The sequence below is a fragment of the Pedococcus sp. P2_F6 genome (assembly GCF_056403675.1).
Genome location: NZ_JBFUEZ010000004.1, coordinates 1 through 56,586 on the forward strand (window position 1 = coordinate 1; position 56,586 = coordinate 56,586).

Genomic DNA, 56,586 nt, shown 5'->3' on the forward strand with positions numbered 1-56,586 from the left:
TGCAGAACGCGTGTCGCCCTTCCTCGGCGGTCCATCGGTTGACCCAGGTCCCCCACGCGCTGTCGCGGCCGAAGGCCTGGTCGATCACCCGGTGGTAGCTGGGCAGGTTGTCCTCGGTGAGGAGGTTGACCTCCAGCGCCGTCCGGGCGATCGGCGAGAGCTGCGACTGGTCCGGCGACCACGGGTCGCCGCCAAGCTCGGCGAAGTCGCGGCCCAGCGACCACGGGACGTACTCGTGCGGCATCCAGTCCTGAGCGGCTTCGAGGTGACGGTTGAGGTTCTCCTCGACGGTCGGCTCGAGGGCGGCGAGCAACTGGGCGCTGTCGAGTGCGGCGGCCACGGGGTCCTCCTCGTTGACGAGCGCGCAGGTCGCGCCCACCCCTGCTTACACCCTCCGAGCTCGCCGATACACAGTTGTGAGCAGGCCCGTGATGGCCGAACGCCCAAATTCGTCAGTCGGTGGACGGCGGGACGAGCGCCTGGCAGCTTTAGATCGATGCGGGCGAAGTCGTCGGACGTCGCGTTGAGCGCTTCCACGGGCATGCCAGCCGCACACGCCAACGTCGCCTCGCCAGGGACGGACGCACGCGGCGGAGTGACTGTGAGGATCGCCAACGCAGCCTGATGGTGCTGGGCTGTGGTTGGTGACCGCGAGTGTGACCCCCGGAAAGACTGGCCTTCGTGCCTTGTTTGCGACCTGTCCGCTCGTGGTCACCGGCCCCGGCCCGGTTGGAGGAGCTGGCCTGATCAGGAGCTTGACCACCCGGCGTTAGCGGCGCCGGATGTGTCTCATCACAGTCCTGCCGAGGCTCCGTCCCGGACCGGAACCACATCCCGTCCGGCGAAGGAGAGAACGCATGAACAGTCTGACCGATCTGCGCGAGGTGGTCGATGTCGTCATCGGCGTCGACACCCACGGCCACACCCACTCCGCAGCCGTGGTCGATACTGCGACCGGTGGTGTCCTCGACGAGATCACCGTCGAGGCGACAGCCCAGGGCTATGCCGAGCTGGTGGAGTTCGCCAACAACCACCCGATGCCGCGGGCTTGGGCGATCGAAGGGGACCGGCGGTCACGGCGCCGGTCTGAGCCGTCACCTGCTGGAGATGTCGGAGATCGTCATCGAGCTGGACCGGCCGAAGCGAGCTGCGCGTGGCAACGGCGCGAAGACCGATCCGCTCGATGCGATCCGCGCTGCCCGGGAAGCGATGGCCCGACCGCGGTTGGGAACACCTCGCGCCGGGGGTGAACGCCAAGCACTGTCAGTGCTTTTGGCTGCTCGCCGCTCCGCGATAAGTGCCTCCACCGAGGCCCAGCAGCAGGTCTTCGGCCTGGTCATCGCAGCACTCGAAAACCAGGCCACAGCTGCTTGACGAAGCATAGGAGCGTCGCGCCGCTCGGAGCGCGGCATGGGCGGACGCTCAGATGGCGGGAAAGGGCAATCCCACCTTCGGCTGGCGCGCGACGGCACCCTTCGGCTGTGGCCATCCACCGGCTCTCAGGCTCGTCGAGCCACCAGCCGCAACCCCTCTGACTGCGATGACTATGTCGGGTAGCGCACCCCTCCGAATGCCTCTCCCGTGGCGTGTTCCTGGGTGAGACTCTGGATCGGAGAAGCCCATGGACACGTTGCGCGACCTACTGGTGGACCTGGCCGACGATGCACCGACGGGAGGTGCGCCACCGGCGGAGCTCTGGGCGCGCGGAAAGCGGACTCAGCGCAGGCAGCTCGTGGCCCTCACGGCCGCTGCCCTGGTCGTGGGCACCATCGGCACGGGAGTCGGTCTACGACTCGGCGATCGCGATCAAATCGACCTTGTGCCGGCGACGAGCGTTGCCTTCCCGCTTCCGATCCAGTACCCGACGGGGGCGGTACTGCCGGAGCTCGGCGAAGCTCCGGGACCGCTGGCCGCAGTCTGGCTGGTCCCGCACGAGGGTGGCGGCTCGCCCGAGGCCGTCGGCCTGGTCGCCCGGACCGGGAGGTTCGGCAAGCTCTCGATCGACCTGCCTCGTGACGATCCCGAGGCGCTTGACAGAGTGAGGGTCGCGCTGTCGCCCGACGGACGCAGGCTGGCCTACACGCACCTGACGTCGCGTCCGGGGGCAGAGGATGTGGTCCTGCAGCCGGTCGTCCGCGACCTGGTCAGCGGCCAGACCCACACGTCCGCGTTCGGGTTCGGTACGCGCGTGGGGGGTCTGTGGGTCGACAACAACCACCTTTACGGCCTGGTCGCGGGAGGCAGTGACGGCGACGGATGGCTGTGGGAGCCGGGTAAGGCGCCCACCCGAGTCAACCCGTATCGGTTGCCCTACAGCGGTTCTGACGTTGCGGTCGCCAGTTGGCCCGCGCAGGGCCCACCGACGAACTTCGGCGACGACTCGAAGTCATGTTCAACGCTCAACGTCTATGACGCCAAGACCCTGAACAGTTCGCCGGCTGACGTACCAGCACTCTGCAACCTCCTCGGCGTGATCGGTCCCGACGTCCTGCTCGGTCAGCGGAAGAACCCGACCAATGGCGAGGTCACAGTGGTTGCCGAGGAGTTCGACGCCGCCGTTCCGTTCTGCCCCTCGAGCCAGCGCTGCGAGCTGCCGGTCGATGAGGCGCACCGTCGTCTGGTGGTCGCATCGGGGGCTCCCGATCGGGTCAGCTTCGCCAGCGCTCTGATCGGCCAGGCGCTCCGCACGGGCGGTCGGTCATGACCGGCTACGCCAGCTTCGAGGAATTCGTGGTCGCTCGCCGAGGAGCCCTGCTGCGGACCGCTTACCTGCTGACCGGCAACCATCACGATGCGGAGGACCTCGTGCAGTCAGCCCTGATCAAGGTGGTGCCCAAGTGGCAATGGATCGAGGACCGACCGGAGGGTTACGTCAGGCAGGTCCTCGCGCGTGAGTCCGTGAACCGCTGGCGCGGTCGCCGCTGGCGCGAGGTCCCGACCGACCTGATCCCCGAAGCGTCGTCCCACGCCAGTGCCGAGAACCTTGACCGCCTCGCACTCCTCGACGACCTCCGAAGGCTGTCGCCGCGCCAACGAGCGGTGCTGGTGCTGCGCTACTTCGACGACCTGACCGAGGCCCAAACGGCTGTGGCTCTCAACATCTCCGTGGGAACCGTCAAGTCACACGCCCGCGAGGCTTTGGCGCGCCTGCGCAACCAGCCATCAGACCAGCAGGAGGCTGCGGTCACGCCGTCAACCTCCACATCCAGTCGTCCAGCAGCCTCGGCTACTCCCTGACTGCCGGTGAATCCAATTGGGCGGAGTGCCGTATGCCAAGAGCATGACCTCGAGTGGTCAGGGTGTGCTCGAAGAGGCGCCGTCTGGAGTCGAGTGTCGGTGGGGGATCGCATGCTCGGTCGGGCGGGGTTCTTCTGTTGTCATTTGGACACCATCGCCCGCCTGCCGATGACACCGCCGCGTGGCCCGGAAAGGGAATCACGGTGCACGACAAGGCGGGGCACCTCGAACCGCAAGGTGCCCCGCCTCGACTCGACCACGCTCAGGGAGCGGGATAGGCCTTCGGCAGTCGCATGCCGCGCTCGGCCATGATGTCTCGCACATGGTTCGGGTAGTCGGTGATGATGCCGTCGACACCCATATCCATGAGCGCCTCGATCGTGGCGTTGTCATCGCACGTCCAGGGGATGACCTTCAGGCCGCGCTGGTGCGCCTCGGAGACCATCTCCTTGTCCGGGTAGAAGCGAAACATGGGGTCGCCCACGGTGCCGTTCTGCGGGAAGCCGTAGTTCGGCGACACCGCCGTCAGACCGGGTACCGCAGCCTCGGCCGTCTTGACCAGGTCACCTCCGTAGGTGTCGGAGTCGACGCCGCCCAGCCACGGGGAAGCACCAGGCTTGCCGACCTGAAGGAAGTCGTAGTTCGTCAGCGCGACCAGCGGCCAGGTCGGGGCGAGGGTGTGCATCAGCTTCAGTGCACCCCAGTCGAAGGACTGGATGGTCACCTGTCGCTCGATGCCCGAGGCGTGGATCTCCTCGTAGACCCGGCGGACGAACTGCTCACGTGGGGCCGTCTGCTCAGGGGCCCCGGCTTCCACCTTGGTCTCGATGTTGAGCGTGACCTGGTTGGCCCGGTATTCCTTCACGAGGTTCAGGACGTCCTTGAGCTCCGCCATGCGCCAGCCCTTGATCTGTTCCTGCTGTGGGAAGCCCGGCAGCTGCTGGTAGCCGCAGTCCATGGTCCTGATCTGGGCGAGTGTGAGGTCCTTGATGTACTTGCCCACGTAGGGATACATCGGGTCGCCCGGGAATACCGGCGCAGTGTCCTTGCACTTCTGCGCGCTGATCTGCCGGTCGTGGTTGACCACGACCTTGTCGTCCTTGGTGACGTGGGTGTCGAGCTCCAGGGTGCTCACGCCCAGCCCCAGCGCCTTGGCGAATCCGGGCAGGGACTCCTCCGTGGTCATGCCAATGCCACCACGGTGGGCCTGGAGGTCGAACTGCGCTTTCTGTGGCAACACGCCCGGACCGGCGGCGTCGGGAGTGGCCTGGGCCACGCCAGTGGCGGACAGACACAGGCCAGCCGCAATGGCTGTGGTCACAACAACTCGTAGTGCTCTCATGCCCCGGGACGCTAAGCGGGCCAATCGACGAGTTCGCGACCCCCGGGTGAACCCCGGCACAACCAGTGGTGTCCCGGTGCCGCATTGCGGTTTCGTGCATCGTCTTCTAATGTCTAACCATGTCTCTTTTAGAATCCGTCGCAGCGCGGGACGCCGATCAGGACGACCACCCCCCGGCGGGCCGGCTACGGGTGGTCCACGAGCGAACAGCCGTGGACCTGCGAGCGGCCGAGCGAGCGGTGGCGGACCTGCTCCTGGCCCTCGGAAAGGACCCGGCGTCCGCGCACCTCAGCGACACGCCGCGTCGCGTGGCCGCCTCGTATGCCGAGCTGCTCACCCCTCGCGAGTTCGAGCTGACCACCTTCCCCAACGACGAGGGCTACGACGAGCTGGTGCTGGCCAGGGGCATCCCGATCCAGTCCCTCTGCGAGCACCACCTGCTGCCCTTCCACGGGACTGCCACCGTCGGCTACCTGCCGGGCGACCGCATCCTCGGGCTCTCGAAGCTGGCGCGCGTCGTCGAGCTCTTCGCCCGCGACCTGCAGGTCCAGGAGCGGCTCACCAAGCAGGTCGCACTCTGGTTGCAGGAGCACCTGTCGCCGCGTGGGGTCGGGGTGGTCATCGAGGCGGAGCACCTCTGCATGTCACTGAGAGGGGTGCGCGCCTCCGGCTCACGCACCGTGACCTCGGCGCTGCACGGCCAGCTGCGCGACGATCCCGGGTCTCGACAGGAGTTCTTCGCGCTGGCGGGGAAGGGCGCCTGAGGAGTTGGACCACGCGGTGAACTAACTCTTGCTAGCCTTCTCCGGGAAGGGTCGCCGAGACCCGTGCCAGGTCAGGAGGCTGTGCGTGCAGGAGGCCGAAGGTCGCACCGACCCCGCCTCGATGCGTCGCGCGAACCTGGGCCTGATCCTGCGGCACCTCCGTGACCGAGGGGGCAGGTCGCGGGCGCGACTGGCCGCCGAGACGGGCCTGTCCAAGGCCACCATGTCGACGCTCATCGCCGACCTGGTCGACCGGGGTCTGGTCGTCGAGGGGGAGCCCGACAGGGCCGGGGCCGTGGGCCGTCCGGGGCTGACGGTCAGCCTCGACGGACGACGGGTCTGCGGGCTCGGGGTCGAGATCAATGTCGACTACCTCAGCCTGATCGCGGTGGACCTCTCGGGCACCGTCATCCGCGAGTCGACGCGCCCGATCGATGCCGCCAACCTCTCTGCAGGCGACACCATCGCCAGAGCGTCCGAGCTCCTCGGCGAGGCCCTGGCCTCACTGGGCGCAGCAGGAGTGCAGTGCGTCGCCATCACCATCGCCGCCCCCGGCTTCATCGACAGTGGCGGCGGTGTCGTGCGGCTCGCGCCCAACCTGGGATGGCGCGACGTCGGCCTCGTCGATGAGGTCGAACGCCTTCTGGGACAAGGACATCCGCGCATCTCGATCCAGCACGACGCCAAGCTCGCTGCCGTGGCCGAACACGCCCTGCGAGCGGGCCAGGGCGTCAGTGACCTGCTGTACATCTCCGGCGACGTGGGGGTCGGTGGAGGCATCATCTCTGGCGACCACATCCTGCGTGGCACCCACGGCTCTGCCGGGGAGATCGGTCACCTGCCGCTCGACCCGGCCGGCCGCCAGTGCGTCTGCGGACGTCGGGGCTGCTGGGAGACGATGGTCGGGCTCGCCGCCTTCCTGCGACTCGCCGCGGACGAGTCGGACGTGGTGCACAACCCGGGACGGCCGCTCGAAGACCGCCTGCGTGAGCTCCGTCGACGTGCCCTGGACGGCGATGCCCGCACCCTGGCCGCGCTGGCCACCATCTCCGAAGGGCTCGGCACGGGTGTGTCGATCCTCGTCGACGTCCTCGACCCCGGCATGGTCGTCCTCGGCGGCTACTTCGCGTGGTTCGAGGAGCAGCTGGTCGTCCCTGTCGCCGAGCTCGTCGTCGAGCGTCGCCTCAACACGACTGCCGAGGTATGCCGCGTGGTCGGCTCCACGCTCGGCCTCACCTCCGCGGCCCGGGGCGGGGCGCACTACTCGCTCGACACGGTCTTTCAGGATCCGAGTGTGGTCGCGCCCTGACATGCCCTGACATCGGGCCTTGACATCCGACCGTGGCTTGACGAGATAATTCAGGCACCGAATGAATCAATGAGCGCGAGGTCCACCATGGCGGGGCAGTCCCAGAAGCTCCCCGCTGCCGCTGCCGCTGCGGTGGTGGCCGCCGTCGACATCGGGGGCACCCGGATCAAGGCCGCCCTCGTGGACCGCGACTACGGCGTGGTCGTCCAGACGACGACGCCGACCCCCAGCGACATCGGGGCCGACCTCGGCGGAGTGGTCGCCGCCACGGTGAAGGAGCTCCTGGCCGCCGCTCCCCGTGACCACGCGGTGCGCCTCGTGGGGTGCGGTGTGGTCGTCCCCGGCCTGGTCGACGAGGTGCGCGGGATCGGCGTCTACTCCGCCAACCTCGGCTGGCGGGACCTCGACATCCGCGGCGGCGTCGAGTCCCTGCTCCAGGTGCCCGTCGTCGTGGGGCACGACGTCCGGGCCGGCCTGCTGGCCGAGTCGCGTCTCGGTGGCGCGCGCGGCCGCAGGCAGGCCCTGTTCATGCCCCTCGGCACCGGCATCGCCGGAGCCCTCCTGCTCGACGGCGCGGTGGTCTCCGGCGACGGTTGGGCCGGCGAGCTGGGTCACGTCGTGGTCGAGCCGTCGGGGCCCGCCTGTCCGTGTGGCCAGCGCGGCTGCCTCGAAGTGCTGGCCTCCGCCGGCGCGATCGAGCGGACCTACGCCGAGCGCTCCCGACGACAGTCCCAGCCGCAGTCCCAGGTGCAGCCCCCAGCAGAGTCCTCCGAGGCGATCTCCGCCGAGGTCATCGCCGCCCGCGCCGCGGCGGGGGAGGCCCTGGCCTCGTCGGTCTGGGCCGATGCGATCAGCGCGCTCGGCCGGGCGGTCGTCATGACGGTCACCCTCACGGGAATCGACCTCGTCCTCGTGGGAGGTGGGCTGTCCCAGGCTGGCGAGGTGCTGCTCGCGCCGCTGCGCGACGACGTCGCCGCCCGTCTCACCTTCCAGCGTCCCCCGGCCATCGAGCGGGCCGCCCTCGGCGACCGGGCCGGGTCGCTCGGGGCCGCCTGCCTCATCTGGGACGCCCTGTGATCCTCACCGTCACCCCCAATGCCGCGCTCGACGTGACCTACGAGGTCGACGCGCTCACGCGGCATACCAGTCACCGGGTGCGGGCCGTCACCGAGCGCGCGGGTGGCAAGGGAGTCAACGTCGCCTCGGTCCTGGTCGCGTGCGGCCACGATGTCGTGGTCACCGGGTGCGCCGGTGGGGCGACGGGCGCACGGATCCGGGCGGACCTCGAAGCCCGAGGACTGCGCCACTCCTTCGCCGACGCCGACGGCGAGGCGCGGCGCACCCTTACGGTGGTCTCGGCCTCGGAGGGCGACGCGACCGTGTTCAACGAACCCGGGCCGGAGCAGTCGCCGAAGTCCTGGCGCGCCCTGCTCGACCACATCGGCGACCTGCTGGCCGAGACCGCTGCGTCCGTCGTGGTGCTGGCCGGCAGCCTGCCTCCCGGCATCCCCGACGACGGCTATTCAGTCTTGGTTCGTCTGTGTCGCGACGCCGGGGCCGCTGTCATCCTCGATGCCGACGGCGAGCCGCTGCGCAGGGCCCTCGAGGCCGGGCCCGACATCGTCAAGCCCAACCGCGTCGAGCTTGCCGAAGCCACGGGGGCCGACGACGTGGTCGCCGGCGTCGCGGCGCTGCGCGCCCTGGGTGCCCGTGACGTGGTCGTCTCCGCCGGCCCCGACGGACTGACCTGGTATGCCGCGGACGGCGCCGCGGTGCACGCACGCCTGGACGCCTCGCTTGCCGGAAACCCGACGGGGGCCGGAGACGCGGTGGTCGCCGCCCTCGCCGCCGGCCTCGCCGAAGGTCGCCCGCACGACCTGGTCCTGCGCGATGCCGTGGCATGGTCGGGGGCAGCGGTGCTCCAGCCAGTCGCCGGCGTGGTGGATCCGACGGACATCTCCCGGTTGGAGACCCAAACCCTCGTGGAGGACGTTCGATGACCCTGGTGAACCTCGCCGACGTGCTGACCGAGGCATCGACCCGCGACCGCGGTGTCGGAGCCTTCAACGTCATCCAGCTCGAGCACGCCGAGGCCCTCGTGGGCGCCGCCGAGGAGACCGGCCTGCCGGTGGTGCTCCAGATCAGTGAGAACGCTGCTCGCTACCACGGGGCTCTGGCGCCGATCGCCTTGGCCACCAAGGCGATTGCCGAGGCGTCATCGGCTCGGTGCGTGCTGCACCTCGACCATGCCGAGAGTGTGGCGCTGGTCGACGAGGCCATCGGCCTGGGTTTCACGTCGGTGATGTTCGACGGGTCGAAGCTGGACGACGCGAGCAACCGCTCGACGACCCGCGAAGTCGTGGTGCGGTGCCACGCCGCCAGGGTCTCGGTCGAGGCCGAGCTGGGCGAGATCGGAGGCAAGGACGGCGTGCACGCGCCGGGGGTCCGCACCGAGCCGGCGGACGCCGCCGCCTTCGCCGCTGACACCGGGGTGGATGCCCTGGCCGTCGCGGTGGGTTCGTCGCACGCGATGACGAGCCGCACGGCGACACTCGACCTCGACCTGATCGCCCGCATCCGTGCCGCCGTGCCGGTTCCCTTGGTGCTGCACGGTTCCTCGGGCGTCGCGGACGAGTCCCTGGTTGCAGCCGTCGCCCACGGCATGACGAAGGTCAACATCGCGACGCACCTCAACTCGGCCTTCACCGCGGCCGTGCGCGAGCACCTCGCCGACAACCCGACCGTCGTCGACACCCGCCGCTACCTCGGTGCCGGCCGGGCAGCGGTCGAGGCCGAGGCCGCCCGGCTGCTGCGCCTGCTCGCCGGGGAGTGACCGGCTGAGCTGTCCGACCCACCTGCCCGACCCACGTGCGAGCCGATCCGCTAGACCCAGCTGGGGAACCACATCCGCAGCGACCACTGGCTCTGCGGGATCACCTGCGCGGTGTAGACCGGCCAGAAGAACGCGAAGATCGCCAGCGTCAGCACGCAGTAGGCGCCCACGGCATACAGGCCGATCTCCCGGCGTCGCCACGAGTCGGTGCGCTTCCCCAGGGCCAGCCCCAGCACGAACACCACCGCGAAGATGATCCACGGCTCGAACGCCACCGTGTAGAAGGAGTAGATGGTGCGCTCCTCGAGCCCGAACCAGGGCAGGTAGCCGCCAGCCAGCCCGGCGAGGATTCCGCCGGCGCGCCAGTCCCGCTTGAACAGCCAGTAGAAGACCAGCACCAGGATGGCGGCCGCGCCGAGCCACCAGATCGAGACGGTGCCGATCGACGTGATCGCCTTGGAGCACTGGGCGACCGGGCAGCCGTCCACCCCGCGCTTCGGGCCCTCGTAGAAGAACGACGTCGGACGTCCCTGGATGACCCACGACCACGGGTTGGTCCGGTACGGGTGGTTGTCGTGCAGGTTGACGTGGAACTTGTAGATCTCCTGGTGGTAGTGCCACAGCGAACGCAGCGCATCGGGCACCCACGGAGTGTCGTGCGACGGGTGGATCTTGCCCCACTGACGGTCGTAGCCGCCGCTGGACGCGAACCAGCCGACCCACGACGCGAGGTAGGTGGCAAGAGCCGTGGTGCACATCACCAGGGCTGCCCACAGTCCGTCGCGCACGACCATTCCCGAGAACCAGTGCCGCACCCCGACGGCACGACGGGCCCCCATGTCCCACAGGACCGTCATCAGCCCGAACGCCATGAGGAAGAACAGCCCCGACCACTTCGTCCCGGCGCAGAGGCCGAGGCAGATGCCCGCCACCCAGCGCCACGGACGGGCCCCGAGCCACGGACCGAGCCCCGAGGCGAGCGCATGGTTCGACAGCCCTGCCGCGCGCTCGGCGAGCAGGGCCCGGGACCGGTCACGGTCGATGAGCAGCGCGCAGAACGCCGCCAGCGCCCAGAACATCACGATGAGGTCGAGCAGCCCGGTCCGTGACTGGACGAAGTGGTGGCCCTCGAAGGCGACGAGGAACGCCGCGATCGTGCCGAGCAGTGACGACCCGAACATCCGTCGCGCGGCACGCCCGATCATCAGGATCGACAGGGTCCCCAGCACGCACACCGAGAACCGCCAGCCGAACGACGACGTCTGCCCGAACAGGTGCTCCCCGGCCGCGATGATCCACTTGCCCACGGGTGGGTGGACGACCAGATCCCCTTCTGTCCCAAAGACATCCGGAGTGCCTTGCGTGAACAGCTCGTCCGGCTTCTTGATGGTGCCCGGCACGCGCATCTCGACGCCGTACTCGAGCATCGAGACACCCTGCTTGACGTAGTACGTCTCGTCGAAGACCAGCTGGTGCGGACGGCCCAACGACCAGAACCGCATGCCACCGCCCACGACCGCGAAGAACAGCGGGCCGAGCCACCCCCAGAGGGTGTCCGATGGCCTGAATCCGAGCAGCCGTGATCGCAGCAGCTCGATCCGGGTCATGCGCGCCATCGTATGCACAGGAACTACGGCGCCCCTGACAGGATGGCGACGTGACCTCCGCCGCGACTCCCGCCGCAACCTCGGGCGTGACTACGGCCGCGACTTCGGGCGCGACCTCGGGCCTCGGCGTCCTCGTCCTCGCAGCCACTCCGATCGGCGACCCCCGCGATGCCGCCCCCCGTCTCGCCGAGGAGATCGCCACCGCCGACATCGTCGCGGCGGAGGACACGCGCCGGCTGCGGCGGCTGTGCTCCGACCTCGGCATCTCCCCGGCCGGTTCGGTGCTCAGCTACCACGAGCACAACGAGGCGTCGCGCACCCCTGACCTGGTCGAGCGCCTCCGCGCCGGCGCGCGGGTGGTCGTGGTGACCGATGCCGGTATGCCGTCCGTGTCGGATCCCGGGTACCGGCTCGTCGACGCCGCGGTCACCGCGGGGATCCGCGTCACGTGCGTGCCCGGCCCGAGCGCGGTGCTCATGGCGCTCGCCGTCTCCGGCCTGCCGGTCGACCGGTTCTGCTTCGAGGGCTTCCTGCCGCGCAAGGCGGGGGAGAAGGCGCGCGGCCTGGCTGCCCTCGCGGACGAACGGCGGACGATGGTCTTCTTCGAGGCGCCGCACCGCATCGATGCCACCCTCGTCGCAATGGCGGACGCCTTCGGCCCGGATCGCCGCGCGGCGGTCTGCCGGGAGCTCACGAAGACCTACGAGGAGGTCCGCCGCGGAGGGCTCGCCGAGCTGGCGGCCTGGGCGGCCGACGGGGTCCGGGGCGAGATCACCGTGGTGGTGGCCGGGGCGACGCCGACGGTGACGACCGTCGAGGAGGCCCTGCCCGGCATACAGGAGCGGGTGGCGGGCGGTGAGCGGCTCAAGGACGTCTGCTCCGACGTGGCGGCCACCACGGGCCTGAAGAAGAAGGCGCTCTACGACGCGGCCGTCTCGCGGGGGAAGCCGGCTCTCAGCTGAGCCAGGCGAGGTGGTCCTTCAGCAGGGCATAACCCACGAAGGCGACGACGTCGAGCAGGGTGTGGGCCACGACGAGCGGGCCGACCCGTCGGGTGCGCGTGTAGACCCAGCCGAACAGCAGCCCCATCGCGAGGTTGCCGACGAACCCGCCGAAGCCCTGGTAGAGGTGGTAGGACCCGCGGATCAGCGCCGAGGTGACCATGACGACGGGCAGCGACCAGCCGGCACGGAGCCACCGGGTGTAGAGGTAGCCGATCATGACGACTTCCTCGAGCACGGCGTTCTGCACGGCGGCCAGCACGAGCACCGGGATGGTCCACCACTGGTCCGAGAGGTTCGCCGCGGCGATCGTGGTGTTGAGCCCGAGCGCCCTTGCCGCCGCGTAGAGCCCGAGCCCCGGCAGCCCCACCGCGGCGGCGAGCAAGGCGCCACGGAGCAGGTCGCGTCCCGGTTGGCGCAGGTCCGCGCCCATCGCGTGCCGGGCGTCCGGGCGGTCGCGCGACAACAGGTGCAAGGCCAGGGCGACGGGGACGAGGGCGAGGACGATGCCCACGAGCTGGTAGGTCAGGTCGAGCCACGGCCGGTCGGGCGTGACGGAGGAGTTCATGGCCGTCGTCTGGCGGTTCAGCGCCACGGGTTGGGTCAGCTTGTTGACGAGCGACAGCAGGGCCCAGACACCGCTCGCGCCCAGGCTGACCCCCAGCACGAGGACCGTCTCGGAGACGAGGGATCGGCGCGTGGGGGCTTCGGCGGCGACGGTCATGCGCCCAGTCTGCTGCTGCGGGCTGGACGAACCCTGACGGGTGGGCTCATACGAGTGCGGCGCGGCGATCTCGTCTCCTGCGCCATCGCCGCACCTTGAGCCAGAGCCAGACGAGCAGCCACGCCAGCAGGACGAGGAACAGGATCACCAGCACCGGGATGAAGACGGCCACCAGGCTCAGCCCGATCGACGCACCGTCCTCGACGGTCGACGCCACCGGCGCCCCGAACCCGAGCGTGCCGGCGTTGATGGCCGGTCTGGCCACCGTCTTCCCACCGTGCACCAGACCTGAGGTGACCACGCCCAGGATGACGCCGACCCACGGGTTGTTGGTCATCCAGGACGAGTGGTCGAGGCCCTCGGCGGCCGACGTGGCGGCAAAGATCAGGCCACCCATGCTCGGCCGGATGAACGTCTGAACCGCGTCGTTGACGGTGTCGATCGCGGGGATCTTGTCGAGCACCACCTCGGTGAGCAGCAGCACCGCGCCGATCCCGATCGCCCACCACGACTCGATCCACGCATACGACTGCGGCAGCGTGATGAAGTCCGTGAACCGGGCGATCAGCGCCACGACGAGGAACGGGATGTAGGCGTTGAGCCCCGCTGCCGCGGACAACCCATGCCGGTCAGTGCGGCGATCATCGGCCACCTCCTGTGCGGGTGCGGCGCACCTGTGAAGACATGTCTACTCGACGCCGGTGCGAAATGCGCGGTTCCGCCTCCGCCGCTGTCACCTTCTCCAGCCACCCGACGCAGGTATGCCGCGCGCGGAGTTCCGCGCGCGGCATACCGATAGAGGTGGAGGTGGGTTCAGCTGCCGTCGGCCCGCTTGCGGGCGACGATCTGGCCGAGGACGGCGTAGCCGACGACGAGGTGGGCCGCGCCGACCCAGCGGGCAACGCCCTCACCGAAGATGCCCATCGCGGGCACGGTCACGACGGCCCAGCTCTCGGCGACCAGGGGGTAGAAGCGGGACAAGCCCTTCCAGCGGCCCGCGATGGCGATGCGGATGCCGATGAGGAACATGCCGAGCATCGAGATCGGCCAGAACATGTCGAGCGCCAGCGACGCAGGGTTGTCGAGGTTGGTCAGCCCGAAGAAGTCCGAGGCCGTGGAGGCCATCGCCAGGGCGAGGGCACCGGTCTGGATGCGCAGGACGCTGCGGGCGACCTTGCCGGAGCCGATGGCCTTGGTGCGCCACAGGACCCGCACCAGGCTGAGGACTCCGACCTGGAAGAGGAACGAACTCGCGTTGTGGGCGTACTGGTAGGCAGTCGTCTCGCTGTTGAGCCCGAACACGACGATCATGCTCGACCAGGCGAGGGCCCCGACGGTGAGCATCGTGCCGTGCCGGAAGTACGGACGCGGGTTGGTCGCCTCGGGCACCTGGGTGGTCGCGGCGGCGACGTCAGAGCGAGCGGGGGCGGAGGTCTTCGTGACCGACATGGTGGGTCTCCTTGCTGGGTGGTGGTGTCTGTGGTTGTGGTGGTGCGGCCGGCACGTGGTCGGTGCCGTTGCCGAGAACTCTGTGGCGCCCCGCGACCCGGGCGGCAGGGGTCGGCGTCCCGTCTCCGGTCCCAGAAGGTGTCCCGACAGATCGGGACACCAATCCCCTGACGGCGGGACACCGGCGTTGGCACACTGGCGAGGTGACCGCTGTGCCAGCCCTGCGCGCCGAGGCGTCGAGCCCGCGCGCGCCCGGGAAACCGGGTTCGCGAGGCGTCGACGCCGGCCCGCGGCACGCCCTCGTGCCCGCGCTGCTCGTGCTGGTGCTGGTGGCCCTCGTGGTCGGCTGCGTGGTGCTCGACGCGCAGTCCACGGACGCCCAGCGCGCGCTCTACGTCTCCGAGCGGGGCGTCGTCAGCGGGGCGATCGGCGCCCTCGTCGGGTTGTGCGGCGCCGCGATCCTCGCGTTCCGCCCGTGGCACGTGGTGGGACTGGTCCTCGCCGGCGCCGGCGCCTTCTGGGCGCTCGACGGTTTCTGCGAGTCGTATGCCGTCGTGGGACTGCACGACCGGCCGCCACTGCCGCTCACGGGACTTGCCTACTGGGTGGTCTCCGAGGCCGGGTCGCTGCTGCTCGTGGCGCTTCCGCTGGTGCTGGTGCTCTACCCGACCGGTCGCCTGCCGTCCGGGCGGTGGCGGTGGGTCGGCCTTGCCGCCCTCGTCATGTCGCTGGCCCTCCCGCTCAGCCTGGTCCTCGCGCCCGACACCGTGATCTACGACGGCCGTCTCCCCGACGAGGTGGTGGCGCTCCTGCCGCAGATCGCGCTGCCGCTGTCGGGGTCGGTTGCGACGGCGACCATCCACGTCAGTCAGGTGCTGACCATGCTCGCGATGCCGCTGGCTGCCGCCACCGTGTTCGCGCGACACGCACGCTCCACCGGCGTCGAGCGCACCCAGCTGCGCTGGCTGCTGTGGGCCGCGATCGTCTGCCTGCTGGCCGGCGGCGTCATGCTGCTCGACCTCAACGGGCCGGTCGGGTTCGCCGCCTTGGTGCTCGCGCTCGTGGCGACCAGCGTCTCCGTGGTCATCGGCGTGGTCCGACCCGAGACCGGCGACGTCGACGCCCTGGTCGGCGGCACGCTCGTCTATGGCGGCATCGCCGCCCTGTTCGTCCTCCTCGATCTGGCTGTCGTGGCGGCGGCCGCCTCGCTGCTCGGCGACCGCTTCGAGGAGCGGCAGGTGACCGTGCTCGTCCTCGTGCTGGCCGTCGCCGCGTACGGGCCACTGCGGTCGTGGCTCACCGCGCAGGTGCGCCGCCGGGTGCTGGGCAGGCGGGGGGAGCGGTACGAGGTCGTCTCGGCCCTGGCCGAGCGCCTCGAGGAGTCGGGTGGTCTCGAGGAGCAGCTGCCGATGCTGGCCGCGACGGTGGCAGAGGCGTTCCGGGTGCCGTTCGTGCGGGTCGAGGTCCTCGGGCCCGGCGGCCAGGGGCTCGCGGCGACCCACGGGACGGAGCCGTCAGCGAGCCGCTCGTTCCCCATCTCCTACCGGGGTGAGCGGATCGGGTCGATCGAGCTGCCCGACGGGGGGATCCGCGGCATGCTCTCGCGCCGCGACCGCGTGCTGCTGGTCGACGTCGTCCGGCAGGCGGCCATCGCCGTGCGCAGCAGCCTGCTGGCGCGGGAGCTCCAGGAGTCGCGCGAGCAGCTGGTGCTGGCGCGGGAGGAGGACCGCAGGCGGATCCGTCGCGACCTGCACGACGGCCTGGGCCCGGTGCTCGGCGGAGTGGCCATGCGACTGGATGCCGCGGGCAACGCGGTGGCGACCGACCCGCAGACTGCGCACCGGCTGGTCGTGCAGTCCCGAGCCGAGATCACTGAGGCGCTCGCCGACGTGCGACGGCTGGTCCACGGGTTGCGGCCGCCGGCGCTCGACGACCTTGGCCTGCTCGCGGCTGTCGAGCAGCAGGCGGACCGTACCCGCGCGGCGGGGCTGGACGTCTCCGTCCGCGCCGACGACGTCGCCGGCCTGCCCGCGGCCGTGGAGGTCGCGGCATACCGGATCGTGTCGGAGGCGCTCACGAACGTGGCCCGCCACGCGCACGCGCGCACCTGCACCGTCTCGCTCGCGACCGGTCCGGCCGATCTCGCCGTCGAGGTGCACGACGACGGCCGCGGCATCGCGGCGGACGTGGTCGCCGGGGTGGGTCTGCGGTCGCTGCGTGAGCGGGTGGAGGAGCTGGGTGGTCGCTACGAGGTGCTGTGCCCGCCTGGCGGCGGCACGACGGTTCGGGCGTGGTTGCCGACGGGTGGGGGCGCATGAGCGACGACCGTGAGACCCCGGCTGGCGGCGCCGTCAGGGTGCTGATCGCCGACGACCACCCGATCTTCAGGGACGGCCTGGCGACCCTCCTCGCACCGCACCCCGACATCGAGGTCGTCGCGCGCGCCGCCGACGGCGCCGAAGCCGTGGCCCTGGCCGCCGAACACCGTCCCGACGTCATCGTCATGGACATCCAGATGCCCCACGTCAACGGCATCGAGGCCACCCGTCAGGTCCTGGCCGCGCAACCGTCGGTCGGCGTCCTCGTCTTCACGATGGGTGAGGACGACGGGACCCTGCTGTCGGCGATGCGGGCCGGAGCGCGCGGCTACCTCGTCAAGGGGGCCGCGCAGGACGAGGTGGTCCGCGCCATCATCGCGGTCGCCGGGGGAGGCGTGGTGTTCGGCGCGTCGCTGGCCGCACGGATCGGCGACCTGCTGTCGCCGTCCTCGCAGCACCGGGCCCCCGAGTTCCCGATGCTCACCGACCGAGAGCGCGAGGTGCTCGACCTCATCGCCGCAGGGCGCAGCAACGGCCAGATCGCGGCCGAGCTCTACCTAGCGCCCAAGACCGTCCGCAACAACGTGTCCGCGATCCTGTCCAAGCTCCAGGCCACCGATCGCGCCGAGGTCATCATCCGGGCCCGCGACGCCGGGATGGGCCAGCGGGACTGACCGTCCGGCGGTCCCTCGGGTGCTCGGCGACGACCGCTCACCGATTGGCGCGGGGGTATCTCCCCGGATCGGCTCTCCTTCTGGAAGGGTTCCCGGAATCTGGATGTAACCGCTTACATCCGGACAATCCACCACACCGAAGGAGTTGTGGACCCCATGAAGGGAACGCACAGAATCGCCCTCGTGCTGGCGGCAGCCGCCGCAGTGCTCGGTATCGCGCCCGGGACGGCCACCGCAGCCGACTCGCCGCAGGTCGCCGTCATCGCCCACCGTGGCTCCGGCGCCATGGCGCCGGAGAACACCCTCGCCTCGGTCGAGCTCGCCCTCAAGCAGGGTGCGGACTACATCGAGAACGACATCATGCGCACCAGCGACGGCGCGCTGGTGATCATGCACGACCTCACCCTGGCCCGGACCACGAACGTCGAGCAGGTCTTCCCCGACCGCTCGCCCTGGAACGTGTCCACCTTCACCCTCGCGGAGATCAAGCAGCTCGACGCCGGCTCGTGGTTCAGCGCCAAGTACGCCGGCCAGAAGGTGCCCACCCTGCGCGAGTGGGTCGAGGCGGTCGGCTCCCGAGCCGGCATGCTGCTCGAGGCCAAGGACCCGTGGGCCTTCCCCGGCATCGAGCGTGACATCGACAAGAACCTGCGCTCGATCCCGGCCTTCACCAAGGCGCTGGCTGCCGATCGGGTCATCATGCAAGCCGGTGACGAAGGGTGGCTCCGCGCCTACCACGACCTGGCGCCTGACGTGCCGGTCGGGCTGCTCTACTACACCCGCCCCACCGACGAGCAGCTCGTCGCGGCGAGCACCTGGCTCGACTCGGTCCATCCCGCGCTCGGCAACATCGACCAGGGCATCGTCACCCGGGCCCACGAGCTCGGCCTGGACATCCACGTGTGGACGGTCAACTTCGGTGGCGACATGAGCCGAGGGATCTCCTGGGGCGTCGACGGCATCATCACCGACTACCCCTCCGTGCTGCGGGACATCCTCCGCAAGAGCTGACCTGGCCCGGCACCCCCTGCCAGCCATGCCCCGGTATGCCGCCCGCGCGGCATACCGGGGCATCGTGCGTCCCAGCGGTGGCGCCCAGCCCACGTCGCTCAGCCGACGTCGCTCAGCCCAGGAGGGGGCCGACCAGGTCGGCGCAGAAGTCGACCTCGGTGAACCGGCCGTTCATCGCCGTGATGACCGGGTCGCCGACCTGTTCACCACCGGGCTGTGCGTCGCCGAGCAGGTCGTACATCGTGACCATGCGCAGGGTGCCGGAGTCGCGGGCGACGACCTGACCCGAGTCGTCGCGCACCGTGAACGAGGCGCCCGAGAGCTTGGAGTCGAAGGCCCAGATGTTGCCCTCGACGTGCGTGCCCCGGGTTTCGCGGAACGTGCTGCGGTCGCTGATCGTGAAGAAGCGACCGTTGGCCGAGTTGGTGAACGTGTCCACGGCGGACAGGTTCTGCCAGCCGAGGTAGGCCTCGTCGGTGCCCTTGATCGTCCGGATGGAGAAGCCCGCGTGACCTGAAGCCGTGTGGTCGATGGTGATGCCGCACTCGTCGAAGGTCTCGGCGAAGGTGAAGGCGAAGCGGTCGTGACTGTAGAGCGCGGCCTGCGCAGGTGCGGCGACGACGAATGGGACGGCGGTGGCGGCCAGGGTGGCGATGACCTTGAAGCGAACGTGCATGTTTCCTCCCGGGTTGGCTGATCCCTTCACGGTCCTCAGCGCGCCCGTCGCCCACATCAGGGAAAGCCACTACACCGGCCGGGGTGGCCCCCGACTTTCGGGCGAGTGCCCACGAACTTCCAGTCGTCGGCCTCGAGGTCCTCGCGGCGCACCAGGTCGCCCTCCCACTGCTCGACGCGTTCGATGTGGTGGCGCCCGTCGAACTCGATGCCGACCTTGTGCTCAGGGAAAGACAGGTCGATGCGGTACTTCACCCGGCCATCGGAGTTCACCACCTCGAAGTTGACGACCGGCTCGGGTAGGCCGGCCAGGACCAAGAGCATCCGCAGTCGGCTCTCCATCGGAGAGTCGACGCGCTCACGGACCAAGGAGGCCGCGCGGCATACCAACGACTGGTGGGAGCTGCCCCACTTCGCGGCCGCTGCAACCAGCGCGTCGAGTGTGGTGGCGCCCGCTCTGACCAGCGAGTCGCCGAGCACCACGAGATCGACCAGGCTGCACGACCGGCCCAGGTCCAGGAACGTCCTCTCGGCGGACGTGACGGGAAGGCCGCGTCGGGTCGCCTTCGACGGCATGGCGACGACACGGTGCGGACGAATGCCCGCCACCTTGGGGCGGTGAACACGCGGGACGGTCACGTGGATGTCGGACGAGTCGGGCGCGATCCCACCCCAGAGCCGAGCTGCCGTGTGGTGCGTGATGAGGGCCTCTGCGGGACAGATGGTCAGAGCGGCCAGCGACCTCAGCTGGAGGGTGGGGGTCACGCCGGCGGCATACCGGCGCGCGCCGTGGTGAGCGGGCGGCATACCGAACGGAGGGAAACCCGTTTGGCACCCACCCCTAGGATTCGCACGTGAGCAAAGTCCTGTCTGCAGTCGCCTGGCCGTATGCCAACGGCCCCCGGCACCTCGGCCACGTGGCCGGGTTCGCCGTGCCCTCCGACGTGTTCAGCCGCTACATGCGGATGGCGGGCCACGACGTGCTCATGGTCAGCGGTTCGGACGAGCACGGCACCCCGATCCTCGTCCTCGCCGACCAGCAGGGCGTGAGCGCGCGCGAGCTCGTCGACCGCAATCACGCCATCATCGCCGCCGAGCTGGCCGACCTCGGCTGCTCCTACGACCTCTACACACGCACCACCACTGCGAACCACTACTCCGTCGCGCAGGAGCTGTTCACCCAGGTCTGGAAGAACGGCTACATGGTCGAGCAGACCACGAGCGGCGCGATCAGCCCCTCCACCGGTCGCACGCTGCCGGACCGCTATATCGAGGGCACCTGCCCGATCTGCTCCTACCCCGAGGCCCGCGGCGACCAGTGCGACAACTGCGGCAACCAGCTCGAGCCCACGGACCTGATCGACCCGAAGTCCAAGATCAACGGTGAGACGCCCGAGTTCATCGAGACCCAGCACTTCTTCCTCGACCTGCCGGCGCTGGCCGACGCGCTGCGCGAGTGGCTCGAGGGCCGTGAGGCGAGCGGCACGTGGCGGCCCAACGTCATCAAGTTCAGCCTCAACATCCTCGACGACATCCGCCCCCGCGCGATGACCCGCGACATCGACTGGGGCATCCCCGTGCCGCTCGACGGTTGGCGCGACAACCCGGCCAAGAAGCTGTACGTCTGGTTCGACGCCGTCGTCGGCTACCTGTCCGCGTCCATCGAGTGGGCCCGCCGCCAGGGCGACCCCGAGCGGTGGCGCGAGTGGTGGAACGACAGCGAGGCGCTGTCGTACTACTTCATGGGCAAGGACAACATCACCTTCCACTCCCAGATCTGGCCGGCCGAGCTCCTCGGGTATGCCGGTCGCGGGGCTCGCGGGGGCGAGCCCGGTGAGTTCGGGGTGCTCAACCTGCCGACCGAGGTCGTGTCGAGCGAGTACCTCACGATGGAGGGCAAGCAGTTCTCGACCTCGCGCGGCTACGTCATCTACATCCGCGACGTCCTCGACCGCTATGGCCCCGACGCGATCCGCTACTACATCTGTGCGGCGGGCCCGGAGAACCAGGACGCCAACTTCACCTGGGCCGAGTTCGTGCAGCGCAACAACTCCGAGCTCGTCGCGGGGTGGGGCAACCTCGTCAACCGCACGGCCTCCATGGTCGCCAAGAGCTTCGGCGAGATCCCGCAGCCCGGCGTGCTGGAGCCGGTCGACGAGGCGGTGCGGGCCAAGGTGCTCGCGGCGTTCGGGGTCGTCGGGGACCTGTTGGCCAGGCAGCGGATCAAGGCGGCGGTGGCCGAGGCGATGCGCACCGTCGGCGAGGTGAACAAGTACGTCACCGACACCGCACCGTTCAAGCTCAAGGGCGAGGACGAGCGCGAGCGCCTGGCGACCGTGCTGCACACGCTGACGCAGTGCGTGGCCGACCTCAACCGCATCCTCGCGCCGTTCCTCCCGTCGTCGTCCAACGCGGTGCACGCGACCTTCGGCGGCGAGGGCACCTTCATGCCCATGCCGGTGCTGCAGGACGTCTCCGGGCTCGACCCCGAGGATGCCGACCGGAGCTACCCGGTGGTGACTGGCGAGTACACCCGGACGCCGCGGTGGGAGTCGGTTCCGGTGCAGGTCGGGGCCACTGTGGTCAAGCCCACACCCATCTTCACCAAGCTCGACGAAGCGGTGGTGGACGAGGAGCTCGAGCGACTCCGTGACGACGCTCCGGAGGCTCCGGAGGCCGACCCGCAGGACCCCGCTGAGGGCTCCGGGGGCAACGGTGACGGCGACGCCTGACCCGGGTCAGCGCAGCGGCCCCACCAGGGTGCCCGACGCCCCGGACCCGCTCCCGATCCCGGTCGTCGACAACCACACGCACCTCGACATCGCGCGGGATGGAGAGGAGGCTCCTGACGTCGCCGCGGTCATCGCCGACGCCGCGGCCGTGGGTGTCGACCGGCTGGTCCAGATCGGGTGTGACCTGCCTGGTGCCCGGTTCACCGTCGAGATGGTCGACCGCCACCCGGCCATGCTGGGTGGTGTTGCCCTCCACCCCAACGAGGTGCCCAGGCTGGCCGAGGCTGGAAGTCTCCAGGCGGCATACGCGGAGATCGAGGAGCTCGCTGCGCACCCAAGGGTGCGGGTCATCGGCGAGACAGGTCTCGACTACTACCGCACAGGCCCTGAAGGTGTTGGGGTGCAACAGGATTCGTTCCGCTGGCACATCGACCTGGCCAAGCGCACGGGCAAGGCCCTGCAGATCCACGACCGCGACGCCCACGACGACGTCCTGCGCATCCTCGAGGAGGAGGGCGCGCCGGCCACAACGGTGATGCACTGCTTCTCCGGCGACATGGCGATGGCCAGGACCTGCGCGGAGCGTGGCTACTACCTCTCGTTCGCGGGCACGGTGACGTTCAAGAACGCCAAGGGCCTGCGCGATGCACTCTCGGTGACCCCGCTCGACAGGGTCCTGGTCGAGACCGACGCCCCCTACCTCACGCCGGCGCCCTGGCGCGGCGCGACCAACGCCCCCTACCTCGTGCCCCACACGATCCGGGCCATGGCGGGGGTCCTCGGCGTCGCCGTGCCCACCCTCTGCCAAGCCGTCAGCGACACGTCCGAGGCGGTCTACGGCCCCTGGTGAGCCCTCCAGTTCGGGGGCGGGGATCGCCGGTATCAGGCCGGGCGAATGCCACGCTTGTGACTTGGCCAAGTGCTGAACGTACCGTTATCAAAATTTGACCTTTGCCGAAAAGGCGGTCATGGTTGATGACTGTTGGCCGGGGTCGGACACTCCGGCGACGCGATCAGGGGTTGTTCAACCGCCACGACGGCGGCTCGGAGCGGCCCCTCATTCTTTGCCCCTTGCACCTCCGGGCACAGGACGCGCCGCCACACCGATGCCCGGGGAGTACGAACTCTGGAGCATCGTGATCACCCGTCCCGTTCGTCGCATCGCCCAAGCCGCGGTCGTGACCAGCCTCATCGCTGGCGCCGTCGGCGTCTCGCACTTTGACAAGTCCGTCACCCTCTCGGTCGACGGCAAGGCCTCGACGGTGCACGCCTTCGGCAGCACCGTCGGCGACGTCCTCAAGAAGCAGGACATCGCGATTCGTGAGCACGACGTGGTCGTCCCGGCGCCCGGCACCCAGCTCGCCGACGGCCAGAAGATCGTCGTCCGGTACGGCCGCAAGCTGACCGTCACCATCGACGGTCGCACGCAGGACTACTGGACCACCGCCACCACCGTGGCTGCCGCGCTGCAGGAGCTCGGCATCCGTGCCGACTCGGCCAAGCTGTCGGCCTCTCGCTCGATGTCGCTCGGCCGTCAGGGCCTGGCCCTGTCCGTGACCACGCCCAAGGACGTCGTCGTCCGCGCTGACGGCAAGAACCGCTCGGTCACGAGCACCGGCGCCACCGTCGCCGACGTGCTCTCCGAGCTCCACATCACCAAGGACGCCGACGACCGGGTGAGCCCGGCCCCCACCACGGCCGTCACCGCCGGTCTGAAGATCGCCGTCCTGCGCGTCAGCGCGACGCAGGTCAAGGCGACCGAAGCCATCGCGGCACCGGTCACCAGGAAGAGCGACTCCACGCTCTACAAGGGTCAGACCAAGACGCTCAAGGCCGGCTCCGCGGGCGCCAAGGTCGTCACCTACAAGATCGTCAAGGTCGACGGCAAGGTCGAGAGCAAGAAGGCCGTCGCCACGACGGTCACGCAGGCACCCGTCGCGGCGCTGGTCGCCGTGGGCACCAAGGCGCGGGCGAGCACCCCTGCTCCCAGCGCAGGCAACACGTCCGGCGCGGGCATCAACCTGTCCAACGCCGCCATGTGGGACCGGATCGCCCAGTGTGAGTCCGGTGGCAACTGGTCGATCAACACCGGCAACGGCTACTACGGCGGCCTGCAGTTCGCGACCTCCTCGTGGCTGGCCAACGGTGGAGACGACTTCGCCCCGCGTGCCGACCTGGCCTCGCGTGCGGAGCAGATCACCGTGGCCAACCGCTACTACGCCAAGGCCGGTCTCGGCCCGTGGGGTTGCGCGCACGCCGCCTGACCTGGACGTCATTACTCCCGGCTTCACCCCGGAACGGTCCGCCTCACCCGAAAACGTTTGTCGGGTGAGGCGGACCTTTGTCCCATGACCCGATAAAGGTGGGGCGGGGGAGAGTCCCCTAGAGTCGGCGCCATGGTCGAGCAGAGCGGGTTCCTCGGAGCCGCCCAGATCCGGGAGATCGCGGCCGAGCTGGGGCTGCGCCCGACCAAGCAGTGGGGCCAGAACTTCGTCATCGACGCCAACACCGTCAAGCGGATCGTGCGGCTGGCCGGGGTGAGCGCCGCCGACTCCGTGGTGGAGGTCGGCCCCGGCCTCGGGTCGCTCACCCTCGCGCTGCTCCCCGAGGTCGGGCACGTCACGGCGGTCGAGGTGGACCCGAACCTCGCCCAGGCGCTGCCGGGCACCGTGAGCCGGCTCGCACCGGCATACGCGGACCGGCTGACGCTCGTGCAGGCGGACGCGATGCAGGTGCGCGAGCTGCCCGACCCCCAACCCACGGCGCTCGTCGCGAACCTGCCCTACAACGTCTCCGTGCCCGTCGTCCTCAACTTCCTCGAGGCCTTCCCCACCCTTGAACGGGTGCTCGTCATGGTGCAGCTCGAGGTGGCCGAGCGCCTCGCCGCCAGCCCCGGCTCCAAGGCCTACGGCGTCCCGAGCGTCAAAGCCTCCTGGTATGCCGCGGTCCGGCTCGCGGGAACCGTGCCCCGCAGCGTCTTCTGGCCGGTGCCGAACGTCGACTCGGGCCTCGTGGCCCTCGAGCGCCGGCCTGCCCCGTCCACCACCGCCAGCAGGCGCGACACCTTCACGTGCATCGACGCGGCTTTCGCCCAACGACGCAAGACGCTGCGTGCCGCGTTGGCCGGGTGGGCCGGTTCGGCCCCCCGTGCCGAGGAGTGCCTGCGTGCGGCCGGCATCGAGCCTCGGACCAGGGGAGAGCAGCTCGGGATCGACGAGTTCGCGGCGATCGCGGCCGCCCGCTCAGCCCTCCCGGTCCTCTCCTAGCTCCCCGCCGCGAGCTCAGCCCACGAGGCAGCGCGCTATGCCAGCGCCGGGGTGCGCGGCCAACAGTCCGCGGGCACGTGACCGTGAGATGTTCCACGACAACCAGTCGTCCGTCTTCAGTCCGCTTCCCGGGTCGCAGCTGACCGAGGGGTTCCGCAGGTCGACCAGCGCGGGCGCGGCATCGGCCGAGAGCTCGGCGAGGTAGGCGTAGTCGATCGGGGCCGTCGCGTTGGTGCGGGAGAGGTTGTGCTCCGCGATGTAGAGGTCGGGGTTGAGGACCGCGAGCCCGAGCAGACCAACCGCTCCGAACCGCACCGCCAGCGGGACCAGCCAGCCACGCGCCCGGACCAGGCCTGAGGCCATCACGAGCACGACCACGACGCCGAGCCAGCCCTCGAAGACCGAGACGAGCAGCCGGAGCCGGGTGAAGCCGTAGGCCTCTTCGTAGAGGTGCATCCGGTAGAGCGCCGACACGACCACGACGATCGTCATGAGGCACAAGGCGCCCAGCGCCAGGTCGCGGGCGCGCCCAAGGGTGGCCTTGCGCGCGGCCCAGCCGACGACCGTGAGGGTGAGGATCGTGGCCACCGTCAGCTGGCCGAAGCCTTCGTGGACGTAGTCGGCGTAGGTCAGTCCGGTGGTGCGCTGGAGGTAGTCGTGGCCGCCGAACATGGCGGTCGCCTGCGCGACCAGGAAGAGCGCGAAGACGGCGTTGACGGCCATCACGGGTGCCATCCACTCGAACTGCCGCCGGCTGGGTCGCAGGGGCAGCCGCAGCCGGTCGACGGCTGGGGGAGCAAGACTCACGTATGCCGCGGCGAGGGTGCCGGCCGCGATGAACACCGCGAGGACGATCCGGGCGGGGAGGTCGTGCCAGGTGATGTCGGGCGTGATGGCGTCGACCCAGGATGCGAACAACGCGTCAGCGGAGGCGAACAGGGCGCCGAAGACGAGGAGCAGAACCACCGAGACGATCGTCGCGCGGGCCGCGGGAATCCAGGCCTGGACGCTGGTGCGGGGCTTCAGCGTGCGGCCGAGCCACGGAAGGCCGCGGATGGAGGCCAGGGGAACGGATGCCGCCGTGCCCAGCAGACCCAGGATCGAGGAAGCGCGCGTCGAGTTCACGGCCACGAGCGCCAGGCCTGCCAGGAGGCAGAGGATGGTGATCCACGCGGCGTCCCTGACGAAGAGGGTCGCGAGGAGCAGGGCCACCAGGGCCGCGTCGACGCTGTCCAGCCGGTTCCACCGACGAGACCCGGGGCGCAGGGCGCGGGCCCCCAGCGCGGTGGCGGCGACGGCACCGAAGACGAGGGTGGTGCCGACCCCGAGGTTGCGGTTGGGCACCACGACGGCCGCGAGGACACCGGCAGCCACGGCGCAGGCCACGATGCCGGGGCCTCGCCGTGGTGCGTCCGGCCAGTAGGACCCGAGCCCCTCGTGCGGTGGTGCGGCGGGAGGCAGCGGCGCGGGGGCCGGTGGGGTCAGGGTGCTCATGATGGGCTCCTTCGTCGTGATCGGACGGGTCACGTCCGCGGGCAGGGTCACCTCGATGCGGCAGCCGTGGTCACTGTCGGCGACGGCGATGGTCCCGCCGTGCAGCTGGGCGACCCAGCGGGAGATGGCGAGGCCGAGACCGGTGCCGCTGTTGTGTGCGGCACTGGTCGTGAACCGCTCGAACACCGCGCGCCGGTCCGAGGCCGCGATCCCGGGCCCGTCGTCAGCGACGGCGACCAGGACGTCGCCGTCGGCGAGCTCGGCGCTCACCCGGACCAGGCCACCAGCCGGACTGTGGCGGGACGCGTTGTCGAGCAGGTTGGCGAGCAGCTGGTGCACGCGGTCGGGGTCGGCCGGGACCGTGAGGGACTCCGGTCGCACCACCACCGTGTAGCGCAACCCGTCGACCCGGGCCTGGGCCACGGCCTCCTCGAGCAGGTCGGCGAGCCGCACGTCCTTGAACCGCAACGGCGTCACGCCCTCCTCCACGCGCGACAGGTCGAGCAGGTCGCTCACGAGGCGGCCGAGGCGCTCGGTCTGGGCGAGCGCGAGGCGCAGCTCGTCCGGGCCGGGCTGCGAGACGCCGTCGACGAGATTCTCCAACACTGCCTGCAGCGCGGAGATCGGGGTGCGCAGCTCGTGCGAGACGTTGGCGACGAGGTCACGCCGGTGCCGGTCGACCAGCTCGAGGGTCGCCGACATCCTGTTGAAGGCGCGGGCCAGCTCGCCCACCTCGTCGCCGGACGTGGCGCGCACGCGCTGGGAGTAGTCGCCTTGCGCCATCTGCTGGGCCGCGTGTGTCATCTCACGCAGCGGCGAGGTCATCCCCCGTGCCAGGAGCTGGGTGATGCCGAGCGCTGCCAGGACCGCGACCGGCACGGTGGCCCACGGCGAGAGCCCCGCGCGGGTGCCGACGACGGCGAGCACCGACGCCACGGTGATCGTGACCGCCACGAGCAGGCCCAGCTTCACCTTGATGGAGCGGACCGCGTCGAGGGGGCGAAGGTCGTACCTCACGCGCCCACCTCCAGGGCGTAGCCGACTCCGTGGACGGTGCGCAGGAGGTCGGCCCCGAGCTTGCGGCGCAACGACTTCACGTGGCTGTCGACCGTGCGGGTGCCCGATGCGTCCGCCCAACCCCAGACCTCGGCCAGCAGCGCCTCTCGGGTCAGGACCGTGCCGGGTCGCGCGGCGAGGCACGCCAGCAGGTCGAACTCGGTCGGCGTGAGGTGCACCTCGTCCTCCCGGGACCACACCCGCCGCTGGGCGCCGTCGATGCGTAAACCGTTGACCTGCACCGTCGGTGCAGGGGACTGCCTCGTCGCCGCGGCCCGCTCCACCCGCCGCAGCAGTGCCCTGATCCGGGCCACCAGCTCACGCATCGAGAACGGCTTGGTCATGTAGTCGTCGGCCCCGATCCCGAGGCCGACCAGCAGGTCGGTCTCGTCGTCGCGCGCGGTGAGCATCAGGACAGGCACCGGTCGCGCGGCCTGGAGCCGCCGGCATACCTCGTGGCCGTCGAGGCCGGGGAGCATCACGTCGAGCACCACGACCTCCGGGTCCCAGGCTGCGGCGCGGTCGAGGGCGACGAGGCCGTCGTGCACCTGCTCGACGTCGAAGCCCTCGGCGGCCAGGCGCGCGGCAATCGCGTCGGCGATGGTGGGTTCGTCCTCGACGACGAGGACGCGGGGCTTGGTGCTCACGTTCTCGAGACTAGGAGAGTGTCCCGGTGGGGGAGGGGTAGATGGTGTGAAGGTTCTGTGCAGATGTGCTGGTCCGCGCCGAACCCGTTCACCCCGTTAGGGTGGCGGCCATGACCTCAGCCGCCCTGCCGCCGTCCTCGGTGACGGTGCGCGTCCCGGCGAAGGTCAACCTCGAGCTGCTCGTCGGGCCCCCCCGCGAGGACGGGTACCACCCGTTGTCCACGATCTTCCACGCGGTCAACCTCTTCGACGAGGTGACCGTGATGAGCGCCCCCCAGTGGGGGCTGGCGGTGTCGGGGCCGCAGTCCTTCGGCGTGCCCGTCGACGGCACCAACCTCGCCGCCCGCGCCGCGCAGCGGCTGGCCGAGGTGAGCGGCATCGACGAACCCGTGCACATCACCATCCGCAAGGACATCCCCGTGGCGGGTGGCATGGCCGGCGGCTCGGCTGATGCCGCGGCCACGCTGGTCGCGTGCGACCTGCTGTGGGGCACCGGCCTGACCCGTCCCGAGCTCGAGGAGATCGCGGCGGGGCTGGGCAGCGACGTGCCCTTCCTGCTCGGTGGGGGCACCGCCATGGGGTCGGGGCGCGGCGAACGGCTGGCGCCGGTGCTGGCCCGGGGCAGCTACCACTGGGTCTTCGCCCTCAGCGAGGACGGCCTGTCGACCCCGGCCGTGTATGCCGAGTGCGACCGTCTGAGGGGTGACCGCACCGTGCCCGACCCCTCGCCGAGCGCCGAGATGATGACGGCGTTGCGCTCGGGCGATGCGCGCGCCCTGGGTGCCGCCCTGTCGAACGACCTTCAGGCAGCAGCGATTTCGCTGAGACCGGCCCTGGGGGACGTCCTCGACGCCGGGCTGGAGTTCGGTGCGCTGGGCGGCGTCGTGTCCGGATCGGGCCCGACGGTCGCCTTCATCGCCGAGTCCAACGAGGCCGCCCTCGACCTCGCGGTCTCCCTGACGGCGTCGGGCGCGGTGCAGGACGTCCGCCGCGCGACCGGTCCGGCGCACGGAGCCCACGTCATCAGCGCCCCACGGCCGGGCTGAGCGGCAGCAGATGGCCAACCTCATCAGCGTCGAGCGCGCCACCCTCGCCCTCGGCACCGCCCACGTGCTCGACGAGGTCTCCCTCGGCGTGCTCGGTGGTGACCGGATCGGTGTCGTCGGACGCAACGGTGGCGGCAAGACCACGCTGCTGCGGGTCCTCGCCGGCCACCTCCAGGTCGACTCGGGTCGGGTGACCCACGCGGGGGTGTCGCGGGTCGGCGTCCTCGCCCAGGACGACGTCCTCGACCCCGCTCACACCGTGCACGAAGCGGTCCTCGGCGACCTGGCCGAGCACGTGTGGGCCGGCGACCCTCGCATCCGCGACGTCCTCACGGGGCTCCTCGGCGGGATCGGTGCGGAGGCCGTCGGTGGTTTCGACGCGCTCGTGGGGCCCCTGTCCGGTGGGGAGCGTCGGCGCCTCGCACTGGCTGCGCTGCTGGTGCAGGACCCCACGGTGCTGTTCCTCGACGAGCCGACCAACCACCTGGACGTCGAGGGCGTGGCCTGGCTCGCCGAACACCTGGTGCGCCACCGTGCCCGCCCGGACAACGCCGTCGTCGCCATCACGCACGACCGGTGGTTCCTCGACGAGATCGCCACGACCACGTGGGAGGTCGTCGACGGCAAGGTCAACGCCTTCGACGGTGGCTACGCGGCCTACGTCCTCGCGAAGGCCGAGCGCGAGCGGATGGCGGCGGTCACCGCCGAGCGGCGCGACAACCTGCTCCGCAAGGAGCTCGCCTGGTTGCGACGCGGTCCGCCGGCGCGGACCACCAAACCGAAGTTCCGCATCGACGCGGCCAACTCCCTCATCGCCGACGAACCACCCGCGCGCGACGACGTCGAGCTGATGCGGTTCGCCACGACCCGGCTGGGCAAGGACGTCGTCGACCTCGTCGACGCGTCGGTGACCCTCGGTGAGCGGCTGCTGCTCGACCGGGTCACCTGGCACCTCGCTCCGGGCGAGCGCGTCGGCATCGTCGGCGTCAACGGCGCCGGCAAGTCGACCCTGCTGCGCGCCATCGCCGGTCAGGTCCCGCTCTCCTCGGGCAAGCGGAAGGAGGGCGTGACCGTCAAGCTCGCCTACCTCACCCAGGAGGTGCGTGAGCTGGAGCGGTATGCCGACTGGCGCGTCATCGAGGCGATCGAGGACGTCCGCAAGTACATCCGTCTCGGACGCAAGGAGATCAGCGCGTCGCAGCTCGCGCAACGGCTCGGCTTCACCGGCGGTCGCCAGCAGACTCGCGTCTCGGACCTGTCCGGTGGCGAGCGCCGCCGGCTCCAGCTCACCAGGCTGTTGATGGACGAGCCGAACGTCCTGCTGCTGGACGAACCGACGAACGACCTGGACATCGAGACGCTGACCTCCCTGGAGGACGTCCTCGACGGCTGGGCGGGCACGTTGCTCGTGGTGTCGCACGACCGCTACCTGCTGGAGCGGGCGTGCGACAAGCAGCTCGCCCTGATGGGCGACGGCAAGCTCCGTGAGCTGCCCGGTGGCGTCGAGCAGTACCTCGAGCTGCGACGAGCCGCCCCCGCGCCGACGCTGCCCACCCCACCCAGCTCGGCGCAGACACCTGCGGCACCTGCCCCGGTTGTCACGAACAGCCCAGCCGAGCTGCGCGACGCCCGCAAGGACATGGCGCGAATCGAGAAACAGCTCGCCCGGCTGGCGCAGCGCGAGGACCGGATCCACGCCGAGATGGCCGAGTCGGCGACGGACCACGCCAAGGTGCTCACCCTGAACGGCCAGCTGCGCGAGATCGTCGACGAGCGTGAGGGGCTCGAGCTGGAGTGGCTGGCCGCAGCCGAGATCGTCGGCTGAGCTCGCGTTCGTCCTGGGGGTGGCCGCGTCGAGAGTGCGCGACACGCTGAACGGGCAGCCCGGTCGTCAGCGTGTCGTGCACTCTCGACCGAGTCGGCTCAGGCCTCGAAAGGGGACAGCAGGCGTCGCAGCATGGCGGCCAGCTCGTCGCGGTCACTGCTCGACAGCTCTGCGAGCAGGTCGCGCTCGCGGTCGAGCAGGTCGGCCATGGCGTCGTCGACGGTGCGCTGCCCCGTCGGCGTGAGGCGCACGATGACGCCGCGGCGGTCGTGGGGGTCGGGCGTGCGACCGACCAGCCCGCGGCGCTCGAGCCGGTCGACGCGGTTGGTCATCGTGCCGCTGGTGACGAGTGTCTGGCGGATCAGCTGGCCGGGCGAGAGCTGGTAGGGCGAACCAGCGCGCCGCAGGGCCGAGAGCACGTCGAACTCCCACCCCTCGAGCTGGTGCCGGGCAAAGGCCTGGACGCGGTCCAGGTCGAGCCGTCGGGCCAGCCGGGAGACGCGGGACAGGATCTGCAGCGGCGCCACGTCGAGGTCCGGGCGCTCACGACGCCACGCCTCGACGATCCGGTCGACGTCGTCGGGCGGGGGAGTCGACATGGTGACAACTCTACCTTCCGTCAAGTATCTTGATGTCAAGACAACCGTTGAGAGGTCGCCGTCATGAGCACCACGTGGGATCCCCAGCAGTACGCCAAGTTCTCCGACCACCGGTCGCGTCCGTTCGGCGACCTGCTGGCGCGCGTCGGTGCGAGGCATCCTCGTCTGGTCGTCGACCTCGGCTGCGGCAACGGTCCGCTGACCCTCTCACTCGCCGAGCGCTGGCCCGACGCCCGCATCGTGGGCGTCGACCACTCCCCCCAGATGCTTGCGGTGGCACGGTCCCTGGATGTGACCGATCGCATCGAGTGGGTGGAATCCGATGTGGCGCAATGGGATCCGATGACCCTGGGGGCGGCCCCGGACGTCATCGTCACCAACGCCACGCTGCAGTGGGTGCCGGGCCACCTCGACCTCCTGACCCGTTGGGCGGCTGCCCTCGCTCCCGGGGGATGGCTGGCGATGCAGGTGCCGGGCAACCTCGACGCCCCCTCGCACGCGCTGATGCGCGACGTCGCCCGCGACCACCCGGACGCCGACCTCCTCCGACCCGCTCTCGATCGGCTGGCCGTCGAGCAGCCGTCCGCCTACGTCGAGCTGCTCGGGAGTGTCGGACTCGAGGTCGACGGGTGGGAGACGACCTACCAGCATGTCCTCGATCCCGAGGCGCGACAGGCGAACCCGGTCCTGGAGTGGGTGCGCGGGACCGGGCTGCGACCCGTGCTCGACGCACTGACGGACGAGACCCGGCGCGAGGCGTTCCTGGCGGACTACGACGCGAGGCTGCGCGCGGCATACCCGCGGACGCCGATAGGCGTGATCTTTCCGTTCCGCCGCATCTTCGCCGTGGCCCATCGCCGGGACGGTGGCGGACCGGAGGTCTGAACCGGGTAAAGGGTCGGGGCCAGAGCTCCTTGCTGCCCCTGGAGCGCGAGACGTTCTACGGTCGGGGTATGACCTCCTTCGTGAAATCCGTGACCTTCGACTGCTCCAGCGCCCTGCTCGTCGCCGGTTTCTGGGCGGCCGCGCTCGGCTCCAACGTCGACGAGGACAGCACCGACGACCGGGCGTGGGTCGAGCCCGCGGGGTGGGGCGGTCCCACCCTGTGGTTCCAGCGCGTCCCTGAAGGCAAGACCGCGAAGAACCGGCAGCACTTCGACCTGCGCGCCGTGGGGTCGGTCGGTGCCGAGGTCGAACGACTGGTGGCCCTGGGCGCCTCCGTCATCGGCGGCGACGGCGAGCTCGTCGTCATGGCTGATCCCGAGGGCAACGAGTTCTGCGTCGAGTCCTGACGCCGACCCCCGCCCCCGCGGGCATCGGCGACGTGTCAGAGCTTGCGGGCGATGGTGAGTCCGTCGAAGGCCGTGAGCACGACCGTCTCGACCCGGTCGTCGGCGGCAACCAGGTCGTTGAAGGCCCGGAGGGCGTCGAGGTTGTCGCCGGCGGCGCTGTCGTCTGCGATCTCACCGCTCCAGAGCACGTTGTCAGCCAGCAGCAGGCCGCCCGGCCGGACCCGGGGCACCAGCTCGTTCCAGTAGTCCACGTAACCGCCCTTGTCGGCGTCGATGAAGACCAGGTCGATGGTGGCGTCTGCAGGCAGTGCCCGCAGGGTGTCGAGCGCCGGTGCGATCCGCAGGTCGATGCGGTCGGCCACCCCGGCCTCCTGCCAGGACTGCCTGCCGATCGCCGTCCACTCCTCGCTGATGTCGCAGCAGACCAGGGTGCCTCCGTCAGCCAGCCCGCGGGCGATGCAGAGGCTCGAGTACCCCGTGAAGGTCCCGACCTCGACGGCCGACCGCGCTCCGACGAGGCGGGCCAGCATGGTGAGCAGCTGCCCCTGGTCGTCACCGATCTGCATGCTGGCAGGCCCGCCGAGGGCGCGCGTGCGTTCCTGCAGCCGGCGCACCACCGGGTCGGGCCGCCACGAGCTGTGCGCGGAGGCGTAGTCGCGAACGGCGTCGGTGACCAGGAACGAGCGCATGCCCGTCAGGCTAGTCCGCGGTGAGCAGCCCCGGTTTCTTCTCGAGTCCGGCGAGGCCGTTCCAGGCGAGGTTGACCAGGTGGGCCGCCACGTCGGCCTTCTTCATCTTGCGAGAGTCGAGCCACCACTGGCCGGTGAGGGCGACCATGCCGACGAGCATCTGCGCATAGAGCGGAGCCGTCTTGGGATCGAGCTTGCGACGCTTGAACTCGGCCGCGAGGATGTGCTCGACCTGGCTCGCGACGTCGGAGATGAGGCTGGCGAACGATCCGGTCGACTGACCGGCAGGACTGTCCCGCACCAGGATCCGGAAGCCGTCGGTGTTGCTCTCGATGTAGTCCAGCAGGGCGCCCGCAGCCCGCTCGAGCGTCTCGCGACTGTTGAGCTCGGCGCTCAGCGCGCCAGTGATGCCCCCGAGCAGTGCGGCGATCTCTCGGTCGACGACGACGGCATAGAGCCCCTCCTTGCCGCCGAAGTGTTCGTACACCACCGGCTTGGACACGCTGGCCTTCGCGGCGATCTCCTCAACTGTCGTGCCTTCGAAACCCTTGTCCGCGAACAGTTTCCGACCGACCTGGATGAGCTGCTCGCGGCGCTGCTTGCCCGTCATGCGGGAGCGGGAGCCGGAGGCGGTGGTCTTGTCGTGGGCGTCGGTCACACGGTCCATCATGCCGCCTGCGTAGCGTGGTGGTCGTGAAGGGCAACGCCCGGTATGCCGGTGGAGCGCGGCGGTTGGCGATGTCGGCTGCCGCCGTGGCCGCCTTGCTCCTCCTCGGTGTGGCTCTCGACCAAGGGCCCCTGGGGCCTGCCGAGTCCGCCCCACCGCCGGTCGCTTCTCCCTCACCGCCGGTCCCGTCGGTGACCACGGCCGTGCCGGGTCTCGACGTCCCCACTGCGCCACGGATCGTGACGGACCACCTGACCTTCGGTGCCGAGCGCAGGGCCGAGACCGCGGCATACGCGGAACGCCACTATGGAACGCGCACCTGGCGGCTGGATCCGAGCGTGATCGTCCTGCACTACACGGAGAGCGACACCTACGCCTCCGCTCGCTCGCTCTTCGAGGCGGACCTGCCCAACCGGGGTGAGCGCCCGGGAACCTGCGCCCACTACGTCATCGACCAGGACGGGACCATCCACGAGCTCGTGCCGCCGACCGTGATGTGCCGGCACACGGTGGGGCTGAACCACCTCGCCATCGGCATCGAGTTCGTCCAGTCCTCCAGCGGTCACGACCCCCGCTGGGCGGTTCAGCAGGTGCTCCGCCGCAGGGCGCAGGTGGCCGCGGGCGTGGCGCTCGTCGAGGACCTGCAGAGGCGGTTCCCGATCGCGGACAGCGACGTCATCGGGCACGCGATGGCCAACGACACCAAGGGTTTTCGCGACCGCGAGGGCTGGCGCAACGACCACACCGACTGGCAGGAGGCGGAGGTCGTGGCATTCCGCCGGCTGCTCACCACTGCCCCCTGACGCGAGACCTCAGGCGGCGAGGCGGCGGGCGTCGATGCGCTTGGCCACCGGCCACCTGACGTCGGTGGCCCAGCCGAGCTTCTCGAGCGCCCAGATGACCCGCGCCGTCGAGTCGACCTGACCCTTCTCGACCCCGTGACGGGCGCAGGTCGGGTCGGCGTGGTGCAGGTTGTGCCACGACTCGCCCATCGACAGGACCGCCAGCCACCAGACGTTGCCGGACTTGTCGCGGCTCTTGAACGGCCGCTCGCCGATGGTGTGGCAGATCGAGTTGATCGACCAGGTGACGTGGTGCAGCAGGGAGACTCGCACCAGGGACGCCCAGAAGAAGGCGGTCAGCGCCCCCTGCCAGCTCATCGACCACAGCCCGCCGACGACGGCAGGCAGGAGCATCGAGCCGGCGACGATCAGCGGGAACGCCCGGTCGACCTTCTGCAGGTCCGTGTCGGCCATGAGGTCGGGTGCGTACTTGCTTCGCGGCGTCTGCTCGACGTCGAAGAGCCAGCCCGTGTGCGCCCACCACAGCCCCTTGGCCAGTGCCGGGATCGTCTCGCCGTAGCGCCACGGGCTGTGCGGGTCGCCATCGCGGTCGGAGAAGGCATGGTGGCGGCGGTGGTCGGCAACCCACCGCACCACCGGTCCCTGGATGGCTAGGGAGCCGGCGATCGCGAGTGCCACCTTCAGCCCCCGACTGGCCTTGAACGAGCCGTGCGTGAAGTAACGGTGGAAGCCGACGGTGATCCCGTGCCCCGCAACGGCATACATGACGACGGCGATCACGATGTCGTGCCAGCCGAGGCCCCAGCCCCAGGCGACGGGCACCGCCGCGAGCAGCGCCAGGAACGGGATGCCGATGAACAGCGCCAGCGCGACCTGTTCGCCTCGGGCCTTCCGTTCGGGTGCCACGGACGGCGTCTGGTCCTGGGTGGTCGGCGCCGTCTGCGCGGGAGCGGGCGCGGTCTGCGCGGCTGAGTTGGGGGGCGTCATCGCAGGGGGAACCTTCCTTCGGTTCGTCGCCACGGAGGCATCATCAACGTACGAAACCGTAACCTACGGAACCGTAGGTTGTCATCGGTGTCGGCGGCGATGCCCAGGTATGCCGCGTGCTTGGCTACCCTTGGCGGGTCCCCGCAGGGGGCGTTCCCCGGTTGGTCTGCTGGCAGGGCCCGCCTGACTTTGAATCAGGACAAGCGACGTAGGTTCGATTCCTACCCGGGGAGCCAGGTCCTAGGCGCCGGGGTCCCAGGCGAAGAGCTGGTCGAAGACCCGTGGGTCACCGCCGAGCTCGAGGGACTCCGGCGGGATGCGGCCGTAGAAGAAGAGGACCAGCTCGCTGGCTGTGCCCCGGGCGGAGGCATCCACCGTGTCCGGGTCGTCGCTGCCGGAGTCGGGCAGGCGGGCCGCCCGTGCGCCGTCGGCGGAGAGCCAGACGCGCCAGGAGCGGCCCTCGGTGGCGTGGTAGTCGACGACAGCCGGCTGGTGCGGCCAGGCGCTCGTCGTGGCGCAGCAGGTGAACAGGAACTCCTCGACCCCGTCGAGCGCCGCCTCCTCCGGGAGTGGCTCTGCGGCGTCCGCGGTGAGCTGGGCGTCGTAGGTGTGCACCGCCATCTGCTGCACCTGGTGCCGGGCGACGGCACCGCTGGTCGGCGGTGACTGCGAATCGCCCCACCACATCCAGACACCTCGATCCGGGCCGGCATCGTGCAGGGCGTCCACCAGCTGCTGCGTCGACTCGGCCATCCAGACGAGCAGCGCCTCGCGGTCACGAGGCGCCGGCGCGCCGTCTCCCGCGGACTTTCCGGCTGCGTCGGGTCCGGCGGCGACAGTGGCTGCCCACGAGCGACGCCCCTCGCCCAGGTGCTCGACCAGGTCGAAGAGCGTCCACTCGGGGCAGCTCGGCACCTGCGCGTCGAGGCTCGGCGCGGAGGAGACCGCGGCGCAGAAGGCGGCTGACCTTTCGTCGATCAGCCGCAGCAGGTCTTGGTACTCCACGATGTTCTTCACTCGCGCTGTCTATCACTGTGCCGTGGGTGACCGACATCGAATTTCCCGCCCGCGGGAGCCTGAGACCTCAGCCGCGCGGGCCACCGCCGTGGTTGTCGGTGTCGACCGTGATGGTCTTGAGGTCCTTGCTGACCTCGAGCCTGACGTTGGCGCCGGCCTTGGTACCGAAGACGTCGTAGGAGCCGTCGGGGTCCTTGCGTACGGACGTGACGGTGACGGCCGAGTCCTTGGCCTTCACGGCCGCCTTGACGTTCGCGAGCTCGGTGCCGGTGACAGGGGTGTGGTTGCCGCCCCCGGGGCCGCCGCCGGGGCCATGACCCCCGCGTCCGCCACCGGCGTTGGTGGTGATGGTCTTGAGGTCCTTGCTGACCTCGAGCATGACGTTGGCACCGGCCTTGGTGCCGAAGACGTCGTAGGAGCCGTCGGGGTCCTTGCGCACGGACGTCACAGTGACGGCCGAGTCCTTGGCCTTGACGGCTGCCTTGACGTTGGCGAGCTCGGTGCCGGTGACCGGGGTGTCGTTGTTGGGGTTCGCCGAGCCGTCGGGTGCCTCGGTGTTGGCTGCGTACCCGACGGCGGCCGATGGAGCAGAGGACGGTGAGGCGGCGTTGGACAGGGCGGCGCCCGTGGCGACCAGCCCGAGGGCCCCGACGAGGGCGCACGCGCCGGTGATGATCCTGCTGTTGGCCATGGTGGCTCCTAGGGGTCGCTCACGGCCACTGTGGCCGAGTAGATGCTGCGAGCCTCGGGGGCGCACCTGTGCTGAACCTGTGGTGACCCTTCGCCGCACCTAGGAACCCGCGCTCAGCCCAGCTCCCGGCGAGTGCCCCGACCCTGACCCGGCCGTTCGCCGACCCCGAGGGCAGTGACGGGCAAACCGGGGTCGGGTCAGGGCTGCACCCGATGGGCGGCGAGGTCGCAAGAGCGCACAGTGGAGGAGTCCGGGAGAGGCCCGGCGCGACACCGAAGGAAGTGCTCCACCCATGAACGACATCCACTCCACCTTTGCCCAGCAGGGCCTGGTCCGACCGCGCGGCGAGCGCGTCCTGGGCGGCGTGGTCGCTGGGCTCGGACGACGCTTTGGTATCGCCCCGTGGCCGGCCAGGATCCTCTTCGTGCTGCTGCTCATGGTGATTCCAGGCAGCCAGATCCTGATCTACCCGATCCTGTGGATCCTCATGCCCTCCGAGGCCACGACGGTCGCCCCGGCGTACCAGGGTCCCGGCCCCGCCGCCGCCCCGGCCTCCTGAACCCCAGCACCGGACACGCAAACGCCAGCACCGGTCATGCCCACGCCGAGAGCGTGGTCATGACCGGTGCTGGCGTTCAACCGCCTGCTAGGGCAGCGACAGGGTGTAGTCGTTCAGGGTGAAGGTCGTCGGCTCGCCGGTGTACGAGACCTCGAAGCCGTACTCGACCTCGCCGAGCACCTGCGACGACTTCAGCCAACCCTGGGCAACAGCCCACTTCAGGATGTGCGCCAGGTCGACACTGCCCTGGTTGGTGACGTTGTCGCGGATGAACCACAGGCCGGACCCGTTGGTGTACGCGTGGTACGCGACGCCGTCGATCGTGGCCTGGACGCCGTGGTTGACCCCGTACCAGTACTGCCAGTTCATGGTCCAGTTGTTCCAGACCATGACCTCGGTGCCGAAGTTGTCGAGCCACAGGTCGTAGGCGGCGTTCCACTGCTTCCCCTTGGCCGGAACCGTGCCTCCCCCTGCGGGAGTTGTCACGTTGAAGGTCGACGGCAGCGAGGTGAGCGACGACAGCGGGTAGCTGACGTGGCGCTGGGTGTCCGGGTAGGTCTTGACCGAGTCGTCGGTGCCGGTGCCCGGCTGGTTGGACGTCACGGACCACCGGTTCCACGCGCAGGCCGAGATGCTCTGGGGTCCAGCGTCTCCGCTCCACATGTTGTTGTTCACGAGGTAGCCGTTGTTGTTCCAGGACCCGTAGGAGGCGGACGACGTCCACGCCGGCGTGCACGCGGCCGGCGAGGTCGCGGTGCTGCTGGTGGTCGTGGTCGGCGGCGTGCTCGTCGTGCTCGAGGTGCTCGACGTGCTCGACGTGCTCGACGTGCTCGTGGTGCTCGTGGTGCTCGTGGTGCTCGTGGTGCTGCTCGTCGTGCTACTGGTGGGCGTCGTGCTGCTGCTGGTCGGAGTCGTGGTGCTCGTCGACGCGGTCTGGAAGCTGACGTCGTTGCCGTAGACGGTCCCCTTGGTCGTCGGCACGACCACGCGGTAGTGGTAGGTGGCGCCGCTCCGGAGGCCTGCGAGGCGCTCTGAGACCGGGACGGTGGTGCTGCTGCTCCGCGAGAGGGACTTGAGCGCGGTCGAGGCTCCGTAGGCGGAGGTCGCGCCCCACTGGAAGTAGGCGCCCTTGGCGCGGATACGGGTTCCGACCTGGCCGTTCAGGCTGGCCGCGGTCGTCGAGACCTGGGTCGCCGGCATGGTCGTCGCCGCGGCGGTTCGGGACGTGGATGAGTGGTGGCCCGTTCGGCCCCAGCTGGCTCCCGTCATGGGGAGGGCCAGCGCAGATACCGAGGCGCCGCCGGCTAAAGCGGTCGCGACGAGGGCGGAGATGGGCAGGGTCAAGATTTTCACAGGGTCTCCAGGGGGGTGTCTCTGTGTTTTCGGGGGAATAGCTGTCCGCCGTGCGGACCCTGCATGGCGCGGCGCGGACAGTCGAAGTGCCCTACCATGTCGGACGCTCACGGCATACGCAAGTTGCATGAGGCCGATGCAGTCCATTTGGATGAGGCCGAGCGCGCCGTTCGAAGGACATTCCTCTTGGTCAGCCCACCATTCGAAGCGATGCGTGCCCTGGACCCGCGCGCAAGGGTCCGCGCAGGCCGTCGGGAGCCGGTCAAACCGACGGGTAGCATGACGGCGTCCCCGTCGCACCCGACCAGATCGCTGGAGTCTCGCGCGTGAGCACCCCCACCGGATCGCACCGTCTTGCCGCAGTCATCGTCCTGGCGGCCGGTGAAGGCACCCGGATGAAGTCCGCCACCCCGAAGGTCCTGCACAGGATCGGGGGACGCACCCTCGTCGGGCACGCGATCGCCGCCGCGCGCGCGGTCGCCCCGGAGCACCTGGCCGTCGTGGTGCGCCATGAACGCGATCTCGTGGCCGCCCACGTGGCCGAGCTCGACCCGCACGCGGTGATCGCGGACCAGGACGAGGTGAAGGGCACCGGCCGCGCCACGGAGTGCGCGCTCGAGGCACTGCCCGCCGACCTCGACGGCACCATCCTGGTGACCTACGGAGACGTGCCGCTGCTCGCCGGCGACACCCTGCGGTCCCTGGTCGACGAGCACGTGGGCACCCGGAGTGCGGTCACGGTGATCACCGCGCACCTCGAGGACCCCACCGGCTACGGCCGGATCCTGCGCGGCGCCGACGGGGGCGTCGAGGGCATCGTCGAGCAGAAGGACGCCACAGCCGACCAGCAGGCGATCACCGAGATCAACTCCGGGATCTACGCCTTCGACGCGGCAGTGCTCGTCGACGCCCTCGGCCAGGTCGGCACCGACAACGCCCAGGGCGAGAAGTACCTCACCGACGTCCTCGCCATCGCGCGCAAGGCAGGCGGACGCGTCAGTGCCCACCTCATCGGCGACCTGTGGCAGACGGAGGGCGTCAACGACCGGGTGCAGCTCGCCCGCCTCGGCAAGGAGCTCAACCGCCGTACCACCGAGCGCTGGATGCGCGACGGCGTGACGATCGTCGACCCCGACACGACGTGGATCGACAGCGACGTCACCATCGGTCGCGACGCGACCATCCTGCCCGGCACCCAGCTGCTCGGCGCCACGACCATCGGCGAACGCGCCACCATCGGGCCCGACACGACGCTGACCGACACGGAGGTCGGCCCGGACGCCGAGGTCAAGCGCACCGAGGCGCTGCTCGCGGTGATCGGCGAGGGTGCCTCCGTGGGTCCGTTCTCCTACCTGCGCCCCGGCACCGAGCTGGGTGCGAAGGGCAAGATCGGCGGTTTCGTCGAGACCAAGAACGCCAAGATCGGCGACGGCGCCAAGGTCCCACACCTCACGTATGCCGGTGACGCCGTCATCGGGGAGGGCGCCAACATCGGGGCGGGCACCATCTTCGCCAACTACGACGGGGTCGCGAAGCACCAGACCACGATCGGTCGACACAGCTTCATCGGGTCCGACACCGTCCTCATCGCGCCGGTGAACGTCGCGGACGGGGCCTACGTCGGGGCCGGGTCCGCGCTCACGGGGGACGTCGAGCCCGGCCAGATCGCCGTGGCCCGCGGCCGGCAGCGCAACATCGACGGCTGGGTCGCCCGGGCCCGCGCCGGCACGCAGACCGCCAAGGCGGCCGAAGAAGCTGCAACCACGCGGCATACCGAAGACTCCACGGAAGGGCAGGCCAACGCGTGACCGGCATCACGAAGACCACCGAGAAGAACCTGATGGTCTTCTCCGGGCGGGCCAACCCGGAGCTCGCCGAGGAGGTCGCCAGCATGCTCGGCACCAACCTCGTGCCGACGAGCGCCTACGACTTCGCCAACGGCGAGATCTACGTGCGTTATGAGGAGTCGGTCCGGGGGTCCGACGCGTTCGTCATCCAGAGCCACACGACGCCCATCAACGAGGCGATCATGGAGCAGCTCATCATGATCGACGCCCTCAAGCGGGCAAGCGCCAAGCGGATCACGGTCGTGCTGCCGTTCTACGGCTACGCCCGGCAGGACAAGAAGCACCGCGGTCGTGAGCCGATCTCGGCCCGGCTGATGGCCGACCTGTTCAAGACGGCCGGCGCGAACCGGCTGATGGCGGTCGACCTGCACACGGCCCAGATCCAGGGCTTCTTCGACGGTCCCGTCGACCACCTCATGGCGCTGCCGATCCTGGCCGACCACGTCGCCACGAAGTACGGCGACGAGAAGCTCGCGGTCGTCTCACCGGACGCCGGCCGGATCAAGGTGGCCGAGCAGTGGTCCCAGCGGCTCGGCGGCGCGCCGCTGGCCTTCATCCACAAGACGCGAGACATCAACCGCCCCAACGAAACCGTGGCCAACCGCGTCGTCGGTGAGGTCAAGGGCCGGGTCTGTGTCCTGGTCGACGACATGATCGACACCGCCGGCACGATCACCAAGGCGGCCGACGCGCTGATGGCCGACGGCGCCGCCGGGGTCATCATCGCCGCGACCCACGCGATCCTCTCCGGTCCGGCCATCGACCGGCTCAAGAACTGCAGCGCCGTCGAGGTGATCGTCACCAACACCCTGCCGATCGACGAGGCGCACGAGTTCGACAAGCTCACGGTGCTCTCGATCGCGCCGCTGATCAGCCGCGCGATCCAGGAGGTCTTCGAGGACGGCTCGGTGACGAGCCTCTTTGATGGCCACGCCTGAGAGCAGTGATGGCCACGCCTGAGAGCAGTGACGGCCACGCCTGAGAGCAGTGACGGCCACGGCTGACCTCTGGCAACAGCAGTCGGGCGGCTCCCGAGGGTGCCGCCCGACCTGGTGTTCGTCACACTGAGGGACTGACCTAGCCGCAGGTCACGTCGATGAAGGTGGTGAACGACTTCGCCGTGCCCGTCACGCGCACCGCGACCGAGGTCGGGCCGTTGGCAACCCTCTTGCCGCCGGTCGACACGTCTTGGACCACACACCCTGCCTGGTTGGCGACGGTGATCGTGTGGGTGCCCTGTTCGACGTTCTCGACGTGCGCCTCGTGGAACACGGACAGGCTGGGAGCGTAGTACGACCACTTCTTGTTCGACGCCCCGTGCGTGTCGGTCCAGGTGATCCCCATCCCGTCCATGATCTGCCCGTTGCCGTCGAAGAACCTCGTGTCGATCTCCTGCGCCACTTCCGGCCCAACCTTGAAGTTGTCCGTCTTGCTGTTGGCACCGACGAACCCGTGCTTGTTGCCGCCCGTGCTGCCGCAGTTGACGACGTTGAGTCCGTCGCTCTCCCCGAGCGCGACACAACCGGCCTTGAAGTCGGCGACCTTGGTGGCCCACGCCTTGTACTCGCCACCGTTGTTGGGCGTGTCCAGGTAGGGCATCATCTTCACGGTCTTGGCGCCGTGGTCGACGTCCGTGCCGGTCACGTGCTCACAACCTCCGGCGGCGACGACGCCGGTGATGATGCCGCCGGCGACGGTGAACTGCCGACAGACGGCCTTGTCGGTCGACAGCAGCACCTTGCCCGAGGGATCGGTGATCTGGAAGACGTAGGTGCCGTCGTCGAGGCCCGCCGCAGTCTGCGGGGCCCCGGGGCCGGGCCCGCCGTCGAGGTAGACGAGGTCCTTGGACGAGTAGATGTTGAAGTTCACCTCGCTGCCATCGGGCAGCGTCGTGAAGATGGCTCCGGACGGAGCGTCTGCGGATGCCGGCAGCGCGGGGACCACGGCTGCTGCCACGGCCAGTGCGGCCGCCCCCACGAGGGCGGTGACCTTGCGGTGCATGACTTCTCCAAGCTGCCGAAGGGGTGGGAGGGAACTGAGGGAACCGAGCGTAGAAAGACACAACCGCAAGGGGATCGCCCCAATGTCCTACGTCGCTACTCCACCCGCAGCCCGCGTGGCTCCTCAGCCCTCCTCAGCCCTCCGCGCCGGCCTTGCGGGCTCGGTATGCCGCGACGTTGGCCCGGTTGCCGCACCCTCCGTCGCAGAACCGCTTCGAGCGGTTCTTGGACAGGTCGACGACCACGTCCTCGCAGTCCTCGGCAGCGCAGACCCTCAGCCTGGCCAGCTCGTCCGCCCTGATCACGTCGACCATTGCCATCGCGGCCTCCACGGCCATGCGGGTGGCCAGCGGCGCCTCCGGGGGCGTGGCGTGCAGGTGCCAGGACCACTCGCCGTGTCGGACCAGCTGGGGGAGGGCCCCCGCCTCGGCCAGCAGAGCGTTGACCAGGGCGACCGCCTCATCGGTGTCGCTGGTCCAGAGCTGCCGCAACCGCGGGCGCAGCTCACGAACTGCGTCGAGCTCCGCGCGGTCACCCGTGTGCGAACCCGTCCACTCCCAGTCGCGCACGAACTCGTCGAGGTGAGCGACCGTGGCGAGGTCCTCGGTGTCGGTGGGCAGCGTCGGCGCCGTGTTGACCAGGGCGGCTGCCGCCCGGAGCGCCACCTCCGTGTCATGGGCAAACAGCATCTTGACTCCTGTCGGTACCGATCACTACTGTCAGGAGTATAAGACGGTTTGCTGGTTACGGTTGGTGGATGTGGACGGAGTGAGGTCATGAGGACACGGTCGACGGGCTTCGGCCTCTGGCTCGCCCTCGCGTCCGCCGCGACCTTCGGCAGCAGCGGGCCGTTCGCCAAGTCCCTGCTGGTCGAGGGCTGGAGCTCCGGGGCCATCGTGCTGCTCCGCGTCGCGGGAGCCACGCTCGTCCTGGCGGTGCCAACCTTCCTCGCCCTGCGCGGGCGGTGGTCACTCGTCCGCGAGAACCTGCCGGCGGTCCTCGCCTACGGGGCTGTCGCCGTGGCCGGCTGCCAGGTGGCCTACTTCTACGCCGTGCAGCGGCTCGACGTGGGTGTCGCGCTCCTGCTGGAGTACCTCGGGGTGGTGCTCGTCGTCCTCTGGGTCTGGCTGCGCACCCGGAGGGCGCCCAGCGCCCTGACGGGGTTGGGCGTCGTCCTCGCGATCCTCGGCCTCGTGCTGGTCCTCGACCTCTCCGGGCAGGCTCGCCCCGACCTCGTCGGGGTCGCGTGGGGGCTGGTCGCCGCCACCGGGCTGGCCACCTTCTTCGTCCTTGCCGCCGAGGAGAGCAGCCTGCCGCCAGTCGCCCTCGCGGGTCTCGGGATGGGTGCGGGTGCGGTCGCCCTCGGCGTGCTGGGTGCCGTCGGCGTCATCCCCCTCACCTTCGCCTCGGCTCCGGTCGAGCTGATGGGCCGGGAGGCCCCGTGGTGGGTCGCGATCGGTGAGCTGGCTCTCATCGCGGCCGCCGCGGCATACCTGCTCGGGGTGACGGCGGCCCGGGTGCTGGGTTCGACGGTCGCCTCGTTCGTGGGCCTGACGGAGGTGCTCTTCGCCGTGCTCTTCGCGTGGGTTCTACTCGACGAGCTCCCGGGCATGATGCAGCTGGCCGGTGGCGTCTGCATCGTCGGTGGGGTGGTTGCGGTCCGGCTCGGGGAGCTGCGTCGTGACCGCGCAGCCAGGGCCACCGCGGCGGTCGACGAGGCGGATTTCCCACTCCCGGCAGGCGTCGCCTAGACTCTGCGGGTTGCCTCGGCGAGGGACACTGCACGGCTGCCACCACCTGGGGGCCGGTCACGTCCGTAATTCGACGCGGTGTGGTCTCCGTGCTGCGCCCCGCGTCGAGGCCCACCGCATCCTCGAGTCCCCCACCGCACAGGAGATTTCCGTGTCTGACAACAAGCTCGTCGCAGAGACGCGCACGCAGTTCGGCAAGGGCGCTGCCCGCAAGATTCGCCGCGACCACAAGATCCCCGCCGTCATGTACGGCCACGGAGCCGAGCCCGTGCACATCACCCTCCCGGGCCACGACACGATGATGGCCCTGAAGGTCGCCAACGCCCTGCTCACGATCGTCATCGACGGCAACGAGCAGCTGGCCCTGGCCAAGGACGTGCAGCGCGACCCGATCAAGCCGGTCATCGAGCACATCGACCTCGTCGTCGTCCGCAAGGGCGAGAAGGTCACCGTCGACATCCCGGTCCACATCGAGGGCGAGGCCGCTCCCGAGACCATCGTCACCGTCGACGCCCAGACCGTCCAGCTCGAGGTCGAGGCCACCCACATCCCGGAGAACGTCGTCGTCTCCGTCGAGGGCCTCGAGGCCGGCACGCAGATCAAGGCGTCCGACCTCCAGCTCCCGGCCGGGTCCACCCTCGTCGTCGACGCGGACACCCTGGTCGTCAACATCACCCAGCAGATCTCGCAGGAGGCGCTGGACGCCGAGATGGCCGAGGCAGAGGCCGAGGCCGGCATCGAGCACGAGGCGCCCGGCGACGCCGAGGCCGCCGAGGGCGAAGCTGCCGAGGGTGCCGAGGGCGAGGCCCCCGAGGGCGAGAAGGCCGAGTCCGAGGACGCCTGAGTCCCGCTCACCGTTGTATGCCGGAAGGCCAGGTCCCCTGCGTGGTTCATGGGGACCTGGCCTTCCGGCATACTTGCGCCCCGTGAGTGACGACGGCACCTGGCTCGTGGTGGGCCTCGGAAACCCCGGTCCCAAGTACGCCGGGAACCGGCACAACGTGGGCGCCATGGTGGTCGACGAGCTCGCCTCGCGCAGCGGCTCGAAGCTCTCAGCACACAAGGCCCGCGCTGCTGCTGCCACGGTGCGGATCGGCATGCTTCCCGGCGGGGCACCCGGACCGGCCGCCGTCGTCGCTGTCCCCTCGTCATACATGAACGAGTCGGGTGGACCGGTCAAGGCGCTGATGAGCTTCTTCTCCGTGGAGGTCGACCGGCTCCTCGTCGTCCACGACGAGCTCGACATCCCTGCCGGCGACGTCCGGCTCAAGAAGGGCGGGGGAGAGGGCGGCCACAACGGGCTGCGCTCGATCAGCTCCGCCCTCGGCACCAAGGACTACCTGCGGGTCCGGGTCGGGATCGGCCGCCCGCCCGGCCGGATGGACCCGGCCGACTTCGTGCTCCGCGACTTCGGGACCGTCGAGCGCAAGGAGCTGCCGTTCCTGCTGGACGAGGCCGCGGATGCCGTCGAGATGGTCGTCGCGCACGGTCTGGTCGCGGCCCAGCAGAAGTTCCACAGCCCGGCCTGAGGTCGCGGGTCTGACGGTTGTGGCTGCGCGGTGCGGAGCAGTCCATCTACGGTGACGGGGTGGGCAAGGAACTGATCCTCGTCGCGGCAAGCGGCCTCGCACTGGAAGCCGCCGAGGCCGCGCGTGCCTGCGGAATGCGCGTCGAGGGCTGCGTCGACGACGACGAGTCGCGCTGGGGGTCGCTGGCGGGCGGCTGGCTCAAGGTGCTGGGTGGACTGGATTCCGTTGCAGCGCAGGATGATCGCCAGTTGGTTCTGTGCGCCGGACGTGGTGTGGTGCGCGAGCGGCTGGCCGGGCGGCTGAGAGACCTGGGCGTCGGGGACGACCGCTTCGCCACCATCGTGCATCCGTCCGTGTCCGTGCCCGAGTCCTGCACGATCGGAGCAGGCTCGGTCGTCCTGGCCGGATCGGTCCTCACGGCGGCGGTGGTCGTGGGACGCCACGTGGTCGTGATGCCCGGCGTCACTCTGACCCACGATGACGTCATCGAGGACTTCGCCACCCTCTGCGCAGGGGTGACGCTGGGCGGCAGCGTGCGCGTGGGACGCGCCGCCTACCTCGGCATGGCCTCGAGCGTCCGCGAGAAGGTGACGGTGGGCGCCGAGAGCACCCTGGGCATGGGGGCGGTCCTGGTTCGCGACCTGCCTGCCGGCGAGGTCTGGGCGGGTGTTCCGGCGCGGGCTCTGGGCCGCGAGCAAGAAATGGTCACTGACTAGTCCCTGACTAGTCTCGGGCCTTCCGTCGGGCCCCACGTCGGGTCCCGCAGGCAGCTGTGTCCGCATCGCACACGATGGCGAATGGACGCTGTCGGAACCGTCTGGAAGGTGGCGATGCGAACGGCCCCCAGACGGCTCCATCAACCGGATGAGACGGCTACGCCCAGCGTCGTAGTTGACCTGTCTAGGCCACCCTCGCCTGCGCGGTGTAGTTGACGAAATCCGTTGAGCCCTAACCTATTTCACAGGGTGCAGATGACTCCTCTGGGGGCTGTCGGAGGTCCGCGTTGCGGGTCTACGGTGCCCTCTGAAGGTGGGTCCGGGGGAGAGGGTCATGGCGGAGATTGCAGGGGCAGGACGGCACCAGATGGGTATGACGGAGTACGCCGAGGCGGTGACGGGCACAGGCCTGTCCCGACGCCTTCGGCGTGCTGTCTCCTTGGGGCAGCCGCGCGAGACCGACCGGACGACGGAAGCGCCTCAAGCGCCTGTCAAGCGTCTCTCGTGGAACGTCGCCTATCGGCGACGCGCCATCCTCGGCGACCTCACCGTGGCCACTGCCACCGCCATCTTCACGACCGTGGTGGCCATGCAGGACCGTCCTGCCCTGGAGCGGGTCGTGGTCCTGGTGGCCCTCCCCGTCCTGTGGCTCGGGGTGCTCGCACTGTCGCACGGCTACGAGCGCCGCTTCGCCGGCTCGGGTCCGGAGGAGTACCGGGCGGTGATGCGGTCGGCGGTCTACCTCATCGGGGCTGCCGCGTTCCTCTCCTATGCGGCGGACGTCCAGGTGCCCCGGATGGCCAGCCTGGTCGCAGCCTCGTCGCTCTTCGTCCTCGGCCTCTGCTCCCGCAAGGTGGTCCGCGGCGACCTCTACCGGCGGCGCGCGTCCGGTGAGGAGACCCAGGCGACCGTCATCATCGGGAACGCGAAGTCGGTGCTGCCCATGATCCGCGAGATCAGGCGGGCGCCGGAGCAGGGCCTGCGCGTTGTCGCGGCGTGCGTCTCCGGCCTCGACCTGAGTGGCGACAGTCGCTCCGAGGTGGAGGGTGTGCCGGTCTTCGGCTACCCCGAGGAGGCCATGTCGGCGGTCGACCTGTTCGACGCCGACGTCGTCGCCGTGTCCAGTGACCCCGACCTTCACGGGCCGGAGCTGCGTCGGCTGGCCTGGTCCCTCGAGGAGCGTGACGTCGAGCTGGTCGTGTCGCCGGGCCTGCTCGGCGTCGCCGGTCCGCGCCTGTCCATCCGACCGACGGCAGGAATGCCGTTGCTGCACATCGAGCGCCCCGTGATGTCCGGGGCCCGTCGCGTCGTCAAGTCGGTCGTGGACAAGAGCCTCACCGCTTTGCTGATGGTCGTGGCGCTGCCCGGCATCGCGGCCATCGCCGTGGCCATCCGGTTGGACTCGCCCGGCCCGGTGCTGTTCCGCCAGACCCGCGTCGGCGCCCGGGGCGAAGAGTTCCAGATGCTCAAGTTCCGGACGATGTGCGTGGACGCCGAGCAGCGCCTGGACCAGATGCAGGGGGATGCGGGCAACGTCGTCCTCTTCAAGATGAAGTCCGACCCCAGGGTGACCCGGGTCGGGAAGGTGCTGCGTCGGTTCTCGATCGACGAGCTGCCGCAGCTGGTCAACGTGGCGAGGGGCGAGATGTCGCTCGTGGGTCCTCGTCCGCCGTTGCTGCGCGAGGTGCAGGGCTACGAGTCCGACGCCGTGCGTCGGCTCAGGGTGAAGCCGGGTCTCACGGGCCTGTGGCAGGTCAGTGGTCGCAGCGACCTCTCGTGGGACGAGTCCCTGCGGCTCGACCTCTGGTACGTGGACAACTGGTGCCTGGCCCTCGACCTGCAGATCCTCTTCCGCACGGCCCGAGCGGTCTTCCGCGGAACAGGGGCGTACTAGGTGAGTGCACGTGCTGGAACGCACCCGAACGGGTGCAGTAGGAGTGGGCTACCGCAAAAGTACGAGTCGCCACAGCCCACTCCGGTGCAGTGTTTCCACAGAGGCCGGGCTGGATCGAGAGGAGCTGTCGCATGACGCTGCGCATCGCTGTCGTCGGGGCAGGGTACTGGGGTCCCAACTTGGTCCGGAGCTTCCGAGGGAGCCCTGACTGGGACCTCGTCGCGGTGTGCGATGTCGACCGCGAACGCGCCGAACGGGTCATTGGCGCCCGCAGCACGGTCGAGGTCGAGACCTCGCTCGAGGCGCTGCTGGCACGGCCGGACGTCGACGCGGTGGCTGTGGCAACGCCGGCCGACACCCACTGTTGGATGGCGCTCGCCGCTCTCGAGGCGGGCAAGCACGTCCTGGTGGAGAAGCCACTCGCCTCGACGCGACTCGACGCCGAGCGCATGGTCGCCAGGGCCGAGGAGCTCGGCCTGGTGCTGATGTGCGACCACACCTACTGCTACACGCCGGCGGTCCAGCACCTCAGGGCGTTGGTCCAGAGTGGCGAGCTCGGTGACATCCTCTTCGTCGACTCGGTGCGCATCAACCTCGGCCTGGTGCGACCGGATGTCGACGTGTTCTGGGACCTGGCTCCCCACGACCTGTCGATCCTGGACTTCATCCTCCCTCAGGGGTTGTCTCCGCTCGAGGTGTCCGCGCACGGGTCGGACCCGATCGGCAACGGCAGGTCCTGCCTGGGTTACCTGACCATGCCGCTGGCCGGCGGGGCCATCGCGAACATTCACGTCAACTGGTTGAGCCCGACCAAGATCCGGCACATGGTCATCGGCGGCAGCCGCCAGACGGTCGTGTGGGACGACCTCAACCCGCAGCAGCGACTCGCGATCTACGACCGAGGTGTCGACCTGGACCTCACGTCGGACACGGCCGACTCCGCCGAGAAGCGGCTGGTCAACGTCAACTACCGGTTGGGCGACATGCACGCACCCGCCCTCCCAGAGCGCGAGGCGCTCGGCGTGATGGCCAGTGAGTTCGCCGCGGCGATCACGGAGGGGCGCGCCCCGCTGACCGACGGCCGTGCGGGCCTCAGGGTGCTGTCCGTGCTCGAGGCCGCGTCCGAGAGCCAGCGCCGCGCCGGTGCCATGGCGCCGGTGAGCATGCCGATGAGCCGCGAGTTCGCGTCGATCGCCTGGGGCGCCGGTCCGGCAGGTGCGTGGTGAGCGCCCTCGAGGGAGCCACCGTGCTCGTCACGGGGGGTGCGGGAACGATCGGCTCGACCATCGTCGACCAGCTGATCGACGCAGGCGTGGCGCACGTCGACGTCCTCGACAACCTCGTGCGTGGGCGTCACGAGAACCTGGCGGATGCCATGCCCTCCGGCAAGGTGACGCTGATCGAGGGCGACCTGCGTGACCGTGACCTGGTGCACGACCTGACGCGCGGCAAGGACCTCGTCTTCCACCAGGCCGCGATCCGGATCACCCAGTGTGCCGAGGAGCCCAGGCTCGCCCTCGAGGTCCTCGTCGACGGGACCTTCAACGTGCTGGAGGCGGCGGCGCAGCACCGCATCGACAAGCTGGTGTTCGCCTCATCCGCCTCGGTCTACGGGCTGGCGGAGTCGTTCCCCACGGACGAGCGCCACCACCACCACAACAACGACACGTTCTACGGCGCCGCCAAGTCGTTCAACGAGGGCATGGTGCGCAGCTTCCGAGCGATGACCGGGCTCGACTACGTCGGCCTCCGGTACTTCAACGTCTACGGGCCGCGGATGGACGTCCACGGCCTCTACACGGAGGTGCTGGTCCGCTGGATGGAGCGCATCGCCGACGGGCAGCCTCCTCTCATCTTCGGCGACGGGCAGCAGACCATGGACTTCGTCTTCACGCTGGACATCGCGCGGGCCAACCTCCTGGCGGCCTCGAGTGACGTCCGAGAGGGTGTCTACAACATCGCGAGTGGCACCGAGACCAGTCTCCTCGGCCTCGCGGAGGCACTCCTGCGAGCGATGGACTCCGACCTGTGCGTGGAGCACGGCGAGGATCGCGCGGTCAACGGCGTCACCCGGCGTCTGGCCGCGACGTCCGCTGCCCGCCGTGACCTGAGCTTCGAAGCCGAGGTCGAGCTCGAGGACGGCCTGCGCGAGCTCGTCGAGTGGTGGCAGCCGCAGCGTGAGGCTGTCGCTGCCGGCCGGACGGTCCGGTCATGAACCGCCGTCACCACCGCGCGCCAGCCCGGCGCAAGGGCTGGGTCGCCGCGCTGGTCGCGACCCTGATGGTCGCGCTTCCGGTGCCCGTGCTGGTGGTGGCGGCAGGCCCCGCGGCGGCCGCCGGACCGTGCGAGGCGCCAATCAAGGTCGTCGCCTGCGAGAACACCAAGACGGGTACTCCCTCCAGCGACTGGAGTATCAGTGGCTCGGGCTCGGCGTCACTCCAGGGCTTCGCCACGAAGATGAGCGTCCAGCCCGGCGAGACGATCCAGTTCAAGATCAAGTCGACCGTGAGCAGCTACACCTTCGACGTCCTGCGGCTCGGCTACTACCAGGGCAACGGTGCGCGGAAAATCGCCGCGGGTCTGACCCCCAGCGCCACCCAGCCGCAGACACAGCCGACCTGCGTCAGCGTTCCGGACTCCACTGGTCTGATCGACTGTGGGAACTGGGCTGTGTCCGCCTCGTGGGCTGTGCCGGCTACCGCAGTGTCCGGGGTCTACATCGCGCACCTGATGGGCACAGGGGGGACGGAGAGCCACATCGTCTTCGTCGTCCGGGACGACTCCAGCCACTCCGACATGCTGTTCCAGACCTCGGACGAAACCTGGCAGGCCTACAACACCTACGGCGGCAACAGCCTGTACACCTGCGGCACGGTCAACTGCCCGACGGGGAGCCCGGCCGCTTACAAGGGCGCGTCGAAGGTGTCCTACAACCGTCCCTTCAACTCCGCGGTGGACGACTCGGGGCGCAGTTGGCTCATGTACAGCGAGTACCCGATGATCCGGTTCCTCGAGGCCAACGGGTACGACGTGTCGTACACCTCCGGTCTGGACATGTCGCTGCCCGGAGCCACCTCTGTTCTGGCCCAGCACAAAGCGTTCCTGTCGGTGGGTCACGACGAGTACTGGACCGGCACGCAGCGCGCCAACGTCGAGGCGGCCCGCGACGGCGGCGTCAGCCTGGCCTTCTTCAGCGGCAACGAGGTGTTCTGGAAGACACGCCTCGAGCCGAGCGTGGACGGCACAGGCACGGCCAACCGCACCCTGGTCTGCTACAAGGACACGCACTACGACGCGTCGAACGACCCGGTTGCCTGGACGGGAACGTGGCAGGATCCACGCTTCAGCCCACCCGGCGACGGTGGCAAGCCGCAGAACGCGCTCACCGGCCAGCAGTTCCTCGTGAACTCCGGATCTACGGACATCAAGGTGCCTGTGGCCTACTCCAAGCTTCGGTTCTGGCGGAACACTGCCGTCGCGGGCCTCGGCTCCGGCCAGACGCTAACCCTCGGCGCCGGGTTGGGGACGCTCGGGTACGAGTGGGACGCGGACGTCGACAACGGATTCAGGCCAGCAGGAGCTTTCCGGTTGTCAGCGACCACGTCCACGACGGCTGAGGTGTTCACCGACTACGGCAGCACCGTCAAGACCAACTCCACCGCAACGCACAACCTGACGCTCTACCGTGCGCCGAGCGGGGCCCTGGTCTTCGGTGCCGGAACCGTGCAATGGCCATGGGGTCTCGACCCCGCGGGTGGTGGGCCTGACAGGAACATGCAACAGGCCACCGTGAACCTCTTCGCCGACATGGGTGTGCAACCGTATGCCGTCATCGCCGGGCTGACCGTCGCGACGGGTTCCAGCGACGTCACCGCTCCCAGCTCGACGATCACCTCGCCTGCCAGCGGCGCGACGGTGGGGGACGGGGGGAAGATCACCATCAGCGGGACGGCCACAGACACCGGAGGCGTGGTGGCTGGTGTCGAGGTCTCGACCGATGGTGGGAACACCTGGCACCCGGCCACCGGCACTACCAGTTGGACCTACTCCTGGGTGGCCCACGGCTACCCCAGCACCACCATCAAGACGCGAGCGGTGGACGACAGTGGCAACCTCGAGACGCCGTCGGCCGGGAGACTGCTGAACATCGGTTGCACCTGCTCGATCTGGGGCGCAGGGGCAGCCCCGACTCGCACTGACTCCGGTGTCGCCACTGCGGTCGAGGTCGGCGTCAAGTTCAAGTCGGACGTCTCCGGCTCCGTCACTGGTATCCGCTTCTACAAGGGGACCACCAACACTGGAACCCACATCGGCAACCTCTGGACTTCGGCGGGCACCAAGCTGGCGGGCGCGACGTTCACCGGTGAGACTGCGTCGGGCTGGCAGCAGGTCACCTTCGCCACCCCCGTCCAGATCAATGCGAACAGCACCTACGTGGCGAGCTACTTCGCGCCTTCCGGGCACGCCGCGCAGGACGACGGCTACATGTATCTGAACCCATCCCCTGACCCGTACTCGTACAGCCGAGTGGACAGCCCACCACTGCACGCGCTACGCAACTCCGGGACCACCACCAACGGCGTTTTCCGGAATACCACCACGAGTGCCTTCCCGAACTCGAGCGCTGGTGCGCGCAACTACTGGGTCGACGTGATGTTCACCCCGAACGCTGGGCCGGCATCGGTGCCGGGTGCGCCGACCGCCGTCACCGCCACGCCTGGCGATGGCACGGTCAAGGTGAGCTGGAACATCCCCTCGGACGGCGGCAGCCCGATCACTGGTTACACGATCACCCCCTACGTCGGCTCAGTCCCGCAGACACCCACCACGGTGACTGGCACCGCGGGAGACACGGACGCCACCGTCGACGGACTCACCAACGGCACGACCTACACGTTCACGGTGGCCGCGATCAACGCGGTCGGTGCCGGCCCAGCGTCGACGCCCTCGAACGCGGCCACTCCGGTCGCCCTGGTGTGCACCCCCTGCACGATCTGGCCCGCGACTGCGGCTCCGACGGCTCCCGACGACAACGACTCGAGCTCGATATCGGTGGGCGTCAAGTTCAAGGCGGACGTCAACGGGCAGATCACGGGTATCCGCTTCTACAAGGCCAGCACCAACACTGGCACCCACGTCGGCTCTTTGTGGACGTCGTCCGGGACGAACCTGGGGTCCGTGACCTTCACTGGTGAGACGGCGTCCGGGTGGCAGCAAGCCACCTTTGCCACTCCTGTCACGGTCACGGCCGGCACCGTGTACGTCGCGTCGTACCTCGCCCCCAACGGCCACTATCCCGGAGAAGACGACTTCTTCGCCGCATCAGGTGTCGACCGCGGGCCTCTGCACGCACTGCAGGACGGGGTAAGTGGAGGAAACGGCGTCTACATCTACGGGACCAGCCCATTGTTCCCGACGAACACCTACCGCTCGGAGAACTACTGGGTGGACGTGATGTTCACCAACACCGTGGCGACCGTTCCGGCCGCGCCCGGCAGCGTGACAGCCATCGCGGGCAGTGGGGCGGCGACGGTGAGCTGGACGGCGCCGTCGAACGGTGGCAGCGCGATCACGCGTTACACCGTGACCCCCTATATCGGGGCAACCGCCCAGACCCCAGTCACCGTGAGCGGTAGCCCGCCGGCGACGACGGCGACCGTGACGGGACTGACCAACGGCACCGCCTACACGTTCACGGTGTCCGCGACCAACGCCGTAGGTGCCGGTCTGGCGTCGTCCCCGTCGAACGCTGTCACACCATCTGCAGCAACCGCTCCGAGCGCTCCCACCAACGTGACCGCCACTGCTGGCAGCGGATCGGCGTCGGTCAGCTGGACCGCGCCGTCGAACGGTGGCAGCGCGATCACCGGCTACACCATCACTCCGTACATCGGGACGACTGCGCAGACCCCGGTCACGGTGAGCGGTAGCCCACCGGCGACCACAGCGACCGTGTCCGGCCTGACGAACGGCACGGCGTACACGTTCACGGTGTCGGCCACCAACTCGGTAGGCACGGGCCCCGCGTCGGCTGGGTCGAACTCCGTAACCCCGAACGCGGCAACTGCTCCTGGGGCACCGACCAACGTGACGGCTACTGCGGGGAACGGTGACGCGTCGGTGAGCTGGACCGCGCCGTCCAACGGTGGCAGCCCGATCACCGGCTACACGGTCACCCCGTACATCGGGACGACGGCCCAGGCGCCGGTCACCGTGAGCGGTAACCCGCCGGCGACGACGACCACGGTGAGCGGGTTGACGAACGGCACGGCATACACGTTCCGGGTGTCGGCGACGAACGCAGTCGGCACTGGCCCGGCGTCGACAGCATCATCCGCGGTCACGCCGACGGCACCCAGTTGCAGCCCGTGCACTATCTGGCCCTCCACCGCGGCACCGGTCAACCCCAATGTCGCTGACACGTCTTCGGTGGAGCTGGGCGTGAAGTTCACGGCGGATGTGGACGGGTCGATCACGGGGATCCGGTTCTACAAAGGCTCGACCAACACCGGCACCCACATCGCCAACTTGTGGACGGCCTCAGGCACGAAGCTCGCGACGGCGACGTTCGTCAACGAGACCGCATCTGGTTGGCAACAGGCCAACTTCGCGACGCCCGTCGCGGTGACAGCGAACACCGTCTACATCGCGTCGTACTTCGCCCCGGTCGGTCGATACGCCGGGGATGGAGGCTACTTCGCGGCGGTCGGGGTCGACAACGTGCCGTTGAATGCGCTCGCCAACGGGGTCAGCGGAGGCAACGGCGTCTACTCCTACGGTGCCTCGAGCAGCTTCCCCGCCAACTCGTTCAACGCCACCAACTACTGGGTCGACGTCGCCCTGACCAGCGCCGCGGCCACCGCCCCTGGCGCCCCCGGCAACGTGACCGCCACTGCTGGCACGGGATCGGCGTCGGTCAGCTGGACCGCGCCGTCGAACGGTGGCAGCGCGATCACCGGCTACACCATCACTCCGTACATCGGGACGACGGCTCAGTCGCCGGTCACGGTGAGCGGTAGCCCGCCGGCGACGACGACCACGGTGAGCGGGTTGACGAACGGCACGGCGTACACGTTCACGGTGTCGGCGACCAACTCGGCCGGCACAGGCCCCGCGTCCACACCGTCCAACGCGGTCACCCCGACTGCGCCCACGGCTCCTGGGGCACCGACCAGCGTGACG

51 protein-coding genes, 1 tRNA gene and 1 pseudogene (1 of these 53 only partly in view) are annotated in these 56,586 nt (G+C 69.8%); 34 read left to right on the top strand and 19 right to left on the bottom strand.

All coding sequences use genetic code 11. From position 1 onward, the window contains the following. Positions 1-340: acyl-ACP desaturase (locus AC1DWP_RS11605; protein WP_477614632.1), on the bottom strand; the 340-nt coding region annotated here is incomplete at its 3' end. A gap of 517 nt (positions 341-857) precedes the next feature. Here AC1DWP_RS11605 and AC1DWP_RS11610 point away from each other — a divergent pair. The 3 genes from AC1DWP_RS11610 (at position 858) to AC1DWP_RS11620 (ending at position 3,237) form a co-directional block, all read left to right on the top strand. Continuing rightward, complete coding sequence (locus AC1DWP_RS11610; protein ID WP_477614633.1) at positions 858-1,250, top strand: hypothetical protein; 393 nt, start codon at positions 858-860, stop codon at positions 1,248-1,250. A 371-nt stretch (positions 1,251-1,621) separates the two neighbouring features. Next, positions 1,622-2,704, top strand: a complete 1,083-nt coding sequence (locus tag AC1DWP_RS11615) for a hypothetical protein (RefSeq protein ID WP_477614634.1) — start codon at positions 1,622-1,624, stop codon at positions 2,702-2,704. Continuing rightward, positions 2,701-3,237: a SigE family RNA polymerase sigma factor gene (locus AC1DWP_RS11620; RefSeq protein WP_477614635.1), complete on the top strand. Its 537-nt coding sequence runs from the start codon at positions 2,701-2,703 to the stop codon at positions 3,235-3,237. Before AC1DWP_RS11615 ends, AC1DWP_RS11620 begins: the two co-directional genes overlap by 4 nt. A gap of 262 nt (positions 3,238-3,499) precedes the next feature. Here the strand turns inward: AC1DWP_RS11620 and AC1DWP_RS11625 are convergent, their stop codons facing one another. After that, on the bottom strand, positions 3,500-4,579 hold the full coding sequence (locus AC1DWP_RS11625; RefSeq protein WP_477614636.1) for a glycerophosphodiester phosphodiesterase family protein: 1,080 nt from the start codon (positions 4,577-4,579) through the stop codon (positions 3,500-3,502). Positions 4,580-4,698: 119 nt separating this feature from the next. Here AC1DWP_RS11625 and folE point away from each other — a divergent pair, with 119 nt between their 5' ends. The 5 genes from folE to AC1DWP_RS11650 all read left to right on the top strand — a co-directional run bounded on the left by folE (position 4,699) and on the right by AC1DWP_RS11650 (position 9,485). After that, positions 4,699-5,343, top strand: a complete 645-nt coding sequence (gene folE, locus AC1DWP_RS11630) for a GTP cyclohydrolase I FolE (RefSeq protein ID WP_477614637.1) — start codon at positions 4,699-4,701, stop codon at positions 5,341-5,343. A gap of 85 nt (positions 5,344-5,428) precedes the next feature. Continuing rightward, on the top strand, positions 5,429-6,652 hold the full coding sequence (locus tag AC1DWP_RS11635; RefSeq protein ID WP_477614638.1) for an ROK family transcriptional regulator: 1,224 nt from the start codon (positions 5,429-5,431) through the stop codon (positions 6,650-6,652). Positions 6,653-6,721: 69 nt separating this feature from the next. Next, positions 6,722-7,729, top strand: coding sequence for an ROK family protein (locus AC1DWP_RS11640; RefSeq protein ID WP_477614639.1), 1,008 nt, complete (start codon positions 6,722-6,724; stop codon positions 7,727-7,729). Continuing rightward, positions 7,726-8,652 carry a 1-phosphofructokinase family hexose kinase gene (locus AC1DWP_RS11645; protein ID WP_477614640.1) on the top strand — a complete coding sequence of 309 codons (927 nt, stop codon included), beginning with the start codon at positions 7,726-7,728 and terminating at the stop codon, positions 8,650-8,652. Before AC1DWP_RS11640 ends, AC1DWP_RS11645 begins: the two co-directional genes overlap by 4 nt. Next, a complete protein-coding gene (locus AC1DWP_RS11650) occupies positions 8,649-9,485 on the top strand; it encodes a class II fructose-bisphosphate aldolase (protein WP_477614641.1) in 837 nt (278 codons plus the stop codon). The genes AC1DWP_RS11645 and AC1DWP_RS11650 overlap by 4 nt, the downstream gene beginning before the upstream one ends. Positions 9,486-9,535: 50 nt before the next feature. Here the strand turns inward: AC1DWP_RS11650 and AC1DWP_RS11655 are convergent, their stop codons facing one another. Further along, entirely contained in the window at positions 9,536-11,092 is a 1,557-nt protein-coding gene (locus AC1DWP_RS11655; protein WP_477614642.1) for a dolichyl-phosphate-mannose--protein mannosyltransferase, read from the bottom strand. Positions 11,093-11,178: 86 nt separating this feature from the next. Here AC1DWP_RS11655 and rsmI point away from each other — a divergent pair, with 86 nt between their 5' ends. Next, positions 11,179-12,054, top strand: a complete 876-nt coding sequence (gene rsmI / locus AC1DWP_RS11660) for a 16S rRNA (cytidine(1402)-2'-O)-methyltransferase (RefSeq protein ID WP_477615294.1) — start codon at positions 11,179-11,181, stop codon at positions 12,052-12,054. Here the strand turns inward: rsmI and AC1DWP_RS11665 are convergent. The 3 genes and pseudogenes from AC1DWP_RS11665 to AC1DWP_RS11675 all read right to left on the bottom strand — a co-directional run bounded on the left by AC1DWP_RS11665 (position 12,047) and on the right by AC1DWP_RS11675 (position 14,266). Then, on the bottom strand, positions 12,047-12,817 hold the full coding sequence (locus tag AC1DWP_RS11665; RefSeq protein ID WP_477614643.1) for a CPBP family intramembrane glutamic endopeptidase: 771 nt from the start codon (positions 12,815-12,817) through the stop codon (positions 12,047-12,049). The genes rsmI and AC1DWP_RS11665 overlap by 8 nt on opposite strands. Positions 12,818-12,863: 46 nt before the next feature. After that, positions 12,864-13,462 (bottom strand): annotated as a pseudogene (locus AC1DWP_RS11670) (DUF4126 domain-containing protein). Positions 13,463-13,630: 168 nt separating this feature from the next. After that, on the bottom strand, positions 13,631-14,266 hold the full coding sequence (locus tag AC1DWP_RS11675; protein ID WP_477614644.1) for a hypothetical protein: 636 nt from the start codon (positions 14,264-14,266) through the stop codon (positions 13,631-13,633). Positions 14,267-14,469: 203 nt separating this feature from the next. On the opposite strand from AC1DWP_RS11675, the gene AC1DWP_RS11680 reads away from it, so the two are divergent. The 3 genes from AC1DWP_RS11680 (at position 14,470) to AC1DWP_RS11690 (ending at position 18,269) form a co-directional block, all read left to right on the top strand. Next, a complete protein-coding gene (locus AC1DWP_RS11680) occupies positions 14,470-16,584 on the top strand; it encodes a sensor histidine kinase (RefSeq protein WP_477614645.1) in 2,115 nt (704 codons plus the stop codon). Further along, complete coding sequence (locus AC1DWP_RS11685) at positions 16,581-17,258, top strand: response regulator transcription factor (RefSeq protein ID WP_477614646.1); 678 nt, start codon at positions 16,581-16,583, stop codon at positions 17,256-17,258. The genes AC1DWP_RS11680 and AC1DWP_RS11685 overlap by 4 nt, the downstream gene beginning before the upstream one ends. A 156-nt stretch (positions 17,259-17,414) precedes the next feature. Beyond that, positions 17,415-18,269 (top strand): glycerophosphodiester phosphodiesterase, encoded by an 855-nt coding sequence (locus tag AC1DWP_RS11690; protein ID WP_477614647.1) that lies wholly within the window; start codon positions 17,415-17,417, stop codon positions 18,267-18,269. Positions 18,270-18,381: 112 nt separating this feature from the next. On the opposite strand, the gene AC1DWP_RS11695 is transcribed toward AC1DWP_RS11690, so the two are convergent. Then, entirely contained in the window at positions 18,382-18,945 is a 564-nt protein-coding gene (locus tag AC1DWP_RS11695; RefSeq protein WP_477614648.1) for a hypothetical protein, read from the bottom strand. Between the two features lie 56 nt (positions 18,946-19,001). Continuing rightward, positions 19,002-19,751: a hypothetical protein gene (locus AC1DWP_RS11700; RefSeq protein ID WP_477614649.1), complete on the bottom strand. Its 750-nt coding sequence runs from the start codon at positions 19,749-19,751 to the stop codon at positions 19,002-19,004. A 47-nt stretch (positions 19,752-19,798) separates the two neighbouring features. On the opposite strand from AC1DWP_RS11700, the gene metG reads away from it, so the two are divergent. The 4 genes from metG (at position 19,799) to rsmA (ending at position 24,942) form a co-directional block, all read left to right on the top strand. Then, positions 19,799-21,676, top strand: coding sequence for a methionine--tRNA ligase (gene metG / locus AC1DWP_RS11705; protein ID WP_477614650.1), 1,878 nt, complete (start codon positions 19,799-19,801; stop codon positions 21,674-21,676). Beyond that, positions 21,660-22,526, top strand: coding sequence for a TatD family hydrolase (locus AC1DWP_RS11710; protein ID WP_477614651.1), 867 nt, complete (start codon positions 21,660-21,662; stop codon positions 22,524-22,526). The genes metG and AC1DWP_RS11710 overlap by 17 nt, the downstream gene beginning before the upstream one ends. Positions 22,527-22,812: 286 nt before the next feature. Next, the gene (locus tag AC1DWP_RS11715; protein ID WP_477614652.1) at positions 22,813-23,940 is read left to right on the top strand and encodes a ubiquitin-like domain-containing protein; all 1,128 of its coding nucleotides are present in this window, start codon (positions 22,813-22,815) and stop codon (positions 23,938-23,940) included. A gap of 132 nt (positions 23,941-24,072) precedes the next feature. Then, positions 24,073-24,942, top strand: coding sequence for a 16S rRNA (adenine(1518)-N(6)/adenine(1519)-N(6))-dimethyltransferase RsmA (gene rsmA, locus AC1DWP_RS11720; RefSeq protein WP_477614653.1), 870 nt, complete (start codon positions 24,073-24,075; stop codon positions 24,940-24,942). Positions 24,943-24,957: 15 nt separating this feature from the next. Here the strand turns inward: rsmA and AC1DWP_RS11725 are convergent, their stop codons facing one another. After that, a complete protein-coding gene (locus tag AC1DWP_RS11725; protein WP_477614654.1) occupies positions 24,958-27,453 on the bottom strand; it encodes a DUF4153 domain-containing protein in 2,496 nt (831 codons plus the stop codon). Further along, on the bottom strand, positions 27,450-28,139 hold the full coding sequence (locus AC1DWP_RS11730) for a response regulator transcription factor (RefSeq protein WP_477614655.1): 690 nt from the start codon (positions 28,137-28,139) through the stop codon (positions 27,450-27,452). Before AC1DWP_RS11730 ends, AC1DWP_RS11725 begins: the two co-directional genes overlap by 4 nt. A 110-nt stretch (positions 28,140-28,249) precedes the next feature. Here AC1DWP_RS11730 and AC1DWP_RS11735 point away from each other — a divergent pair, with 110 nt between their 5' ends. Next, the gene (locus AC1DWP_RS11735; RefSeq protein ID WP_477614656.1) at positions 28,250-29,185 is read left to right on the top strand and encodes a 4-(cytidine 5'-diphospho)-2-C-methyl-D-erythritol kinase; all 936 of its coding nucleotides are present in this window, start codon (positions 28,250-28,252) and stop codon (positions 29,183-29,185) included. 10 nt (positions 29,186-29,195) lie between these two features. After that, a complete protein-coding gene (locus AC1DWP_RS11740) occupies positions 29,196-31,010 on the top strand; it encodes an ABC-F family ATP-binding cassette domain-containing protein (RefSeq protein ID WP_477614657.1) in 1,815 nt (604 codons plus the stop codon). 98 nt (positions 31,011-31,108) lie between these two features. On the opposite strand, the gene AC1DWP_RS11745 is transcribed toward AC1DWP_RS11740, so the two are convergent. Further along, the gene (locus AC1DWP_RS11745) at positions 31,109-31,609 is read right to left on the bottom strand and encodes a MarR family winged helix-turn-helix transcriptional regulator (protein WP_477614658.1); all 501 of its coding nucleotides are present in this window, start codon (positions 31,607-31,609) and stop codon (positions 31,109-31,111) included. 63 nt (positions 31,610-31,672) lie between these two features. Here AC1DWP_RS11745 and AC1DWP_RS11750 point away from each other — a divergent pair, with 63 nt between their 5' ends. Continuing rightward, entirely contained in the window at positions 31,673-32,494 is an 822-nt protein-coding gene (locus AC1DWP_RS11750; RefSeq protein ID WP_477614659.1) for a methyltransferase domain-containing protein, read from the top strand. Positions 32,495-32,562: 68 nt separating this feature from the next. Beyond that, positions 32,563-32,901, top strand: a complete 339-nt coding sequence (locus AC1DWP_RS11755; RefSeq protein WP_477614660.1) for a VOC family protein — start codon at positions 32,563-32,565, stop codon at positions 32,899-32,901. Positions 32,902-32,936: 35 nt separating this feature from the next. On the opposite strand, the gene AC1DWP_RS11760 is transcribed toward AC1DWP_RS11755, so the two are convergent. Both AC1DWP_RS11760 and AC1DWP_RS11765 read right to left on the bottom strand, forming a co-directional pair. Then, entirely contained in the window at positions 32,937-33,590 is a 654-nt protein-coding gene (locus tag AC1DWP_RS11760; RefSeq protein ID WP_477614661.1) for an O-methyltransferase, read from the bottom strand. Positions 33,591-33,600: 10 nt separating this feature from the next. Beyond that, positions 33,601-34,200 (bottom strand): TetR/AcrR family transcriptional regulator, encoded by a 600-nt coding sequence (locus AC1DWP_RS11765; protein WP_477615295.1) that lies wholly within the window; start codon positions 34,198-34,200, stop codon positions 33,601-33,603. An 83-nt stretch (positions 34,201-34,283) separates the two neighbouring features. On the opposite strand from AC1DWP_RS11765, the gene AC1DWP_RS11770 reads away from it, so the two are divergent. After that, on the top strand, positions 34,284-35,060 hold the full coding sequence (locus AC1DWP_RS11770; protein WP_477614662.1) for an N-acetylmuramoyl-L-alanine amidase: 777 nt from the start codon (positions 34,284-34,286) through the stop codon (positions 35,058-35,060). A 9-nt stretch (positions 35,061-35,069) separates the two neighbouring features. On the opposite strand, the gene AC1DWP_RS11775 is transcribed toward AC1DWP_RS11770, so the two are convergent. Continuing rightward, positions 35,070-36,047, bottom strand: a complete 978-nt coding sequence (locus AC1DWP_RS11775; protein ID WP_477614663.1) for an acyl-CoA desaturase — start codon at positions 36,045-36,047, stop codon at positions 35,070-35,072. Positions 36,048-36,201: 154 nt separating this feature from the next. Here AC1DWP_RS11775 and AC1DWP_RS11780 point away from each other — a divergent pair. After that, positions 36,202-36,283: transfer RNA gene (locus tag AC1DWP_RS11780), tRNA-Gln, on the top strand. Positions 36,284-36,287: 4 nt separating this feature from the next. Here the strand turns inward: AC1DWP_RS11780 and AC1DWP_RS11785 are convergent. Together AC1DWP_RS11785 and AC1DWP_RS11790 are read right to left on the bottom strand one after the other, a co-directional pair. Then, the gene (locus AC1DWP_RS11785; protein WP_477614664.1) at positions 36,288-37,064 is read right to left on the bottom strand and encodes a maleylpyruvate isomerase N-terminal domain-containing protein; all 777 of its coding nucleotides are present in this window, start codon (positions 37,062-37,064) and stop codon (positions 36,288-36,290) included. Between the two features lie 67 nt (positions 37,065-37,131). Next, on the bottom strand, positions 37,132-37,755 hold the full coding sequence (locus tag AC1DWP_RS11790) for a hypothetical protein (protein ID WP_477614665.1): 624 nt from the start codon (positions 37,753-37,755) through the stop codon (positions 37,132-37,134). A gap of 292 nt (positions 37,756-38,047) precedes the next feature. Here AC1DWP_RS11790 and AC1DWP_RS11795 point away from each other — a divergent pair, with 292 nt between their 5' ends. Beyond that, positions 38,048-38,314 (top strand): PspC domain-containing protein, encoded by a 267-nt coding sequence (locus AC1DWP_RS11795; protein WP_477614666.1) that lies wholly within the window; start codon positions 38,048-38,050, stop codon positions 38,312-38,314. Between the two features lie 87 nt (positions 38,315-38,401). Here the strand turns inward: AC1DWP_RS11795 and AC1DWP_RS11800 are convergent, their stop codons facing one another. Then, positions 38,402-38,989 (bottom strand): glycoside hydrolase family 12 protein, encoded by a 588-nt coding sequence (locus AC1DWP_RS11800; protein ID WP_477614667.1) that lies wholly within the window; start codon positions 38,987-38,989, stop codon positions 38,402-38,404. Between the two features lie 55 nt (positions 38,990-39,044). Between AC1DWP_RS11800 and AC1DWP_RS11805 the strand changes: the two genes are divergently transcribed. From AC1DWP_RS11805 to AC1DWP_RS11815, 3 genes are all read left to right on the top strand, one after another. Then, positions 39,045-39,272, top strand: a complete 228-nt coding sequence (locus AC1DWP_RS11805) for a hypothetical protein (protein ID WP_477614668.1) — start codon at positions 39,045-39,047, stop codon at positions 39,270-39,272. Positions 39,273-39,993: 721 nt separating this feature from the next. Further along, entirely contained in the window at positions 39,994-41,475 is a 1,482-nt protein-coding gene (gene glmU / locus AC1DWP_RS11810; protein WP_477614669.1) for a bifunctional UDP-N-acetylglucosamine diphosphorylase/glucosamine-1-phosphate N-acetyltransferase GlmU, read from the top strand. Then, positions 41,472-42,452, top strand: coding sequence for a ribose-phosphate diphosphokinase (locus AC1DWP_RS11815; protein WP_477614670.1), 981 nt, complete (start codon positions 41,472-41,474; stop codon positions 42,450-42,452). The genes glmU and AC1DWP_RS11815 overlap by 4 nt, the downstream gene beginning before the upstream one ends. A 139-nt stretch (positions 42,453-42,591) precedes the next feature. Here AC1DWP_RS11815 and AC1DWP_RS11820 read toward each other — a convergent pair whose 3' ends face one another. Together AC1DWP_RS11820 and AC1DWP_RS11825 are read right to left on the bottom strand one after the other, a co-directional pair. After that, positions 42,592-43,515: a hypothetical protein gene (locus AC1DWP_RS11820; RefSeq protein ID WP_477614671.1), complete on the bottom strand. Its 924-nt coding sequence runs from the start codon at positions 43,513-43,515 to the stop codon at positions 42,592-42,594. 133 nt (positions 43,516-43,648) lie between these two features. Further along, a complete protein-coding gene (locus AC1DWP_RS11825; RefSeq protein WP_477614672.1) occupies positions 43,649-44,203 on the bottom strand; it encodes a CGNR zinc finger domain-containing protein in 555 nt (184 codons plus the stop codon). Between the two features lie 87 nt (positions 44,204-44,290). Here AC1DWP_RS11825 and AC1DWP_RS11830 point away from each other — a divergent pair, with 87 nt between their 5' ends. The 8 genes from AC1DWP_RS11830 to AC1DWP_RS11865 all read left to right on the top strand — a co-directional run. Then, positions 44,291-45,265 carry an EamA family transporter gene (locus tag AC1DWP_RS11830; protein ID WP_477614673.1) on the top strand — a complete coding sequence of 325 codons (975 nt, stop codon included), beginning with the start codon at positions 44,291-44,293 and terminating at the stop codon, positions 45,263-45,265. A 151-nt stretch (positions 45,266-45,416) separates the two neighbouring features. Then, the gene (locus tag AC1DWP_RS11835; protein ID WP_477614674.1) at positions 45,417-46,109 is read left to right on the top strand and encodes a 50S ribosomal protein L25/general stress protein Ctc; all 693 of its coding nucleotides are present in this window, start codon (positions 45,417-45,419) and stop codon (positions 46,107-46,109) included. Positions 46,110-46,191: 82 nt separating this feature from the next. Next, positions 46,192-46,794 carry an aminoacyl-tRNA hydrolase gene (gene pth, locus AC1DWP_RS11840; protein ID WP_477614675.1) on the top strand — a complete coding sequence of 201 codons (603 nt, stop codon included), beginning with the start codon at positions 46,192-46,194 and terminating at the stop codon, positions 46,792-46,794. 59 nt (positions 46,795-46,853) lie between these two features. Continuing rightward, complete coding sequence (locus tag AC1DWP_RS11845; protein WP_477614676.1) at positions 46,854-47,510, top strand: NeuD/PglB/VioB family sugar acetyltransferase; 657 nt, start codon at positions 46,854-46,856, stop codon at positions 47,508-47,510. Between the two features lie 334 nt (positions 47,511-47,844). Further along, positions 47,845-49,404, top strand: a complete 1,560-nt coding sequence (locus AC1DWP_RS11850) for a sugar transferase (RefSeq protein WP_477614677.1) — start codon at positions 47,845-47,847, stop codon at positions 49,402-49,404. A 131-nt stretch (positions 49,405-49,535) separates the two neighbouring features. After that, complete coding sequence (locus AC1DWP_RS11855) at positions 49,536-50,630, top strand: Gfo/Idh/MocA family protein (RefSeq protein WP_477614678.1); 1,095 nt, start codon at positions 49,536-49,538, stop codon at positions 50,628-50,630. Beyond that, positions 50,627-51,619 (top strand): NAD-dependent epimerase/dehydratase family protein, encoded by a 993-nt coding sequence (locus AC1DWP_RS11860; protein ID WP_477614679.1) that lies wholly within the window; start codon positions 50,627-50,629, stop codon positions 51,617-51,619. The genes AC1DWP_RS11855 and AC1DWP_RS11860 overlap by 4 nt, the downstream gene beginning before the upstream one ends. Beyond that, positions 51,616-56,586, top strand: partial view of a DUF4082 domain-containing protein gene (locus AC1DWP_RS11865; RefSeq protein ID WP_477614680.1) — the 5' portion only. 1,557 nt of this gene lie beyond the right edge of the window; only the first 4,971 of its 6,528 coding nucleotides appear in the window; the start codon lies at positions 51,616-51,618; its stop codon lies off the right edge, out of view. The genes AC1DWP_RS11860 and AC1DWP_RS11865 overlap by 4 nt, the downstream gene beginning before the upstream one ends.

What these genes read in the sequence shown, in the direction of transcription:
- AC1DWP_RS11610 (WP_477614633.1), top strand. Translation starts at nt 858, where the DNA reads ATGAACAGTCTGACCGATCTGCGCGAGGTGGTCGATGTCGTCATCGGC.
- AC1DWP_RS11615 (WP_477614634.1), top strand. Translation starts at nt 1,622, where the DNA reads ATGGACACGTTGCGCGACCTACTGGTGGACCTGGCCGACGATGCACCG.
- AC1DWP_RS11620 (WP_477614635.1), top strand. Translation starts at nt 2,701, where the DNA reads ATGACCGGCTACGCCAGCTTCGAGGAATTCGTGGTCGCTCGCCGAGGA.
- AC1DWP_RS11625 (WP_477614636.1), bottom strand. Translation starts at nt 4,579, where the DNA reads ATGAGAGCACTACGAGTTGTTGTGACCACAGCCATTGCGGCTGGCCTG.
- folE (WP_477614637.1), top strand. Translation starts at nt 4,699, where the DNA reads ATGTCTCTTTTAGAATCCGTCGCAGCGCGGGACGCCGATCAGGACGAC.
- AC1DWP_RS11640 (WP_477614639.1), top strand. Translation starts at nt 6,722, where the DNA reads ATGAGCGCGAGGTCCACCATGGCGGGGCAGTCCCAGAAGCTCCCCGCT.
- AC1DWP_RS11650 (WP_477614641.1), top strand. Translation starts at nt 8,649, where the DNA reads ATGACCCTGGTGAACCTCGCCGACGTGCTGACCGAGGCATCGACCCGC.
- AC1DWP_RS11655 (WP_477614642.1), bottom strand. Translation starts at nt 11,092, where the DNA reads ATGACCCGGATCGAGCTGCTGCGATCACGGCTGCTCGGATTCAGGCCA.
- AC1DWP_RS11665 (WP_477614643.1), bottom strand. Translation starts at nt 12,817, where the DNA reads ATGACCGTCGCCGCCGAAGCCCCCACGCGCCGATCCCTCGTCTCCGAG.
- AC1DWP_RS11675 (WP_477614644.1), bottom strand. Translation starts at nt 14,266, where the DNA reads ATGTCGGTCACGAAGACCTCCGCCCCCGCTCGCTCTGACGTCGCCGCC.
- AC1DWP_RS11685 (WP_477614646.1), top strand. Translation starts at nt 16,581, where the DNA reads ATGAGCGACGACCGTGAGACCCCGGCTGGCGGCGCCGTCAGGGTGCTG.
- AC1DWP_RS11690 (WP_477614647.1), top strand. Translation starts at nt 17,415, where the DNA reads ATGAAGGGAACGCACAGAATCGCCCTCGTGCTGGCGGCAGCCGCCGCA.
- AC1DWP_RS11695 (WP_477614648.1), bottom strand. Translation starts at nt 18,945, where the DNA reads ATGCACGTTCGCTTCAAGGTCATCGCCACCCTGGCCGCCACCGCCGTC.
- AC1DWP_RS11700 (WP_477614649.1), bottom strand. Translation starts at nt 19,751, where the DNA reads ATGCCGCCCGCTCACCACGGCGCGCGCCGGTATGCCGCCGGCGTGACC.
- rsmA (WP_477614653.1), top strand. Translation starts at nt 24,073, where the DNA reads ATGGTCGAGCAGAGCGGGTTCCTCGGAGCCGCCCAGATCCGGGAGATC.
- AC1DWP_RS11735 (WP_477614656.1), top strand. Translation starts at nt 28,250, where the DNA reads ATGACCTCAGCCGCCCTGCCGCCGTCCTCGGTGACGGTGCGCGTCCCG.
- AC1DWP_RS11740 (WP_477614657.1), top strand. Translation starts at nt 29,196, where the DNA reads ATGGCCAACCTCATCAGCGTCGAGCGCGCCACCCTCGCCCTCGGCACC.
- AC1DWP_RS11745 (WP_477614658.1), bottom strand. Translation starts at nt 31,609, where the DNA reads ATGTCGACTCCCCCGCCCGACGACGTCGACCGGATCGTCGAGGCGTGG.
- AC1DWP_RS11750 (WP_477614659.1), top strand. Translation starts at nt 31,673, where the DNA reads ATGAGCACCACGTGGGATCCCCAGCAGTACGCCAAGTTCTCCGACCAC.
- AC1DWP_RS11755 (WP_477614660.1), top strand. Translation starts at nt 32,563, where the DNA reads ATGACCTCCTTCGTGAAATCCGTGACCTTCGACTGCTCCAGCGCCCTG.
- AC1DWP_RS11760 (WP_477614661.1), bottom strand. Translation starts at nt 33,590, where the DNA reads ATGCGCTCGTTCCTGGTCACCGACGCCGTTCGCGACTACGCCTCCGCG.
- AC1DWP_RS11765 (WP_477615295.1), bottom strand. Translation starts at nt 34,200, where the DNA reads ATGACGGGCAAGCAGCGCCGCGAGCAGCTCATCCAGGTCGGTCGGAAA.
- AC1DWP_RS11775 (WP_477614663.1), bottom strand. Translation starts at nt 36,047, where the DNA reads ATGACGCCCCCCAACTCAGCCGCGCAGACCGCGCCCGCTCCCGCGCAG.
- AC1DWP_RS11790 (WP_477614665.1), bottom strand. Translation starts at nt 37,755, where the DNA reads ATGGCCAACAGCAGGATCATCACCGGCGCGTGCGCCCTCGTCGGGGCC.
- AC1DWP_RS11795 (WP_477614666.1), top strand. Translation starts at nt 38,048, where the DNA reads ATGAACGACATCCACTCCACCTTTGCCCAGCAGGGCCTGGTCCGACCG.
- AC1DWP_RS11820 (WP_477614671.1), bottom strand. Translation starts at nt 43,515, where the DNA reads ATGCACCGCAAGGTCACCGCCCTCGTGGGGGCGGCCGCACTGGCCGTG.
- AC1DWP_RS11825 (WP_477614672.1), bottom strand. Translation starts at nt 44,203, where the DNA reads ATGCTGTTTGCCCATGACACGGAGGTGGCGCTCCGGGCGGCAGCCGCC.
- AC1DWP_RS11830 (WP_477614673.1), top strand. Translation starts at nt 44,291, where the DNA reads ATGAGGACACGGTCGACGGGCTTCGGCCTCTGGCTCGCCCTCGCGTCC.
- AC1DWP_RS11850 (WP_477614677.1), top strand. Translation starts at nt 47,845, where the DNA reads ATGGCGGAGATTGCAGGGGCAGGACGGCACCAGATGGGTATGACGGAG.
- AC1DWP_RS11855 (WP_477614678.1), top strand. Translation starts at nt 49,536, where the DNA reads ATGACGCTGCGCATCGCTGTCGTCGGGGCAGGGTACTGGGGTCCCAAC.